This window comes from Lachnospira hominis (ex Liu et al. 2021), assembly GCF_014287955.1.
In the GTDB taxonomy this organism is placed as follows: Bacteria; Bacillota; Clostridia; order Lachnospirales; family Lachnospiraceae; genus Lachnospira; species Lachnospira hominis.
Genome location: NZ_JACOPD010000001.1, coordinates 1 through 57671, shown reverse-complemented (window position 1 = coordinate 57671; position 57671 = coordinate 1). Strand labels below are relative to the sequence as shown.

Below are 57671 nucleotides of genomic sequence, written 5' to 3'. Positions count from 1 at the left end.
AAATTTAAAAAGAATTTGGGATAACAAAAATATTGTTATAGTAGAAGGAAAGAAAACAAAACTGGGCATAGGAAATGATTTGTTTGACAATGCATTGTCAATAAAAAGAATAATATGTCCGGCAGAAAATGCATTTGAAAGTTTGGAAAAGATAGAAGAGTCTATTAAAAAAAATGTATCAAAGGACACTCTTATGCTTGCAGCTTTGGGACCGACCGCTACGATTTTAGCATCAGATATGTGTGATAATGGTTATCAGATGGTTGATATAGGACATATTGATGTTGAATATATGTGGTATTTGCATAGAGCTATATTAAGGGAACCTATAGAGGGAAAATCTGTAAATGAAAGTGGAAACAGAGATTGTTCTAATGTTTACGATAACGATAAAATTTATTTAAATTCTATTATATGTGAAATCAATTAAGTTAAGTAAGTATATTTTAAAGAGGTATTTAATGTGAAAAATAAGTATAGTTATTTGTCAAAAAATATATTGTTATTTTCAATTAGTTCGTTTGGGCAAAAAATACTTGCATTTTTATTGGTTCCGTTATATACATCTGTATTATCAACAGCAGATTATGGTACTGTTGATTTGATTACAACAACTGTAAGCATATTAGTCCCAGTGTTTACAATTAATATATCAGAAGGTGTTTTGAGATTTACATTAAAAGATAAAGATAATAAGGATTATTTTTCATATGGTATTTATATGACAATTAAGGCGGCACTTATATTGTTGGTTTTACTTTTTTTGTTGTCAATAATACCGGTAGAGTATAGTTTTAAGAAATATTATGCATGGATGTATCTGATTTTTATTGCAAATTGTATATATAGCTTGTTTCAAAATTATCTTCGTGCGGTAGATAAAGTGCCGATTATGGTTTTTTCAAGTTTGTTAAATACTGTTGTTATGTTGGTATCGAATATTATATTACTTGTATATATAAAAATTGGTATTACAGGATATTTTGTATCAATGTTTTTGGGAATTATGGCAGCCAATATATATATGTTATTTAAAGGAAAGCTTGTAAGATGTATAACTTTGGATTTTAAAAATAATCCCAAAATGAAAAAAGAATGTATTTCATACTGTTTTCCTACAATATTTACAGCTTTGGCATGGTGGATTAATTCAAGTCTGGATAAATATTTTGTTACAGGTATGCTTGGAGTAAGTGAGAATGGTATATATTCGGTTAGTTATAAAATACCTACAATATTAGGAGTGTTTCAAAATATTTTTTCACAGGCGTGGATGTTATCTGCTATAAATGAATATGATGCTGACGATAGTGATGGCTTTTTTGGAAAAACATATGAAATGTATAATTCGTTAATGATTTTTTGTTGTGAAGGGATAATGATATTTAATATATTATTATCACGGATTTTATATGCAAAAGATTTCTTTGTTGCATGGAAGTATGTTCCACTGTTATTGCTTTCATCTTTGTTCAGTGCATTAAGCGGTTATTTGGGAAGTATTTTTTCGGCGGTAAAGGATACAAAAATTGCGGCAAAAACAACAATGATTAGTGCATTATTAAATGCATTATTAAATGCAGTTTTAATACCTAAATTTCATATATATGGAGCTGCGGTTGCTACGGTTTGTTCATATGTAATAGCTTGGGGAATAAGATATATTGTTTCAAAAAGATATGTTAGAATGAAAATAAATGAAAAGAGAATGCTTTTTGCATATGTATTATTGGTATTACAGACAATATTGGCATCTACAAAAAGTCATTTCTATTTGTTACAAATAATTATTATATTAATTACAATGTTATTGTTTAGAAAATATTATATAAAAATATTCTCAATGGTCATAAAAAAAATTAAAAAGGAGAAATAATTATGAAAAAAGTAACAGCGGTTGTGCCAATGAAGCTTAATAACAGAAGATTGCCACAGAAAAATACGAAATCCTTTACTAATGGTAAGCCATTATGTTATTACATATTGTCTACATTATTAAAAATAGATGGAATAGACGACGTGTATGTATATTGCAGCAATCCTGATATAAGGGAATTCATTCCGGAAGGGGTTAAATATTTAAAAAGGTCAGAGTCACTTGACACTGATTCAACAAAGATGAATGATGTGTTAAAAAGTTTTGCAATGGAAGTTGATTCAGATATATATGTAATGACGCATACAACGGCACCGTTTGTAAAAAAAGAATCAATAATAAAAGGGATACAAGCCGTTTTATCAGGAGAATATGATTCGGCATTTGCTGCAAAAAAATTACAGGATTTTCTTTGGAAAGATAATAAACCATTTAATTATGAACTCGATAATATTCCAAGAACGCAGGATTTGCCGCCTATTTATGAAGAAACTAGTGGGTTTTATATATATGAAAAGGATGTAATCAATAAATATAATCGTAGAATAGGACAACATCCATATATTGTTGAGGTTGGTGAAATAGAGGGGATTGATATTGATGAACTTGAAGATTTTATGATTGCAGATGCAATATTTAATCATATTATATTAAATAATTATGGTGGTGAATAGACATTGTATAATAATATAGTTAAAGAAAACAGAAAAGAAGATTTAGATATATTAAGAGTAATAGCTATTATTTTTGTTCTCAGTGTTCATGGACTTAGTTATATTGGGTTTTATGAGCATCGTTTTAGTGGTGGAGTGATGTTTATATTATCAGTTGTAAGGACATTGTTTATTACTTGTGTTCCTTTGTTTTTGATAATTACGGGAGCTTTACATAATGAGGATAATTACAATAAAAAATTTTTTGTAAGATTAATAAAAATTATTATTATATATACAATTGCAGCAATATTGTGTTCAATATTCAATATTGTAAAAGATAAGATAACCGTAAAAACGATATTAATAAATTATTTTTCTTTTAAAGCTGCACCATATGGTTGGTATGTAGGTATGTACATGGGATTGTATTTAATGATTCCGTTTTTAAATAAAGCATGGAATGGTTTTGAAGAAAAATCAAAAAAAATAATTATTACATGTTTGTTTTTAATAGTGATTATTCCAAGTGTATTTAATACATTTAATTTTGATAATGTAAATTGGTTATATGGTACACAAGAAAGTTATACTAAAGTTGTTGATGAATATTGGACATTTTTATATCCGGTTTTCTATTTTTTTATCGGAAAGTATATATATGAATTTTCAAAAAACAATAATAGATATAATAAGAAAAAAGTCATTTTGTTGTTAATACTTGCATGCACTTTGTTCGGTTTTATAAACTATTTTAAAAATTATGATTATTTTTATCCGTTTACAAAGGAAACATCTTATAGTGGTTATCAAAGTGTTGTTATATCGTGTCTGATAACAATGCTGGTTTTAAATACTAATATAAAAAATACGGTTATTAAAAAAGGTATATACATATTATCAAAACATACGCTCGGAACATATTTGATTTCTTATATTTTTGATGTTGTTTTGTATTATATAGTAAAGCACATATTTAATAATATAGCTGGTTTATCATTAGTGCTTCCGTTTACTATACTTGTAAATTTAATTTTATCTACATTAACATCATTTTTTATAACTGAAATTTCTGAAAAATTATATAAAGTTATATCAAAAAAAATGTTGGATTAGAATCAAAATGAAATGGGGACTTGTTATTTATGGAAAAGCAAAGTGAAGTAAATCGTAATTGTGGAATAGAGATGCTCAAAATAATATCAATTTTTCTGATAATTATAAGTCATGTTGTAATGACAATACGATTAAAAAATCAATTTGTATCATATGATGATTATATTTTTGACTTTTCTTATGTATCAAAGGGAATGAGTGGAATTATATTGGCGATATTTCAGCATTTTGGTTCTTTGGGTAATACAATATTTTTTGTATGTTCGTCATGGTTTTTACTTGAAAAAGATACCGTTTCAAAAAATAAGTGGATAAAAATGTTTTTAGAAATTTGGACTATATCATGTGCTATTCTTTTAATCATGTTAATATACACTGGCGGAAGAATAAATAATAAATTAATTATAAAATCGTTATTACCTAATTTTTTTACCAATAATTGGTATGTTACGGCGTATTTAATATTTTATCCATTACATACGGTTTTGAATAGAATAATAAAAGATTTAAATCAAAAAAATTTATTAAAGATAACGACGGTTTTATTTTTGCTTTATTGTGTATGTAATTCTTTGTACGATTCTTTTTTTTCATCAGTTATTATTATGTGGATTACGTTATATTTTTTTATTGCATATATAAAAATATATATGATTGAGCTATGTAATAATATAAAAGTAAATAGTATTGTATTAATAATCGGAATTTCAATAATATTTTTTTTGATAGTTTTTACATATATAGCGGGGGAGAATAATAAATTTTTTGCAAATAAAATGCTTTTTTGGAATAAAAACTGCAATCCGATTTTTTGGGTAATTGCTGTTACTTCATTTAATATATTTCGTAAAATAAATATAAAAAGTAGTTTTATTAATAATATATCAAAATATTCGTTACTTATATATATTATACATGAAAACATTTTGCTAAGAAATTATATCAGACCATATATTCTTCATTTAATATATAATATTTTAGGTTATAAGTATATTATAGTATGGGTTGTATTATTAAGTATTGTTATATTTGCATTTTCATTACTTATTGGTATTATTTATAGAGTATTATTTGGAAAAATCATTGAAAAGTTAGCTGGTAAAATGATAGTGTTGATTGATGAGATATATAAAAAATATGAAAAAACCATGTATAAAATAAAATAAATGAGCATTTACACTTAATAAATATATGATATAATTTACTAAAAGTCGCTCATAATTAAATGATTAAGAAAGGAGTATGATGTTAAAGACATCATGATGATGCGTATGAAGAAAAGAACATTCATAACAAGAATTACAGCACTTATAATGGCGGTTTTGCTTTCGGTTGGAATGTTTCCAAATACAATGGTTAGAGCTGAACAGCCAGATGTATTTGATTCTTATTCTGATAGTAATGATTTATTAGAATATTATGAAGTAAAGCCATTAACCTTATTGGCAGATAATGAAGAAGAACCTGTGGTTCATTATGATGATATAGCTTTATTGTCAGAACAGGAAGATATAACGGTAAATAGTGAAAGTGAGTTGTATAAGTATCTTTCAAAGAAAATGGCAGAAAGAAGCACACAGATTAATATTATACTTCCAAACGATATTAATAGTTCAATAGGTGGTCCAGTAAATGCATATACAAATGCCATAGCATATAGTGACTCATGTTCAGGCCAGGAGGCAGATGCTATAAGATATGGTGGAACAGGTTTTCGTGTTTCAACAGGATATTATTCATCACAATATACGAAGTATTCTTACACTATGACATATTATACGACAGCTGAACAAGAAGAGAAACTTACAGCTGCAGTAAATAGTGCAATGGATTCAATGAATCTTAATGGTAAAACTGAAGCAGAAAAAGTAAAACTTATACATGATTATATATGTGATAAAGTTGATTATGATTATTCGGGACTTTCGGATTCCTCAAATTTAATAAAATATACTGCTTACGCTGCTTTATGTGAAGGAAAAGCAGTATGTCAGGGATATGCAATATTATTTTATCGTATGTGTAAAGAAGCGGGATTATCAGTAAGAATCATTTCCGGAACTGGAAATGGAGGTCCACACGCATGGAATATAGTTAAAGTTGATAATGCATATTATAATGTGGATTCAACATGGGACGGACAGGACAGTACAACTTTGGATACATATCTGCTTCTTAATGAAAAGGATTTTTCTTCTAATCATACAAGAAATAGTGAATATACAACAGATGAATTTTATGAGACGTACCCAATGGGACTTGTATCATATTATAAGCAAAATCCAACATATGACACACCATTAGAGACTATGAATTGGGAGTTTAATTACTCTGCTATTGATGGGAACACAGTTTCAACAAAAGCAAATGGAAAATCTAAGCTGTTAATTTATTTCAGTACAAATTGTGGAAATTCGCGAGCTGTTATAAAGAGTTTGTCTGATAAAAAGTATACAGATTTAGATATTATAGCAATTAATGCAAATCAGGCTTCGCTTGACGATGTAAAAACATTTAAAAATACATATGGAAGCGATAATGTTATATTTACGTATGGTAATTCGCTGAATGGAACAATGGCAAGCAGTAATATGTGGAATTATGTATATATGAAAGATTCCTCTATGTCATCAATTTATTATCCTGTTATGGTATATATTGATAAGAATGATAATGTTCAGCAGGTTACAATAGGATATCAGGAGTTATCAGTAATACAAAACTATCTTGAGTATTATTGTGGCATACAAAATGAAGATAGTGTATTTACTGTTAAATATCGTCCAAATGGTGGTGATGGCGATGAAATAGTAAAAACATATAATATGAAATCAACTGCTGAGATTTTAAATAATCCCTATAATAATACAGGCTATGTATTTAAAGGATGGAATACTAAATTTGATGGTTCGGGTGATTTTTATACAGTTGGTTCTAAGATATCCAATCCTAAAACAAATATTATACTATATGCACAGTGGGAGAAGTTCAAGCAGCTTGAGAATGTAACACTGGGAGAATTTAAGAACACAAAAGATGGAATAGTAATAAATTGGGAAGAAGTAGAAGGTGCTGATACATACCGAATCTACAGGAGAACAGTAAATGGAAACTGGATGGCACTGACAAGCAGTGCAACAGGAACAAGCTATACCGATAGAACAGCAGCTGAAAATGTTACATATTATTATACGGTAAGAGCTTTAAGCGGAAGTATGATAAGTGCATCATTTGATGAGACAAAGAGCATAAAAAGAATGAGCAGCCTTGCAAATGTAAAACTTGGAGAATTTAAGAATACAAAAGATGGAATAGTAATAAATTGGGAAGAAGTAGAAGGTGCTGATACATACCGAATCTACAGGAGAACAGTAAATGGAAACTGGATGGCACTGACAAGCAGTGCAACAGGAACAAGCTATACCGATAGAACAGCAGCTGAAAATGTTACATATTATTATACGGTAAGAGCTTTAAGCGGAAGTATGATAAGTGCATCATTTGATGAGACAAAGAGCATAAAAAGAATGAGCAGCCTTGCAAATGTAAAACTTGGAGAATTTAAGAATACAAAAGATGGAATAGTGATAAACTGGGAAGAAGTAGAAGGTGCTGATACATACCGAATCTACAGGAGAACAGTAAATGGAAACTGGATGGCACTGACAAGCAGTGCAACAGGAACAAGCTATACCGATAGAACAGCAGTGGAAAATGTTACATATTATTATACAGTAAGAGCTTTAAGCGGAAGTATGATAAGTGCATCATTTGATGAGACAAAGAGCATAAAAAGAATGAGCAGCCTTGCAAATGTAAAACTTGGAGAATTTAAGAATACAAAAGATGGAATAGTGATAAACTGGGAAGAAGTAGAAGGTGCTGATGCATACCGAATCTACAGGAGAACAGTAAATGGAAACTGGATGGCACTGACAAGCAGTGCAACAGGAACAAGCTATACCGATAGAACAGCAGTGGAAAATGTTACATATTATTATACAGTAAGAGCTTTAAGAGCCGATATAATAAGTCCAACATATGATGATACAAAATTTATAAAATGTAGTAGATAAATAATGGAGGGTCTTGCGATGAATGATATAGTATTAAAATTTAGAGAAAAGATTAAAAACAATGAATTTGTATATGGTATATTTACGAAATCGCAGGACCCAATGTTTGTCGAAATTCAGGGAATATCTGAGTATGATTTTGTGATTTTAGATTCTGAACATGGACCTTATTCTGTTTCACAGCAACAAAATAATATAAGAGCGGCGTTATTAAGAGGTTTACTTCCTATTGTACGAGTAAGTGAACTTTCCGAAAACATGATTGGTAAAGCCTTAGATATAGGAGCATTAGGCGTACAGGTACCTCAAATAGAAAATGCAAAACAGGCTAAAAAAGCTGTTAAATATGCAAGGTTTTATCCTTATGGAGAAAGAGGTGTTTGTAGATTTGTGTCTGCAGCTGATTATTCAGCAAAAGATAGAAATGAATATTTTAAAAGTTCAAAAGATTTGCTTGTAATTCTTCAATTAGAAGGAGTGCAGGCAATATCTAATTTAGATGAAATTTTAGAGGTTGAAGGAATAGACATTATTTTTATTGGTCCATATGATTTGTCACAGTCTTTAGGTGTACCAGGAGATATTAAAAATCCTAAAGTTTTAAATGCTATGATTAATATTGTTGAAAAGGCAAAAGAGAAAAATATAGTTGTTGGAACATTTACAGATGATTATGAAATGGTGACAAAATGGAAAAATATGGGAGTTCAGTATATAAGTTATTCTACTGATTCAGGAATGTTTTATGATTATTCTCGCGATGTATATAATGCATTGCGAATGTGTGGAGAAAAAGAAAAAAAGTCTTTAGTTTTAGATAGTACATTAAGTAATGGTGGTCAGGTAATAGATTGGAAATATTCAGATAAAGATATAAAATTTATTTTGGATAAACTTGAGAACTCAAAGATTGAATTTATTGAGATGGGTATATTGAATGATACAATAAACCCGGAAGGAACAAAATTTAATAATATTATAGAAGTTAATAAAATTTTAAATAATAGGAATCCGGAAAAGTATTTTGTTAAGATTGAATATGGAGAATATCAAATAGAAAGCATTAAGCCATATAATGGTTATGGAATAAAAAAAATTAGGATTTGTTTTTACAAAAATGATTTATTGAAATTATTGGGTGATGTAAATATATTGATAGCTAAAGGATATCAGGTTATTTTAGAGGCTAAGTCAATTTTTGATTATTCTGATAATGAATATGAATATTTTATAAAAGTATGTAATGATATTAAGCCATATGCTGTATTCATTTCAGATGATTTTGGAATGATGAGCAGAGAAAAGATATTATATTATTACAAAATGATTGAAAGATTACTCAATAGTAATATCTATATAGGATTTCATTTACATAATAATAAGCAACTTGCGATGGCAAATGCAATTCTATTGTTAGAAAATTCGCAAAGAAATATAATTATTGATTCATCCATATATGGAATGGGTAGCGGGGCAGGTTTGTTAAATACTGAATTATTGATTGAATATTTGAATGATAATTATAATGATGAATATGAAATTATTCCTATATTAGAAATAATGGATTCGGTTGTCAATAATGTATATATTAAAAAAAGTTGGGGATATTCGTTGCCAAATTATTTATCAGCTAATTATAATGCTAATCCTGATTATGCTAAATATCTTGTTGAAAAGAATAATTTAACTCTTAAAGAAATGAATAATATTTTTTCTATGATAGATGAAAATAAAAAAATATATTTTGACAGGAACTATATTGAGGCATTATATGAAGAAACTTTGAATAATCCTGTTGATAATACAGATTTTTATGAAGTAAGAAAACTATTTTACCATAGAAATATTGTTGTAATAGCACCTGGAAAATCATCTGAACGAAATAAAAAAATAGCATTGAAAATAAAACAGGATGGTGGATTAATCATTTCGATTAATTTTATGTATGATGAAGAGCTTGTAGATTATATTTTTGTTGGAAATATAAGAAGAATGTCCGAATTGAATAAAAAATATTATTATAAAGTAATAGCTACATCAAATATTCCAGTATCAAATGTTTATGCAAGAATAAAATATTCATTATTGCTTAATTCTCAAGAATATGTAAAAGATAATTCAGGTTTAATGCTTTTAAAATTATTGTCATTGTGTGAATGTTCTGGAATAAATGTAATAGGAATGGATGGATATTCATATAATTCAGAAGAAAATTATTATTTGAATGAATTGGAATTAGCAAGTAGCATGGAGCAGGTTGATAATATGAATTTGGGAATGCAGATTATGAAGAAAAAATTTAAAGAAATGGGAATTAACTTTATTAAGTGACTTAAGGAGAGAAAATCATGTGTGGAATAGTAGGTTACATAGGAAATGAACAGGCAGCACCGATTTTGCTTGACGGATTATCAAAACTTGAATATAGAGGATATGATTCAGCAGGAATAGCAGTAAGAGACAGTGATGGAAATATTAATATTGTCAAGGCAAAGGGCAGATTAAAGGGATTGATTGAAAAAACTGACAGTGGTAATGCAGTTCCTGGAACATGTGGCATCGGGCATACAAGATGGGCTACACATGGTGAACCATCAGAGACAAATGCACATCCGCATATGAGTGATGATGGAAATGTTGTTGGCGTGCACAATGGAATAATTGAGAATTATCAGGAGTTAAAAGAGAAACTATTAAAGAAAGGTTATTCATTTTATTCATCTACAGATACAGAAGTTGCAATAAAACTGGTGGATTATTATTACAAAAAATATGAGCATACACCTGTAGATGCCATTAATCATGCTATGGTTCGTATTCGAGGTTCATATGCGTTTGCATTTATTTTTAAGGATTATCCGGATGAGATATTTGTTGCTAGAAAAGATAGTCCTATGATTATAGGCGTATCAGATGGCAATTGTTATGTAGCTTCTGATGTGCCTGCAATTTTGAAGTATACAAGAAATGTATATTATATTGGAAATATGGAGATTGCTAAGCTGGGTGATGGTAAAGCAGTATTTTATAATCTTGATGGTGATGAGATTGAGAAAGAACTTGTTGAAATCAAGTGGGATGCACAGGCAGCTGAAAAGGGTGGCTTTGAACATTTTATGATGAAAGAAATTCATGAACAGCCTAGAGCAATCCTTGATACTTTGAATTCAAAGTTAAAAGATGGAAAGATTGATTTGTCGGATGTAGGACTTAGTAATGAAGATATAAAAAGAATTTCTCACATCTATATTGTTGCGTGCGGATCTGCATATCATACAGGGGTCGTTACCCAATATGTAATGGAAGATTTGGCAAGAGTTCCTGTACGTGTGGAACTGGCATCTGAATTCAGATATAGAAGACCTATTCTTGATAAAGATGATTTGGTGATAGTTGTAAGCCAGTCGGGTGAGACTGCTGATACGTTGGCAGGTTTAAGACTTGCAAAAGAACAGGGAGTAAAAACACTTGGAATTGTCAACGTTGTTGGTTCATCAATAGCAAGAGAAGCGGATAATGTATTTTACACATTGGCAGGTCCTGAAATATCGGTTGCTACTACAAAGGCATACAGTGCACAGCTTATAGCGGGATATTTATTGTCAATAGAATTTGCAAAAGTGAGAGAACATATTACAGAAAAACAGTATTTTGAATATATAGAAGAACTTAAATCTATTCCGGAAAAGATTAATAGAATTATTGAAGATAAAGAACGTATACAGTGGTTTGCGGCAAAACAGGCAAATGCAAAGGATATTTTCTTTGTCGGCAGAGGAATTGATTATGCGGTATGCCTTGAAGGAAGTCTCAAATTAAAAGAAATAAGTTATATTCACTCTGAAGCATATGCAGCCGGGGAGTTGAAACACGGAACGATAAGTCTTATTGAGGACAATATACTTGTTATCGGCTCACTTACACAGCCGGATTTATTTGAGAAGACAGTAAGTAATATGGTTGAGTGTAAGAGCCGCGGTGCATCACTTATGGGTCTTACAACATTTGGCAATTATTCAATTGAGGATACAGCGGATTTTGTTGTATACGTTCCTAAGACAGACCCACATTTTGCAGCAAGTCTTGCAGTAGTGCCGCTTCAGCTGCTTGGCTATTATGTATCAGTTGCAAGAGGACTTGACGTAGATAAGCCTAGAAATCTGGCGAAGAGCGTGACGGTGGAGTAAAATATAGCGATTTAATAAAGAAGTACTAAATTCGGGAAAGGAAATTACTAATCTTTTATTACAAAAAATGCTGTGGCTTAACGGTTGTCGTTAAAGCCACAGCTATTTATCTTTTTATTATTTTTTTATAGTCTATAACATAAATAAATACATACATAACAGCCATTAGAGCAAATCCGCCGATAACATCTATGACAGAGTGCTGCTTTAAGAATATAGTTGACATGCAGATTAAAATGCAAAGAACAAGAGATGCATATCTGACTGCCGGTTTATTTTTAAGAGCTTCACATTTTGCAAGTGCAATGTGTACAGCAAGCGAATTGTATACATGAATACTCGGAAATACATTAGTGGATGTATCTGTTTTGTAAAGTCCTTTTACGATTTTACCACATATATTATCAGGAATATATGAAGGACGAAGTGTTAATCCATTTGGATAAATCATGCATATCGTAAGTGCAAGGCTCATTCCTATTATAAGAGAGAGGGCAAATTGTACAAATTCTTTATCGGATGCTTTATAAATCATAAAAATACATGAGCCTACAACATAGAAAAACCATAAAATATATGGAATTATAAAATATTCACAAAATGGGATTTTATCGTCGAGGGGTGTATTTAAAATATGAATTCCGGGCATATCCGGCTGGATAAAATGCTCAAGCGTAAAAAACCATGGCAGATATATGAATACATACAGACCATAAAGGCAACGTTTGAGATGTTTTTTATTTTCTTTATAACCCATAATAAAATAACCTTTCCGAAAACAAAGATATTTCATTATATCATTGATTCTGTTTTTATGCAATCAAAAGCTGAAACTTTACAAATTATATATCAATGTAATATAATAATAGAAACGATAAAAAACAAATGGAGAATGTTATGTTACAGCTTGAGCATGTAAAAAAGTCGTATGACAAAAAAGAAGTCCTTACGGATGTCACATATACATTTGAAGAGGGAAAAGTATATTCTCTTCTTGGTGGTGCAGGTGCAGGAAGAACCACATTGCTTGAGTGTATATGCGGTGATTTGTCTATAGATGACGGAACTATTGTCACAAAAGAAAAAGAGGATATATTTCTTGCTTCAAAACAGAGTATTCTTCCTATGTATATATCAGGTAATGAATTTATACATTATCTTTGTGAACTTCAGAAACAGGCAAGAGAGCCTGAGTATTATCTTGAACGCGTTGGTCTTGATGAAAAAATCCGCAGCAGAATGATATGTGAATATACATTTGAAGAAAAGAAAAGAATCCAGCTTGCGGCATATCTTGTTCAGAAACCATATGTTATTATGTTTGATGAACCTTTTGATTATTGCAGTGATGAATATATAGATATGTTTCTTCGTGTTCTTAATGAGGAAGCGGAAGGTCATATTGTAATTGTTACAACAGGTATATTTGCAATGGCAAAAAGGATTGCTAAAGATGTGCTTGTTTTAAGTAATGGCGAGATAAATGAAGTTACTTATGAGATGATAGATATTCCTGAAATTAAAAAAGCGATATTTGATATATTGGGAGAATTAGAAGAATGATTATTTTCAAGAAAATGTTTGCCGAGAAGATTCTGAGATTCCACGAAGCAATGAACAGATTCTCAGAGTTGCTTATGCGTATGCCGCATCTTGGTGACAAGATAAGAAATCAGATAGAAGAGAATGATAATTACAGATTAAAGATGACATTTGGCGTGATTGCCCAGATTGGCATTGTTTTATTTGAACTTTTACGCAAATTTTTATATGTCGGATTTTTTGTGTATCTGCCATACAGAATTATAGCACATTTTTGTCCGCTCATTGCATCACACAGAGAGCTGACAATGATATTTTTGTTTTTTATGCTTTCAACAATATGTGGAAGTCTGGCAAATACCACGCTTATGTCGATGGGTGACAGGGATTATCTTATGATAAGAATAATGTTAATAAGCCCGTACATGAATTTTCTCGGAAAGATTGTATACAAGATTGCGACAGATCTGGTTTATTTTACAATTATACTTACGATATTCGGTATTCCATTCGGACATAGTCTTGCACTGAGTATAGTTACGGCATCACTTCGTCCGGTTGGTGAGATGATTGCTATTATTATGTTTGATAAAATAAAAGCGATTTATAATAACAGAGGTATTTACAATGGATTAGTAATGGCATTATGCGTTATTATTGCATATGGAGTGCCGGTATTCCAGAGAAAGCTTTCATCAGAGTGGATGTCAGTAGTTCATCCGGGATTTGTAATATTTATGGTACTGATTGGTGCCGGGGCATCATTTTTCCTGTGGTGGTACAAACATTACAGAAAGATAATGAGAGAAGCTATGTATATAAAACGCGAAATGTAAGCGGTTTTTGAATGGAAATAGTTATTTATAAAAATAGAGCAGGGAGAAAGAGGTGGCTGATATGTCAGATAAGAAAAAGATTTATAATATAATCCTTAAAGCAGCGATAGCAGCCGGATTTATCCTTGTTTTCTGGTTTATATGGTATTATCATTACCGTGAAGATAAAGCTGGACAGATAGTTTTGAAGTCACGTTATACGTTCAGCGTCCGCATAGATTCTAACGGAAATGTAGTAAATGGCGAGGAGGACAGTGATTCGGTTGACCATACACTTGCGGATGCATTCGGCAATCTGAAGATTGATGAAATCGGTGATGTATGGATAAGAGAGTTTACTGCACAGTATACACAGAAATATCTTGCATGGTCAAAGCAGCTTAAAAAGATAACACTCAATAAAACCCAGATTTTAAATGAGAGCGAAAATACCGTTTTAATAAGTTTTTCAGCCGGAATGAATGAACATGATTCGGAAAATTTTGCTTCATGGAATGGTGTACTTGATGATGGAAGATTAAGCTGTGAGTGGGTTGTGTCATTTTACATAGATAATCATTACGACGGAACAGCTACTATTTATGTAAAATCAATTGATACACCTGAAGATTATGGAATTGCCCAATATAATCAGAATAAGAAAAATAATGTTGATAAAGTTGACGAGACACAGAAAAAGTCACTTACAAATTATGAGATAAAAAATAATACATTGTCAGTTACATATGATGGCGGTGAAAAGTATATTAATGTTCCGGTTGATACTTCAAATCTGCTTTTCTCAGGCGATTCAACGACTGAACTTAAAAAGGGAAGTTATTATATAAGTACGACAAAGACTGCATTTGTATATGGAGGAAAAGTATCGGGAAATAATAAGGTTCCTGTAACTCTTGTATATACAAATGACATGGGTGCTAACTGGATTACATGTGAAATTGATAAAATATACACATCTACATATTATTATGTGGAATTTTTTGATGAAAATTCAGGTGTCATGGCAGTTGGATATGATAAAAATGAGCAGCAGCAGTCATCGCGGATTTATTCGACAACAGACGGTGGAGAGACATGGAACACGGTCGGTGCCGGACCTGCGACTAATATAATAAAAGGTATTAAGTATATTGACGAAAAGATTGGATTTTTCTGCTATGATTATGTTGACGGAATGGACAGCAATCTATACATGACATCTGATTCAGGAAAGACATTTTCAAAGATAATCCTTGAACCGCAGGAACTTGACAGTACAGCACTTGATGCAGTTTCATCCGGTCAGTCGTCATCTGCTGATAATAAGCTGAAGTGGTCTGATGTATATAAGGAGGCTCTTGTGCCTGTATATGGAAGCGACGGAACAATAACGGTATACCTTACGCAGGGGGCCGGCGGCGTTTATAATAACGGAAAAACGGCAGCCATGTATCAGTCAACAGATAAGGGCACAACATTCAAATATATTGGACAGTATGAAATCAACAAGAATAATTAGCAATAATCATTATAGGAAAAAATTTATAAAAATACCTGAAATTGCATAAAACTTGATTGATTTCATACTTGAAAAAAACACGATAGTGTGGTAAAATTTATAAAATTTGAGAAAAAAGGCAATTTTTTGTCTTTTTTTTTGTCCAAAATACGAAAGGAACAGGTGGCATTCATGAAAGCATTTTTAATACTTGAAGACGGAACAGTGTTTAGCGGAACCAGCATTGGTGCTGAACGTGAAGTTATAAGTGAGATTGTCTTCAATACGTCGATGACAGGATATTTGGAGGTTCTTACTGACCCATCATATGCAGGACAGGCAGTAACAATGACATATCCATTAATTGGTAATTACGGTATCTGCTATAAAGATATGGAGTCTTTAAAGGCATGGCCGGATGGATTTATTGTGAGAGAACTTTCCAGAATGCCAAGTAACTTCAGATGTGAAGATACTATACAGAAATTCCTCGTTGATAATAATATTCCGGGTATAGCAGGAATCGACACAAGAGCACTTGCTAAGATTCTTCGTGAAAAGGGTACGATGAACGGAATGATTACAACAAATGAAAATTATAATCTTGAAGAGGTTCTTCCTAAGATTAAAGAATATACAGTTTCAGGCGTTGTCAAAAAGGTTACATGTAAAGAGAAGAGTGTACTTAATGGTGATGGATTTAAAGTTGCTCTTTTGGATTTTGGTGCAAAGAAAAATATTGCTCGTTCATTAAATAACAGAGGCTGCGAGGTTACTATCTATCCTGCCGAGACTAAGGCAGAAGAGATTCTTGCTTCAAATCCTGACGGAATTATGCTTTCCAACGGTCCTGGAGATCCTAAGGAATGTACGGAAATTATTGAAGAATTAAAGAAGCTTTATGTAAGTGATGTGCCTATGTTTGCAATATGTCTCGGACATCAGCTTATGGCTCTTGCAACAGGTGCAGATACTCACAAGCTTAAATATGGACATCGTGGTGCAAACCATCCTGTAAAAGATCTGAAGACAGGCCGTGTATACATTTCATCACAGAACCATGGATATGTTGTAGACGAGACAACACTTGATCCGAATGTGGCTAAGCCTGCATTTGAAAATGTTAATGATAAGACTAATGAGGGTCTTGAATATGTAGGTAAGAATATATTTACGGTTCAGTTCCATCCGGAAGCATGTGCAGGTCCTCAGGATACAGCATATCTTTTTGACAGATTTATTGACATGATGAAGATGAAGAAGGAGGAACAGTAAGATGCCAAAGAATCCCAATATTAAAAAAGTATTAGTAATCGGTTCAGGTCCTATTGTAATCGGACAGGCAGCAGAGTTCGACTATGCCGGAACACAGGCTTGTCGTTCATTAAAGGAAGAGGGCATAGAGGTTGTCTTAGTCAATTCCAATCCTGCTACAATCATGACAGATAAAGATATTGCTGATGAGGTATATATTGAACCTCTTACAGTAAAAGCATTAGAGCAGATTATTTTAAAGGAAAAGCCTGACAGTATTCTTCCGACACTCGGTGGACAGGCCGGACTTAATCTTGCAATGGAAATTGCAGAGACAGGTTTCCTTGAGGAACATAACGTAAAACTTATCGGTACAACTGCACTTACAATTAAGAAAGCAGAAGACCGTCTTATGTTTAAAGAGACAATGGAAAAAATTGGTGAGCCTTGTGCTGCTTCGCTTGTTGTTAATGATGTTGAATCAGGTGAGGCATTTGCAGCCAAAATCGGTTATCCTGTAGTTTTACGTCCTGCATACACACTCGGCGGAAGCGGCGGTGGTATCGCACATAATGTAACAGAATTAAGAGAAATTCTTGAAAATGGTCTCCGTCTTTCAAGAGTTGGTGAAGTTTTAGTAGAACGCTGTATCGCAGGCTGGAAGGAAATCGAGTACGAAGTTATGCGTGACAGCAACGGTAACTGCATTACAGTCTGCAACATGGAAAATATCGACCCTGTAGGTGTACATACAGGTGACAGTATCGTAGTTGCACCTTCACAGACACTTTCAGACAAGGAATATCAGATGCTTCGTACATCTGCATTAAATATTATTGATGAACTCGGAATAACAGGTGGATGTAATGTGCAGTATGCACTTAATCCTGACAGCTTTGAATACTGTGTAATCGAAGTAAATCCTCGTGTCAGCCGTTCATCAGCACTTGCTTCTAAGGCAACAGGTTATCCGATTGCCAAGGTTGCAGCAAAGATTGCACTCGGTTATACACTTGATGAAATCAAGAATGCAATTACAGGAAAGACATATGCAAGTTTTGAGCCTGCACTTGACTACTGTGTAGTTAAGATTCCAAGACTTCCGTTTGATAAGTTCATCTCTGCAAAGAGAACACTTACAACACAGATGAAAGCAACCGGTGAAGTAATGAGTATCGCCAATAACTTTGAGGGCGGTCTTATGAAGGCTATCCGTTCACTTGAACAGCATGTTGACAGTCTGATGTCATATGATTTTACAAAGCTTACAGATGAAGAACTTCTTGAAGAACTTGCAATTGTAGATGACAGAAGAATCTGGAAGATAGCTGAAGGTTTAAGAAGAAATATTCCTGCTGAAAAGATGCATGATATTACAAAGATAGACCTTTGGTTTATTGATAAACTCAAGATTATTGTAGAGATGGAGAATTCATTAAAGAATGAACCGCTCACAGAAGAACTTTTAAAAGAAGCAAAGAGAATTGAATTTCCTGATAATGTAATAGCACAGCTTACAGGAAAGACAGAAAAAGAAATCAAAGAATTAAGAGATAAGTATGATATTCATGCTGCTTTTAAGATGGTTGATACATGTGCTGCTGAGTTTGAGGCAACAACACCTTATTATTATTCAGTATTCGGCAGTGAAAATGAAGCTGTAAAGACTAATGACAAGAAGAAAGTTCTTGTACTTGGTTCAGGTCCTATAAGAATCGGACAGGGTATCGAATTTGACTTCTGTTCAGTTCATTGTACATGGTCGTTCAAAGAGCAGGGATATGAGACAATTATTATTAATAATAACCCTGAGACAGTATCAACTGACTTTGATATTGCCGACAAGCTTTATTTTGAGCCATTGACACCGGAAGATGTACAGAATGTAGTTGATTTTGAAAAACCTGACGGAGCAGTAGTACAGTTTGGTGGACAGACAGCTATCAAGCTTACGGAAGCACTTATGAAGATGGGTGTACCTATTCTTGGTACAAGTGCGGAAGATGTAGATGCTGCCGAGGATAGAGAGTTATTTGATGAAATTCTTGAAAAATGTGAGATTCCAAGAGCTAAAGGTCAGACAGTATTTACTGTAGAAGAGGCTTTAAAGGCAGCCAACGAACTTGGCTATCCTGTACTCGTAAGACCTTCATACGTACTTGGCGGACAGGGTATGCAGATTGCTGTATCAGATGAAGATGTAGTTGAATTCATGAATATCATCAATAGAATTAAACAGGATCATCCAATTCTTGTAGATAAGTATCTCATGGGTAAGGAAATAGAAGTAGATGCTGTATGTGACGGTGAAAATATTCTCATTCCTGGTATCATGGAGCATATCGAGAGAGCCGGAATTCACTCAGGTGACAGTATTTCAGTATATCCTGCAAAGTCACTTACACCTAGAATTACAGACATGATTGTTGATTACACTGCAAAACTTGCACGTTCACTTCACGTAAAGGGCTTAATCAATATCCAGTTTATTGTATACAACGACCAGGTATATGTAATTGAGGTAAATCCTCGTTCAAGCCGTACAGTACCTTATATCAGCAAGGTTACAGGTATTCCTATTGTAAAACTTGCAACAAAGGTAATCACGGGAAGCAAGATTACAGATATGGGTTACGAACCGGGCTTACAGAAGAAATCAGACTACTATGCAATCAAGATGCCTGTATTCTCATTTGAGAAAATCCGTGGTGCAGATATCAGCTTAGGACCTGAGATGAAGTCTACAGGTGAGTGCCTTGGTATTTCAAAAGATTTCGATGAGGCACTTTACAAAGCATTCCAGGGTGCAGGAATATGTCTTCCAAAGCATAAGCAGATTATTATGACTCTCTGCGATGCAGATAAGGAAGATGGTGTAGATATAGCACAGAGATTTGAGGCACTTGGATATAAAATTTATGCTTCAAGAGGAACAGCTAAAGTATTGAAGGAACATGGTGTTCATGCAATTCAGGTAAATAAGATTGGACAGGAAGCACCAACACTTCTTGATTTAATTCTTGAACATAAGATTGACCTTGTTATTGATACACCTGAAAATGGTATTGAGAGAGCAAGAGACGGTTTCCTTATCAGACGTTATGCTATTGAGACAGGCGTTCACTGCCTTACTAGTCTTGATACAGCTCATGCACTTATTTCAAGTCTTGAGCATGCATTTAACAATAAGGATCTTTCAATTGTTGATATTGCAGAAATATAAAAATTACATTGCAGGCACGTAACAGAGGTGGCGTGTAAAGCTTAAAAGAGGCTGCTTTCATAGGAAGGCAGCCTTTTGAAGTTATAAGATAATCCTGTTAAGACGGGAATAAAGGAGAAAAGATGCTTAATCTGAATATAAATTGCGATATTTTGCAGGAAAAAAATATAGTTAGGTTTAATGGTGCAGCACTTGAACTTATGAGGTATGAGGGGCAGGAAATACAGGTAAATACATATATTTATCTTGAAAAAGACGGTAAAAAATATCAGTTTATAACATATAATCACTGCGATGCACAAAAAAATGTATCGCTTGACAAAAAAATAATATGTGAGGAAATACAAAATTATGAATTTCCGGAAGAAACAAGAAAGAACCAGATAATATATTATCTTCCGCCTGAGGGAAAAGAAGAGACAGCACTTACGAAGCTTACAAGAAGACGTGAGCAGGATGATTATGATGGTGCATTTCCGGGAGATAATGTGTCAGGCTGTGAATATTTTGCATGGCTTAATGGTGAGGGTGATGACAATTATATGGTGCTTTTATCAACTAAAAATCTTACAATGGTTTTCAGGCCGCAGTTTATGGAGAAATTCGGCATAGATATGCTGGCACAAAGAAATCATGAGTTGTTTGAAAATGTATTTACAGAAGGAAATGTTATAAAATTTGATGGTGCTTTGATGGGAATTGTAAAAATTTCTGATATTTATGCAGTAGAAACATGTATTTACATTGAAAAAGACGGTGAAAAATATGTATACAGATGTCTTGAAAAATTCGATGAATGCCGTGAAGAGATAATTAAAAATACAAGATTTTACCGCGAAATAAGTTTTTGTAAAACGGAAGAATTTAATATTCCGGACGAGTCGGAATATGCGATGCTTGACTGTTATATTTCATATGATGATAAACCAGTTATGATAAAGAAAACAGGCAGGGCACAGTACGGAAAATATGTTCCGTTTGAAGATAAAGATGTAGAGGCAAGAGGCTGTGGATATTTTAATGCAGTGCTTGAAAACCAAGTGGATAAAGACAGTGAAAATATAATTTATCTCACGATTGAGGCATGCCGTAAGACAAGGTATAAAAAGTTGAAAAACATGCTTTGATGTGTTAAAATAAATACAATTTAACATGATTGGAGAACAGTATGGACGCTAGAAGAGCACAGGATTTATTAAAACATATTACACAGGATGAAGATTATGGCTTAAAGGCTATGCAGAAGGCATCACTTGCAGATTGTATATCAATGGTTAATAATGTTCTTCCTGAATGCCAGAAAAAGGCATATGAAGACGGCAATGATAATGATGCGGGCTTTTTTTCAAAGATGACAGAAAATTACAGAGCACTTATAATTGACAAGATAAAGGAAGAAAATCTTTTATGGATTGCATATACAGATTTGACAGGATATCCGTATATGATTGATGGTGACATGATTGTTATCTATGATTTTGCGGCAGCAAAGCAGATTGAAGCAGACCTCAATAAAGCAGGATACAGAGTTACATTCGGCAATGTTGACAAGGATGCTTTCAAAACAGAGATTGCACATATGTACAGAAACGGTTATAAGAAAATCCGTTTTATGGATGGAAAGATGGAACCTTTTGTTGTAGAAAGAGAAGAGTTATATCCGTATGAAGAATTTTTCAAAGATGATTATATAACTAATCCGGGACTTCAGGCTGCAATGCTCAATTATTTTCAGGAATTCAGAAAGCAGGCTCCGCTTGAAAACAGAGGTGATATATTAAAACGCCGCGAGCAGATTATGATTGATATGATGCTCAATGCTGAATATATGGTTCCTTGTGTTAAGGAAGAGACTGAAGAAGAGGTTGAGATTTCGCATCATTTTATAGACATAACAGACCGTGTTACGGAAAAAGAAGAGGGTGAGCATGTGATTGCCATCCCTGTATTCACAGATGGTTTTGAGATGGACAAGTGTTATGAAGGACATCATGAGAATATGCTCTATAAGTTTGATGAACTCGTATCGCTTATGGATGAGCTTGGAGCTTCAGGCATAATAATCAACTGTCTCGGTATCAGCTATTTTATGAGAACAGCACTTATGAAAAAGATACTTAAATAAATTTTTGACAATTTATATTAAAAATAAAAATAACCCGGAATTATCACAGACTTTGTAAGGCTGTGGATACATTCCGGGTATATTTATGTCTGTGCCTGATTACTTGAGGAAATCCTGACGCATAGGATTAAATACGTCTACAAGTTTTCCTTCTTCAAGACAGGTAACACCATGTTCTACGTTAGATGGCATGTAAACGCTGTCGCCTTTATTTACAATCTTAGTCTCACCGCCGATTGTGAATTCAAAACTTCCCTCAGCAATGTAAGTAATCTGTAAATGCTCATGTTTGTGAAAATTTCCCTTAGAACCTTTCTTAAAAGAAATCTCGCACATCATAAGGTCGTCTGAATAACATAAAATTTTTCTTGTAACTCCCGGTTCGCAGTCTGTAGGAATTACGTCTTTATTAAATCTGAACATAAAAATTCTCCTTTCTAAGTGTCAGTTCTGCAGTTCTGCATTACAACTGCAAACTGATTATTTATACTGTAACCACTATAAAACAAAAAGGGTGAAATAACAATAAAAATATGGTACGATATATTTAAAAAACAGATTTATTGCTTTTTGGAGGAATTTTATGTATTTTTTGTGGCTGGCAGCAGCATTGATATGTTTTGCATATTATATACTTTGTGCATCATATGCAGGTATAGGCTCGTCGTTTATATTTATATGGCTTATAGGAGGTATATTTTTTTCAGTGGTATTCGGAGTAAGATTCGCACATGTAAGGGGAATTATATCTGTATCACATAAAATTTCAACTGCTTTTGCGGCAGTTATGATAATTGGTGTCATATTATTTGTTATATTGGAGTGCCTCGTTATTTCGGGGATGACGGAAAATACAGATGAGGACTGCCGTTATGTAATAGTTCTCGGATGTCAGATAAGAGGTGACAGAATAACAAGGTCATTAAGGAAAAGGCTTGACAAAGCTTATGATTACGGCAAAAAACATGAAGATGCGGTTATAATTGTATCAGGTGGTAAAGGCAACGGCGAAAATACGACAGAAGCAGAAGCTATGTTTAACTATCTCGTTGAAAAAGGAATCAGCCCTGAAAGAATCATACAGGAAGATAAATCTTACAATACAGACCAGAATATGAGATACAGTGCAAAACTGATGGATGATACAACAGCAAAGACAGCCATTGTCACAAGTAATTTTCATGTATACCGGGCAAAAAAGCTGGCTGCGGCAAAAGGCATAACAAATACTTATGGAATTGCCGCAGGCAGCGATAAAGTTCTTATAACTAATTATATGGTAAGAGAAGCTATAGGAATATTAAAGGATTTTATCTGCCATAATTTTTAGATGGAAAAAGGTGCGTATATGAATATTTGCACCTTATTTTGCAAAAAATTCAGCTACTTTGCCGGATATGTCAATTCCTTTGGCATATCCTTCATCATACATATTAAGAATTTTTTCTTTGTCTCTTTCAAGTCTTGAAAAACCTTCTGTTGAGTCAGGTCGTATGACAATAACTTTGCCCTCTTTTTCAAGACGTCTTAATTTTTTCAGGCTGTGATTGTATCTTCCGGCACGTTTCACAAGGTCTATCGCGATATTAGGATAGCGGTGATAAGCTCTTGCCATAGCTTTTGTAGATGATGTTGTTGATTTTTTATATCCTGATTCTCTTGTCAGGACTACAACAACTCTGTCACAGCCGTCTTCAAATGCTTTTTCATATGGAATTGAGTCACTCAGACCACCATCAAGGTAAGGTGTGTCATTAATATATATATTAGGAAAAAGAATTGGAAGGGCACATGTCGCTTTAAGGATAAGATTGTTGCGGTCGGCTGTTGTGTATTTCATATATTCAGGTTCACCTGTTAAAACATTTGTCACAACAGCATAAAATTCACCATGGTATTTGTCAAATTCGTCATAATCGAATGGAACAAGTTTATTAGGGATTGTGTCATATGCAAAATCGAGTCCGTAATAACATTTATTTTTGGGATTAAGAAGATTATTGATACCCATATAACGCTTATCATCGCAGTAATCAAGGATGATTTTCAAATTCCGGCCAGGCTGTCTTGAGGCGTATGAAACGCCATATGCAGCACCTGCGGAAACACCTATTATGTAGTCAGGCATAATATTTTTTTCAAGAAAAGCATCCATTACGCCGCATGAAAATATAGTCCTGAAAGCACCGCCTTCAAATACGATTCCAGTTTTCATAAATCAAGATTCTCCTTATTTTTGATAAAACTATTTTCGTCTTAAAATGATTTAATGTCAATAGACATTTTGACAATCTTACTTTATAATAAAATTGAAGTTACAATAGTTTTTGGAATAGAGGAATTGGTAAATGACAGATAATAATATTCACAGAGCAAATAAACGCGGAATGGTTCTTGCGATTGACATGGGAAATACTAATATAGTTATCGGTTGTATAGATGATGATAAAGTTTATTTTGAAGAGAGACTGGCAACAGATCTGAAAAAGACAGAACTTGAGTATGTAGTTCTTATAAAGACGGTGCTTGAACTTTATGGAATTGACAGCAGCCAGATAAGCGGTGCCATAATTTCATCGGTTGTGCCACAGCTTGTAAATATAATCCGTGAAGCAGTCGAGAAGCTTATTGATATAACACCGATGGTTGTTGGACCGGGAGTGAAGACAGGACTTAATATACATATGGATGAGCCAAGACGTGTCGGAAGTGACCTGATTGTTGATGCAGTTGCAGCAATAAAAGAATATGGTGCACCGGTAATGATTATTGATATGGGTACAGCGACAACAATTTCTATTGTTGATGATAAAGGCAGCTATGCCGGAGGAGTCATTCTTCCGGGAATACGTGTATCGGTTGATGCACTTGCATCAAGAACAGCACAGCTCCCGCGTATAAGCCTTGAAGCTCCCGGACATGTAATCGGCAAGAATACGCTTGACTGCATGAAGAGCGGTGTGGTTTATGGCAATGCGTCATGTATAGACGGAATGATAGACAGAATGGCAGATGAAATCGGAATTCCGCTTGCATCAAAGGAAAATCCGCATGGAATCAAGGTGGTTGCAACAGGTGGACTGTCGAGGGTGATTGTGCCGGAGTGCAGACATGATATAATAGTTGACCATGCATTGTTATTAAAGGGTCTGAAGATAATATATGATAAAAATGTAGAATGATTTATATTTATGCGGCAGACCAGGTAGATATGTGACGGTATGAATTCCGGTATCAGCCGCATGATAAGGGAGAGAAAAGATATGTTAAAAGGTAAAAATGTGATTCTTGGAGTCACAGGAAGTATTGCAGCATACAAAATAGCAAGTCTTGCAAGTGCATTAAAAAAGCTTTCGTGTAATGTTGATGTAATTATGACAGAAAATGCATGTAATTTTATTAATCCGATTACATTTGAGACACTTACGGGAAATAAATGCCTTGTAGATACATTTGACAGAAATTTTCAGTACAGCGTAGAACATGTTTCACTTGCAAAGAAAGCAGATTTATTTCTTGTCGCTCCTGCATCGGCGAATTTTATCGGCAAAGCAGCAAACGGTATAGCTGATGATATGCTTACGACAACATTTATGGCATGTGAGTGTAAAAAAATAGTTTCACCGGCTATGAATACGAGGATGTTTAACAATCCGGTTGTCAAAGACAATATGAAAAGACTTGAAAGTTATGGTATTGATGTTATAAATCCAGCAAGCGGATATCTTGCATGTGGTGATACGGGAGAGGGCAAGATGCCTGAACCGGAGGTGCTTCTTTCATATATTTTAAGAGAACTTGCACATGAGAAAGATATGAAAGGGCTTAAAGTATGTGTCACAGCAGGACCGACAAGAGAAACGATTGACCCTGTGAGATTTATATCTAACCGTTCAACAGGAAAGATGGGCTTTGCACTTGCTAAAAATGCCATGGAAAGAGGTGCTGATGTAACGCTTGTATCGGGACCTGTGGAATTAAAGGATGTACCATTTGTAAAAATGGTTCACGTTGAATCGGCAAGACAGATGTTTGAGGCGGTTACAAAAGAGGCAGAAACGGCAGATATAATAGTGAAAGCTGCAGCGGTTGCTGATTACAGACCGGCGGTTGTGGCAGATGAAAAAATCAAGAAAAAAGACGGCGATATGTCAATTGCACTTGAAAGAACGGATGACATAATAGGCACACTTGGTAAAACGAAACGTGATAATCTGTTCCTTTGCGGATTTTCAATGGAGACGGAGCATATGCTTGAGAATTCAAAAGCAAAGCTTGAAAAGAAAAATCTTGATATGATAATTGCTAATAATGTGAAAGTCAAAGGTGCAGGCTTCGGGACGGATACGAATGTTGTCACACTGATAACAAAAGATGAGATAAAAGAGCTTCCGATTATGAGTAAGGAAGATGTGGCAGATGAGATTTTTAACAATATTCTTGCAAATAGAAAGGGGATAGTATGAAGAACTGGAAAGCGAAAACAATTATAGCAGGAACAATACTGCTTCTTATTGTAGCATCGGTTTATTATTATATAGCACTTCCGGCAATTAATATTCATTCGCCGGGATTCTGGAAGTTTATAATAGTTGTGCTTGTTGCCGCAATGATTATATATCTGCTGTTTCAGACTCGTTTTACGCAGAGTGCGGGGAGCGGGTATTTTTCGGCAGACAGATTTGGTATAGAATTTAAGACACCGCAGTCTGCAAAGATATTTAAGATAATGGCAGCAGTATGTATTGTGGTCGCTGCTGTTTTTGCCATTGGAAGCCTATTATCTTCAAAGATTATAAATGCTTCAAAATATCAGAAGCTTCTTGATGTTGAGACAAGAAGTTTTAAAGATGATATAAAAGAAGTTTCGTATGATCAGATTCCGATTCTTGACAAGGATTCGGCAGAGACAATTGGTAATCGTGTTATGGGAACAATGGTTGACCTTGTATCGCAGTTTGAAGTAAATGACATGTATACACAGATTAATTATAAGAACAAACCTGTGAGAGTTTCACCTTTACAATATGGAAGCCTGATAAAGTGGCTTACTAACAAATCAGACGGAATACCGGGATATATAAGAATTGACATGACAACACAGCAGGCTGAAGTTGTGCGTCTTGAAAAAGGCATCAGATATTCGACAAGTGACCATTTTGGTAGAAATATATACAGACATTTAAGATTTGCGTATCCGACATATATGTTTGATGATATAAGATTTGAGATTGATGATGACGGAACACCGTACTGGATATGTCCGGCAAAGAAATATAATGTAGGACTTTTCGGTGGTGTTACAGTAGGCCGTGTTGTTTTATGCAATGCTGTTACGGGACAGATGCAGGATTATGACGTAAGTGAAGTTCCACAGTGGGTAGACAAGGTTTATTCGGCTGATATGCTTATAAATCTATATGATTATTATGGAACACTCAAACACGGATTTTTAAACAGTGTACTGCGTCAGAAAGATTGTGTGAAAACTACTGACGGCTATAATTATATAGCTCTTGATGATGATGTATGGGTTTATACCGGTATAACATCAGTAGGACAGGATAAATCCAACGTAGGTTTTGTTCTTATGAACCAGAGAACCATGGAGACACGTTATTATGAGATTTCCGGTGCAGAAGAGAATTCTGCGATGAGTTCGGCTGAGGGAAAAGTGCAGCATCTTAATTATACGGCAACATTTCCGCTGCTTCTTAATGTAGGAGGTGAGCCGACATATTTCATGGCTTTAAAGGACAGTGCCGGACTTGTAAAATCTTATGCTATGCTTAATATTGAAAAATATCAGAATGTTGCAATCGGCGAAACAGTGAGTGAATGTGAAGCTAATTATATTAAAATGATGTCACAGAGTGGTGTCATAACGCAGGAAAAGCAGGAAGAGAAAAACATTTCCGGAACAATAACAAAAATAATACAGACAGTAGTTGATGGCAATTCTCATTTTTATATAACTATTGACTCTTCGGATGCAATATTTGATGTCAATGTGATAGAAAATCCTGAGATAATAAAATATAATGTGGGTGATGTCATAAAACTGTCTTATACGGAAAATGATAAAACTAATGATGCAAAACCTGTAAAATAATCAGATATAATATAAGTGATATAATTGGTTAAATTTATTGTAAAATTTTTGCAAATGTAGTATAATGAACAAAATTAGCAATGTAATTTTTAAGGAGAAGGAAAATGGATATTATTGTTAAGTATATTGACGAGCTTTTAGAGAAAAGCACACCTGAAGCACCAATGTGGAATATTGAAAAGATTAAGCAGGGACTTAAATCTAAATGGAATTATATTGATGGATGTATGATTAAGGCCGTACTTCAGATGTATGCAATTTCAAAAGACGAAAAATATCTTAAATTTGCAGACGATTTTATTGATTATCGTGTATTTGAGGATGGAACAATTGACGGATATAATGTTGGTGAGAAAAATATCGATAATGTTAATGCGGGTAAGACACTTTTTGAACTTTATGACCTCACAGGAAAAGAAAAGTACAGAAAAGCAATTGACCTTGTTTATTCGCAGATAGAGATTATGCCAAGATGTAAATCTGGCAATTTCTGGCATAAAGATATATATCCAAATCAGGTATGGCTTGATGGCATGTATATGGGACAGCCATTTTATCTTGAATATGAGACAAGATTTAATAACAGAAAGAACTATGATGATATTTTCTCACAGTTTAAGTTTGTAATTGAAAATATGAGAAATCCACTTAACGGATTATATTTCCATGCAATGGATACAAGCAGAGAAGCATTCTGGTGTGATAAGGTAACAGGCCTTTCACAGCTCAGCTGGCTTCGTGCAATTGGCTGGTATTCAATGGCACTTCTTGACAGCCTCGAAATTGTAGACAATTCAGACCATAAGTTTGATGCAGAAGTTAAGATGTTACAGGATGCATTTGTTGATTTGATTAATTCAATGATTAAATATCAGGATGAGAGCGGTATGTGGTATCAGATAGTTAATTATGGCGGAATGGACAAGAATTATCTTGAGACAAGCGGAAGCTCAATTATGGCATATGCATTGCTTAAAGGTGTAAGACTTGGCATTCTTCCTGAATCATATGTAGAATATGCTAAGAAAGCTATTGATGGTATCTGTGACAAGTATTTAAAGACAAAAGAAGGCGAGATGTCACTTGGAGGAATTTGTCTTGTTGCCGGACTTGGCGGTAAAGACAGAAGACCGGGTACATATGATTATTACATGTCAGAACCAATCGTTGAAGATGATGCAAAGGGTGTTGGACCATTCCTTCTTGCATATACAGAATTATTAAGATATCAGAATAAGTAAAATGATGGGGACGTGCATAAGAATTATGTACGTCCCATTTTTTAAAAATCTGTGTGGCACATTTGTTATACAGAAGGTTATTTGATTAATAAAATAAAGTCATTTTAAATAAGCAAAAGAAAGGGAAAAATATGAAGCCATATATAACAGCGGAAGAAGTAATAGAAAAGCAGGGAGAGAATCAGAGAACATATCGTTTTCTTACAACAGAAAATGGTTGTGTAAACGGATGTGCTTCAGGAACAACAATTTATGCAAATACAGAATTTTCAGACCATCCGGGTGCACATGATGACCAGGAAGGCTTTTATGTGCTTGAAGGTGAAGGTTTTGCCAAGCTTGATGATTTGGTATTTCCGATAAAGGCGGGAGATTCATTTGTTGCACTTGCGGGAGTAAAACACACATTAAGAACGAAAGAAGGATGTACTCCTGTAAAAGTATTCTGGTTTCACAGTGGCATTTAAGAATGTATTAAGATGAGGAATTTTATCATCTGACGCAAAATAACTAAAATAAAAAAGTTGTGGCATGACTTTTGTTGATGTATAATAAATCACAAATTGAATGATTGAAAAGGAGAAATAAAATGTTTAAGATTAATGACAATTATCTCAAATTGCCGGGAAGTTATCTTTTTTCAACAGTTGCAAAGAAAGCTGCCGCATTTACGGCAGCCAATCCTGACAAGAAAGTTATCAAGTTAAGTATTGGCGATGTAACACAGCCTCTTGCACCTGCAATAATCGATGCATTGCATAAATCAGTTGATGAGATGGCTCACGCAGAGACATTCCGTGGTTATGCACCTGATTTGGGATATGAATTTTTAAGAAGCACAATTGCTGAAAATGATTACAAGAGCCGTGGATGTGATATTTCTGCAGATGAAATTTTTGTAAGTGATGGTGCCAAGTCTGATTCAGGTAACATTGGGGATATTTTCTCCGTAGATAATAAAATTGCAGTTTGTGACCCTGTATATCCGGTATATGTTGATACTAATGCAATGTCAGGAAGAACAGGGGATTATCTTGCTGACCAGCAGAAGTGGAGCAATGTAATCTATATGCCATGTACAGAAGCAACTGACTTTGCACCTGAGCTTCCAAAGGAAACACCTGATATCATTTACCTTTGTTTTCCTAACAATCCTACAGGTTCAACTATCACAAAATCACAGCTTCAGGAATGGGTTGATTATGCTAATAAAGTAGGTGCAGTTATCATATATGATGCGGCTTATGAAGCATATATTTCAGAAGATGATGTTCCACATTCAATCTATGAGTGTGAAGGTGCAAGAACATGTGCCATTGAGCTTAGAAGCTTTTCTAAGAATGCAGGATTTACAGGTTTAAGACTTGGATTTACTGTAATTCCTAGAGATTTAAAGAGTGGTGAGACAACACTTCACAGCCTTTGGGCAAGAAGGCACGGAACTAAGTTTAATGGTGCTCCTTATATCGTTCAGCGTGCAGGTGAGGCTGTATATTCAGAAGCCGGCAAAAATCAGACAAAAGAACAGATTGCTTACTATATGAAGAATGCAAAGGTTATCAAGGAAGGTCTTAAAGAGGCAGGATATTCTGTATCAGGCGGTGTAAACGCACCATATATCTGGTTAAAGACACCTGATAATATGTCATCATGGGATTTCTTTGATTATCTTCTTGAAAAAGCTAATGTACTTGGTACACCTGGTTCAGGTTTCGGTCCAAGCGGTGAAGGATACTTCAGACTGACTGCATTTGGTTCATATGAGAATACAGTCGAGGCTATTGAAAGAATCAAAAGAATGTAATTAATAATATTTTAAATATGTATCCGTAAAATAAAAGCTGTCGTCAAGGGAAATGTCAGATATCCGTTGGCGGCAGCTTTTTATATAGTTCATTATTTTATATCATTAAGACATGGAAGGCCGTGTTTATCCAAATCACAGTTAATATTCATAACAGAAAAATCATCTGTATTTATATGTTTTATAATAATGGCGTCACGTATATTTTTTGGATAAAGAATTCCTGCCTGTGCAATTTCAAGAGCTCTCTTTGTCTCTGTAATATTCATGTGTGCGGCTATGCAGAGACATATGATTTTTTCCCTGCCGGGATTGTTGCGTGTTCCGTTTACTATCTGATAAGCATAATCGGGCAGACCGCTTTCTTTTATAGCATTTTTTAATGGAATACTTTTTTCTGCCAGAATTGAATTGTAATAAGCTGAAAATGTGAGTGCATTATTTTTGTCATCAGAATAGTTGTTAAATGTATTTTCAGAAATATATTTTTCAAATTCTTCATCATTTTTTATATTTCCAAGCTGCCCAAGAAGCCCGGAAGTTCTTTTGTCTGAAATCATAAGTCAAAATTTCCTTTGCGTTTGATTAAATTGTTTATTATAGTATAATTAATAAAAATGAAGTATGCAAGTTGAAGGTGAATTATGAGCAGCGAAATTGAAAATGAGTGCAGATTGTCATATTTTAAAGTTATAGGAACGGTTAATGAAAAACATAACGTATATTATGTCCAGAATGTAGAAGATAAAAAAATATATGTGAAAAAGACACTTTCTGTATATAACAAGGATGTTTATGAATACATAAAAAGCACAGGAAGTGCATTTTACCCGAAAATATATGAATGTGTTGAGAAGGATAATCATCTTATTGTAATTGAAGAGTATATTAACGGTGATACGCTGGAAGAGATTATAAGAAAGCGGGGCATGCTCAGCGAAAAGGAGACAGGAGACATTGCGATAAGACTGTGCAGGGCACTTAGTTTACTGCACAGTCATGTTCCTGCATTTATCCATCGTGATATTAAACCGTCTAATATCATGATTACCAATGACAACATCATGAAAATAATAGACATTAATTCTGCAAAAGAATTTCATGAAAACAGCAGTGAAGATACGATTCTTTTTGGCACAAAAAATTATGCGGCACCGGAACAGTTCGGTTTTGGACAGTCGGATAAAAGAACAGATATATATGCACTGGGTGTGCTTATTAATGTATGCCTTACCGGACAATTTCCAAAAGATAAGTTGTGCACGTCACACGGATTCAGGGAGATTGTGAAGAAATGTACCAATATTGAGCCGCAGAACCGCTATAATGATGTCGGGGAGCTGATGAATGATATAATGGTTGTACTTGGAATGCGTCAGCAGAGTGGAAATCAATATAAAAAATCGTTTCTTGACTCGCAGCTTAATATTGCGGGCATAAAGCCTAATCCCAGATTTTTACCGGGATTCCGTACTCTTATATGGTGGAAAATGATTACAGCTGTACTGGGTTATGGCTTTATGGTATGGCTTACCATGACTATGAATATGACAGAAAAAGATGGTTCACAGTCGCCACCGCTTGAAACTAATTGTGCAAGAATTGCTTTTTTCCTGATTCTGCTTATGACAGTTTTTCTGGTGACAGATTATCTTGGAATGAGGAGCAGGCTTCCGTTTGGAAAATCGAAAAATAATCTGTTAAAATTCATTTCTGCCGCTGTGGTATGGTTTATTGCCGCAATTGCTATTATTGTACTTATGGTTGCCGTAATGTTTGTGCTGGCAGCATAACAAATCCTCCTGATATAATGCTATCCTTAATCAGACTTAGAAGATTTGATTCTAAAACTTTTAAAATATCAGGAGGAAGTATTAAATGAAAAAGAAAAAATGGCCTATAGTTGTAATTGTGATTGCAGTAATTGTTATTATCGGTGCTGCGGCAGGCGGCAGCAGTGCAAAAAAGGTTTCGTCATCAGACGGTGCTTCACAGGGAGTAAGTTCAAATACAACACCTTCAAGCGATAAGACGACATTCGGAATTGGCGATACGGCTGAGTTAAAATCTGTTCAGATGACACTTGTCAATGCAGAAGAATTTGGAGGAGCAGATTTCTTTACACCGCAGGACGGATATGTATTTGTGGGTTGTGAGTTTGAGATTGCCAATAATTCAAAAAATGAGATTAATGTAAGTTCTTATGTAAGTTTCAATGCTTATTGTGACGGATATGCGATAAGCCAGAGCATGACAGGTGCATCGGCATGGGACAAAAATGGTAAAAAGACACTTGACGGCACGGTTGCCCCGGGAAAGAAGTTAAGCGGCGTTATCGTATATGAAGTGCCGTCTGACTGGAAAGAACTTGAAGTGTCATATTCACCGAGCTTCTGGGGTAAGGCTATGACATTCATAGTTCCTAAAAATTAACACAAAACTTTTATAAAAGAATTTGGCAAAACATATGGAAATCTTTACGGAAATGCGGTAATATCTAAGTATAAATTACAGAAAATTATTTTACAGTTATATGGAGGTTTTTTATGTGGCTTGCAGATTTAAAAAATGGTAACTACCGCAATCCGGTTCTTTATGCCGATTATTCAGACCCTGATGCAATAAGAGTCGGAGATGATTATTTTATGATTTCATCATCTTTTTGTAATGCACCGGCACTTCCGGTTCTTCACTCAAAAGATCTGGTAAATTGGAAAGTAGTTAATTATGTTTTGGACAAGATTCCTGAATTCAGATACAGAAATCCTATTCATGGCTGTGGTGTGTGGGCACCTTCAATCCGTTATCATGAGGGTACATATTATGTATGTTTCCCTATGCCTGATGAGGGAATTTATATGACTACGACAAAAGATCCGTTTGGAAAATGGAGCAAACCTGTTAATATAAGACCGGGTGCGGGCTGGATTGATCCATGTCCTTTCTGGGACGATGATGGAAAAGCATATCTTGTAGCAGGTGTGGCAAAGAGCCGTATAGGTTATAAGAGTGTGCTTCATATGGTTGAGATGCAGCCTGACGGCATGGGACTTATCGGCGATGAAGTCAAGATTTTTGACGGTAACGAGAATGACCAGGTTACAATTGAAGGACCTAAGATGTATAAAAGAAATGGCTGGTATTATATATTTGCACCTGCCGGAGGTGTTAAGACTGGATGGCAGACAGTTCTTCGTTCAAAGAATGTATTTGGACCTTATGAGTACAAGGTTGTTATGCGTCAGGGTGACTCACCTGTAAATGGTCCTCATCAGGGTGCCTGGGTAGATACACAGACCGGCGAGGACTGGTTCTTACATTTTCAGGATGTATATGCAGGCGGAAGAATAGTTCATCTCCAGCCTATGCACTGGGAGAATGACTGGCCTGTAATCGGTGTAAACAAGCCGGGTAACGACTATGGCGAACCGGTTATGGAATATAAGAAACCTGATATAGGAAAGAGTGAAGCAGAACTTGCAGATAAGAATCTGTATCCGGTATGCGAGCCTGATGCAAGCGACGATTTCACAGGTGATAAGCTTGGAATGCAGTGGCAGTGGAATGCCAATTTTGAAGATTCGTGGTATTCACTTGAAAATAATCAGTTAAAGTTAAATGCAGTTGCAGCTTCACCTTTAAGACCTCTTGGCGATTTACGTAATCTTTTGTTACAGAAGTGGCCGGCACCGGAATTTTGTGCAGAGACAAAGATGAATCTTGCAGAATTAAAAGACGGCGATACAGCTGGTTATATTTCACTTGGAATGAAATATATTGCAATTTCTGTTACAAATAATAATGGAAATCTTGAAATGAAATTTGTGCGTGGTTTACAGGATTTTGACTGCGATGCGGCATATACAGACGAAAAAGCTGAAAAGACAACAGCTCTTAAAGATTCTGATTTTACAGATGCAAATAAGACAATATGGTTCAGATACAAAGTGAACGTAAAAGAGCACATAACACATTATGAGCTTGGACTTCCTGTAAAAGATGCACCGCTGGAAGAACTTATACTTGAGTACAGTTTTGACGGTGTAAATTATACAAAGGCGATTGAAACAGAGGCAAAAGCAGGACGCTGGGTTGGCGTAAAGAGCGGTATGTTTGCATGCCATGATAGCAGCAAAAAAACAGAAGCAGGATATGTTACTGTTGATTATGTAGAATACAAATAATTTATAGAAGAGAGTTCCAGAACCCTGAAATGATTTTAAAATTGATAGGGTTTTGGAGCTTTTTTTCTGTATTATTTGCATTTTTGATTTTTATTTACAGAGACAAAGATAACTGACTGTGTTAATCTTTAAGTAAAGATTATCTTAATAACGGAGGAAAAAAATGGCTGAAAGTTGTTGTAACAAAGCATGTATTGTTCAGGGGGAAAAATATCGTTTTTCGGTGCTTACACCATTTATGATGAGAATGGAATATTCAGAGACTGGTGTGTTTGAAGATTTACAGACACAGACTGTGCTTAACAGGGAATTTCCGGTACCGGAATATACAGTGACACAAAGTGACGACCGCCTTGAGATAGAGACAGAAGCATTTCATATGATATACGATAAAAAGAAATTTAGTGAAGAAGGACTTTTTATAGATGTAAAATATGATTTTACCAATTACGGTGGAAGGTGGTATTTTGGTGCAAAGACGTATAGTTTTCCGCCTCGTGAGCATAATCTCAAAGGCACAATGAGAACTCTTGACAGGGCTGACGGGGAAGTTGAACTTGAATACGGGCTTATGGATAAGAGTGGAAGGACATTTTTTGATGACAGCAAATCGTTTGTGTTTAATGAAGAAAATATGCCATCAAAAAGGAAACATGAAGAGATTGATGTTTATTATCTTGCATATGGGCGTGATTATTTTGCGTGTCTGCGTGATTTTTATAAATTATCGGGGGCTGTTCCTCTTCTTCCAAGATACGCTCTTGGAAACTGGTGGAGCAGGTATTGGAAATACAGTGAAGAAAGTTACATTGAGCTGCTGACGGAATTTGAAAAAAGAAATATACCATTTTCCGTTGCTGTTATGGATATGGACTGGCATATAGTCGATGTGCCGATGGAATCTGGCGGCGGATGGACAGGATATACATGGAATAATGATTTATTTCCGAATCCGGAAAGATTTTTGTCATGGCTGCATGAACATAATTATCATGTAACACTTAATGTCCATCCGGCATCAGGTATCCGTAATTTTGAAAAAATGTATAAAGATATGGCAGAGTATCTAGGAATTAATCCTGACAGTAAAAAAACTATAGAGTTTGATATGACTAACAAAGAGTTTGTTGAGGCGTATTTTAAGTTTGCACATCATCCACATGAAAATGCTGGAGTTGATTTCTGGTGGATAGACTGGCAACAGGGCAACAACGGAGGAGCAAGCGGAATTGACCCATTATGGATGCTTAATTATTTTCATTTTAAAGATATGGAAAAAAGAGGCAGAAGAGGACTTATTCTTTCGAGGTATGGCGGACTTGGAAGCCATAGGTATCCGATAGGATTTTCTGGAGATACGATAGTTACATGGAAATCGCTTGAATTTCAGCCTTATTTTACAGCAACGGCATCAAATGTGGGATATACGTGGTGGAGTCATGATATAGGCGGTCATATGAACGGATATAAAGACAATGAGCTTGCATTAAGATGGTATCAGTTTGGTGTGTTTTCACCGATAAACAGGCTTCACAGCAGCTCTAATCCGTTCTGTGGAAAAGAACCATGGAATTATCCTGAGCCATACTGCAGTGATATGGAAAAGATTTTAAGATTCAGGCATGCACTTATTCCATATATGTACACACTTAATTACAGGTGTCATTGCGAGCATATTCCTGTAATAATACCAATGTATTATTATTATCCATTTGAGGAGAAAGCATATAGTTATAAAAATCAATATTTTCTTGGTAGTGAAATGCTTGTGTGTCCTGTTACAACAAAGATTGATGAAGATTCACAAAAAAGCGGTGAGGAATGTTTTATACCAGCCGGAATATGGACAGATATATTTACCGGTGATGTATACAATGGCGGTAAAAATGGAAAAAGTCAGATTTTATGTAGAAATCTTCAAAGTATTCCTGTGCTTGGACGTGCAGGTGCAATAATACCGCTTGCTTCGGAATGTGGCAGTAATGATATTATTAATCCGAAAAAAGTTGATGTGGTTATATGTCCGGGTGCATCAAATACATTTGTTATGTACGAAGATTCTGGAGATGGATTTGACTACGAAAAAGGCGAATATGCTTTGACAGAGTTTGTGCTCGACTGGAATGAAGATAAGGCAAAAATAAGCATAGATGTAAGCGGTGACTTATCGGTAATTCCACGAAACAGAAAGTACCGTTTTATATTAAGAGGATTTGCACGTGGTATAAGATTTGAAAATGCAGATAATGCCAAATACGATATAAAAACAAATACATGGACAGTTACATGTAACTGTGATGGTGCGTCAGAGCTTGGAATATTTGCTGATAATGAAGAAAACAATCTTGTATACAACGGTGAAAATGTTAATGATAAAATATATGATTTTCTTCTGCAGGCACAGATGGATAATAATGACAAGAGAAGTATTTACAGATTATTTACATCCGGTGAGGACAAAAATGTTATTATGTCCAATATCATGTCTATGAAACTTAATGATAAAGTTACAGCTGCAATTATGGAATATCTTTTGTGATATTACATAATAATGCAAAAATAAAGTGAAATCTGAGTAAAATTTAATTTTTTTGTTGACATTAAAAAAATGATATATTATAGTTAAAAAAGATTTGGATAAGAGTTATCCAACATGCAGACCACATGGTTATATTACATGTTAAGCCTTGCGGACGGGCGGGTCGGTTGCCGAGTGTGACAAGGGCACACATTATTGATTGGGTTAGAAGCCCAAATTTTATAAGTTGATTTTTAAAATTATCATGCGAAGGTGCATATCATCTTGTGAAACGGTCAATAAGAGCGGTAACAGTGACTTACTTGGATAAACTCTGAAAGGTCAGAATCTCAGTGCTTTGTATACATGAAGTAATATGTATACGTACATGTACAGGGATTAATAAAAGAATGATTGAATATACTACAGGCGTGATTAATTTTAAATTAATCACGCCTTTTTGTGCCTTACGGCACACATTTTACGTTGGCAGCAAGCCAAAGTCCGTATTTTACGAAAATTTAGAATTTGTATTATACGGAAATCTGACGGCCGCTGCGATAATATAATGGCAGGGAGAGAGGAAATGGATTTAAAAAGACAGGCATCAGCTCCATTGTATGAGGCTATCGAAAGATTCAGAAAAAAAAGAATAGTTCCGTTTGATGTTCCGGGACACAAACGTGGCAGAGGTAATCCCGAACTTGTCGATTTACTTGGTGAACGATGTGTGGGAATTGATGTAAATTCAATGAAACCGCTTGATAATCTTTGTCATCCGGTTTCGGTAATAAAAGAGGCAGAAGAGCTGACGGCAGATGCGTTTGGTGCAGAGCATGCTTTTTTTATGGTTGGTGGAACAACGCAGGCAGTACAGAATATGGTACTTTCAGTCTGTAAGGCAGGCGATGAGATTATTGTTCCGAGAAATGTTCATAAAAGTGTTATCAATGCGTTGATTTTGTGCGGTGCAATACCTGTTTATCTTAACACGGAGATTAATGCAAAGTTAGGAATCGTACTCGGAGTAACCGTAGAACAGGTTGAAAAGACGATTCAGGAGCACCCGCGGGCAGTAGCGGTGCTTGTAAATAATCCGACATATTACGGAATATGCTCTGACATAAAGGGAATATGTGACATAGCTCATTCATACGGATTGAAAGTGCTTGCCGATGAAGCACACGGAACACATCTTTATTTCGGGGATAATCTTCCAATGAATTCTATGAAAGCGGGAGCGGACATGGCAGCTATATCAATGCACAAATCCGGTGGTTCGCTTACACAGAGTTCAATTCTTCTGACGAATAACGGAATGAATGCGGATTATGTCCAGACAATTATCAATATCACGCAGACCACAAGTGCATCGTATCTTCTTATGACGAGCCTTGATATATCAAGGCGTAATCTTGCATTAAGGGGAAGGCAGTCATTTGCAAAAGTTAGCGAGTGGTCACAGTATGCAAGGGATGAAATTAATTCAATAGGCGGTTATTATGCTTATGGTAAAGAGCTTGTAAACGGAGGTACGGTATACGATTATGATGTCACAAAGCTGTGCGTGTATACAAGAGATATAGGACTTGACGGAATAGAGGTCTATGACATTTTAAGGGATGAATATGATATCCAGATTGAGTTTGGTGATATAGGAAATATTATGGCATACATTTCAATCGGAGACAGGATTCAGGATATTGAGCGTCTTGTCGGTGCACTTGCCGAAATAAGCCGTATTTACTCAAAAGAAGAGAAAAGATTTGAGGTAGACAGGCAGATGCTTCTTCCGAGGGTTCTTGCATCTCCGCAGGAAGCTTTTTATGCCGAAAAAATAAAAATGCCTATACGCGATACGAAAGGTCATATTTCAGGTGAATTTGTAATGGCATATCCGCCTGGAATACCGATACTGGCACCGGGTGAGGAAATTACGGAAGAAATTATTGATTACATACAATATTCCGTTGAAAAAGGATGTTCAATGCAGGGAATGGAAGATTCGGCTCTTGAATATCTGAATGTATTAAAAATATAAAAAATAAATGAAATATAAAGAATGAACAATGCATAATTTGGAGGGCAATATGGAATTTTGGTTTTCGGAGCTGCACTCGCCGCATGTTAAGTTTGACATACGTGTGGAAAAGCAGTTATTTTCAGGAAAAAGCGATTATCAGAGGATAGATGTGTTTGAATCGCCTGAATTCGGTAAATTCCTGACACTTAACGGAAGCGTTATATTTTCGGAGCAGGATTGCTTTATTTATAATGAAATGGTTGTGCATGTGCCGATGGCGGTGCACCCTGATGTGAAAAATGTTCTTATCATTGGCGGTGGTGATGGCGGCGTATCAAAAGAATTATTGCAATATGACAATATCGAAAATATAGATATTGTCGAGCAGGACAGCATGTTTGTCGATGTGTGCAAGGAGTATTTCCCGGAGACCTCAATAGGTCTTGATGATGAAAGAGTGCATATATACAATTATGATGCGTTGAGATTTCTCCGCTCGAAAATGAATGAGTATGACCTTATCATAAATGATGCAACTGACCCGTTTGGAGCGTCTGAGGGACTGTTTACAAGAGAATTTTACGGAAGCTGTTACAAGGCGTTAAAAGATGACGGAATACTTGTGTATCAGCACGGAAGCCCATTTTATGACGAGGATGAGGATGCATGCAGGAGTATGCATAAAAAAGTATTTCACACATTTCCGATAAGCAGGGTATATCAGGCACACATACCTACAAGCCCGTCAGGTTACTGGCTTTTCGGTTTTGCTTCAAAGAAGTATCATCCGCTTAAAGATTTTAAGGCAGACGAGTGGAAAAAAAGAGACATATATACAGAATATTACACAACTAATCTTCATACAGGAGCATTTATGCTTCCAAAGTATGTTGAAGAATTATTAGAACAGGAGGAAAAATAATGAGCAGAGTATTAGTAATCGGATGTGGAGGCGTTGCCTCAGTTGCAATTCACAAAATATGTCAGGTGAGTGATGTATTTACTGATTTGTGTATTGCGAGCAGGACAGTGAGCAAGTGTGATGTGCTTGCAGAAGAATTAAAGGGAAATACAAAGACAAACATTACAACAGCAAAGGTTGATGCGGATAACACAGATGAGGTTATTGCATTGATAAATAAATTCAAGCCTGATGTTGTTCTTAATGTTGCACTTCCGTATCAGGATTTAACGATTATGGATGCATGTCTTGCATGCAAAGTTCCTTATGTTGACACTGCGAATTATGAGTGTGAGGATACGGATAATCCTGAGTGGAGAAAGGTGTATGAGGAAAGATGCAAACGCCTCGGTTTTACAGCATATTTTGACTATTCATGGCAGTGGGCTTACAGGGAAAAATATAAAGAGGCAGGAATTACGGGACTTTTGGGAACTGGTTTTGACCCGGGTGTTACAAGTGTATTTACAGCATATGCACAGAAACACTATTTCGATGAAATACATACAATAGATATTCTCGACTGCAACGGTGGCGATCACGGTTATCCTTTTGCAACAAACTTTAATCCTGAAATAAATCTGAGGGAAGTTTCTGCACCGGGTTCTTATTGGGAAGACGGACACTGGGTTGAGATTCCGCCTATGTCAATCAAGCGTGAATATGATTTTGAGGGCGTAGGAATGAAGGATATGTATCTTTTGCACCATGAAGAAATAGAAGCACTTGCCGCAAATATTCCTCATGTTAAGAGAATCCGTTTCTTTATGACATTCGGACAGAGTTATCTTACACACATGAAATGCCTCGAAAATGTAGGTATGTTAAGAACAGATCCTGTTGAATTTAACGGTCAGCAGATAGTTCCTATACAGTTTTTAAAAGCACTTCTTCCAGATCCTGCTTCTCTCGGTCCAAGAACAGTCGGAAAGACTAATATTGGCTGTATATTTACGGGAATTAAGGACGGAAAAGAAAGAAAAATATATATTTACAATGTATGCGACCATCAGGAGTGTTACAGAGAAGTCGGTTCACAGGCTATTTCTTATACGACAGGTGTTCCTGCGATGATTGGAACAATGCTTGTTGCAAAAGGAATATGGAATAAGCCGGGTGTATTTACGACAGACGAGTTTGATCCTGACCCATATATGGACGCACTTAACAAATACGGACTTCCGTGGAAAGTTGATGAAAATCCCGTACTGGTTGATTGATATTAAAGTGCCGTAAACGGATAATTTTTGCGGATTACAAGGAGAATTATTATGAAATTTGATGAGTTAAAGACACCCGCTTATGTTATTGATGAAAAAAAACTTATACATAATCTTGAAATATTAAAGAGTGTCGAAGAGCATACGGGGTGTCATATACTTCTTGCACAGAAAGCATTTTCATCATATGCGTTGTATCCGCTTATATCGCAATACATAAGCGGAACAACGGCAAGCGGGATTTTTGAGGCAGAACTCGGGCATGAGTGCATGGGAAAAGAAAATCATGTTTTTGCACCTGCATTTACAGATGAAGATATGGATAAACTTGTAAAAATATGTGACCATGTTGTCTTTAACTCAGTAAATCAGCTTATATGCCATAAAGAGAAGTGTATAAATAACAGAGTGAGCTTCGGACTGCGTGTTAATCCTGAGCATTCAACACAGGGAGATCATGCAATATATGATCCATGTGCCCCGGGCAGCAGACTTGGAGTAACAGAAGAAAATCTGAAAAAAGTACTGCAGAAAAATCCTGATGCACTTGCCGGAATGGAGGGTATTCACTTTCATACACTATGTGAGCAGAATTCCGATGATTTAGAGAAAACTCTAAATGTTGTTGAAGAAAAATTCGGCTTTCTGATGCGGTCCGACAGTATAAAATGGGTCAACTTTGGCGGCGGACATCATATAACAAGGGATGATTATGATATAAAAAGGCTTGAAAATTGCATAAATCATGTAAAAAGAACTTATAATGTGGATGTTTATGTCGAACCCGGAGAGGCTGTTGCATTAAATGCCGGTTATCTTGTAACAACAGTTCTTGATAAGGTGGAAAACGGGATAACGACACTTATACTTGATACATCAGCAGCATGTCATATGCCGGATGTGCTTGAAATGCCATATGTGCCGCCATTAAGAGATGCCGTAAGGCTTGATGATATCAATGCCGATATATGGGAAAAGCCTGCTGATGGAAGATTCAGGTACAGATTATCGTCATATACATGTCTTGCAGGTGACATAACCGGTGATTATGAGTTTGATTCAGAAGTAAATGCAGGAGACAGGCTTGTATTTGAGGATATGGCAATATATTCAATGGTAAAAAACAATACATTTAACGGAATACCATTGCCGGACATTGCAATTATGGATGCAAATGGCGATTGCAGGGTATGGAAACATTTTGATTACGATGAGTTTAAAAGGAGATTGTAAATTGGGTGAATTATTATGTAATCCAGCTTACGACGGATTTCGTATGCCGGCGGAATTTGAGCAGCATCATGGATGTATTATGATTTGGCCTGAAAGACCGGGGTCGTGGGCATATGAAGCAAGAGAGGCGAGAAAGGCATTTTGTTCCATAGCAGAAGCGATAGTAGAAAGCGAACAGGTTTATATGCTGGTTTCAGAAAGACAGTATGAAAATGCACTTCAAATGCTTTCGGACAAAATAAGATTAGTTATTATGGATTCCGATGATGCATGGGCAAGAGATACAGGACCGACATTTGTCGTAAGCGGCGATGCTGATGTTTCGTATAAAGATAGAATTTTAAGAGGAATTAACTGGAAGTTCAATGCATGGGGCGGTGAGTATGATGGATTGTATGCTGACTGGAGCAGGGATGATAAGATTGCGATAGAGTTTATGAAGCATTTCGGATGTGATTATTACAATGCAGCACCATTTGTTCTTGAAGGCGGTTCTATACACACAGATGGAGAAGGAACACTTCTTGTTACAGAAAATTGTCTTTTAAGCAAAGGACGCAATCCGGGACTTTCAAAGCCACAGATTGAAGAAAAACTTAAAATGTATTGCAATGTCCACAAAATAATATGGCTTCCTTGTGGAATATATAATGACGAAACCAACGAGCATGTGGATAACGTGTGTGCATTTACATCGCCGGGTGAGGTTGTTCTTGCATGGACGGATGACAAAAATGATCCACAGTACGAGATGAGCATGTCATGTCTTAAAGTTCTTGAAAATGAAACAGATGCGAAAGGAAGAAAAATAAAGGTTAGGAAACTTCCAATTCCTTCAAATCATATATGCATAACGGAGTATGACCTTAAAGGACTTGAATTTGAGGACGGTGAGGATGAAAGGGAAGCAGGAGAGAGACTTGCTGCATCATATGTCAATTTTTATATATCAAACAAAGCAGTTATAGTTCCCCAGTTTGGTGATAAAAACGATAAAGCAGCATGTGATATTTTATCGGAGGCATTTCCTGAAAGACAGATAATTCCAGTGTATGCAAGGGATATAATTGTCGGAGGCGGCAATATACACTGCATTACACAGCAGATACCGAAAGCGGAAGGTTTTGACTGATATTATATTTTTGAAAATTTGAGGAGAGATAAAATGCGAAAAGTAAAATACGCAGGCATCCAGATGCAATGCACAAAATCTGTAGAAGAAAATATCGCAAAAGCGGATAAAATGGTTCGCAAAGCAGCATCAGAAGGAGCAAAGATTATTCTTCTGCCGGAGCTTTTTGAAAGACAATATTTCTGTCAGGAAAGAAATTATGATTATTATTTATATGCACGCAGTTTAGAAGAAGATGAAGCGGTTAATCATTTTAAAAAAGTTGCGGCTGAACTTGAAGTTGTGCTTCCGATAAGTTTTTATGAAAAAGACGTAAATGTTTTTTATAATACGACTGCAGTTATCGATGCAGACGGGAGTGTTCTTGGAATTTACCGAAAAACACATATTCCGGATGACCATTATTATCAGGAAAAGTTTTATTTTACACCGGGAGATACAGGATTTAAGGTGTGGGATACAAGATATGGTAAAATAGGAATCGGAATATGCTGGGACCAGTGGTTTCCGGAAACTGCGAGAGGAATGGCTGTTCAGGGAGCGGAAATATTATTTTATCCAACAGCAATAGGTTCTGAGCCGATTCTTGAAGTTGACAGTATGCCACATTGGAGAAGATGTATGCAGGGACATGCAGCCTGCAATGTAATTCCGGTTGTCGCTGCTAACAGAATCGGAGAAGAGTATGTAGAGCCATCAGATGAAAATGGCGGACAGAAATCTTCACTTGTATTTTATGGTTCTTCATTTGTCACGGATTCCACAGGAGAAATTGTTATGCAGGCATCGCGTGATAAAGAAGAAATAGTATATGGCGAGTCGGATTTAGATGAAAACCGTGATTTGAGAGTGAGCTGGGGGCTGTTTCGTGACAGACGTCCCCAAATGTATCATTTTTAAATTTTTTTGTCTTGTAAATAATAATAAATGTCTATGATATCATCATGAGCGGACTTGCAAATATAGCTGCAGGGAGCTTATTATAATACAGAAGACAGAAGTTGTGATGACGGTACTTAGTATGCGGCGTCGTATTCTGTCTTCTTTTTTTGCACCATAATTTTGTGTATGCCATAATATAGTTAATAATATTAAGTATATTGTGTTTTTTTAAAAATAAAACATACAGATAAAAATTGTAATTGTAATTTATGATATTTGCTGTATAATAAATATACAGTAAATTAATTGATACGGTTATAAAGAATGGGGAGAGATGTATGCGAGGAGATATTTTTAAGAAGACATGTGAGTATATTTTGGTATTAATGATGGTTTGTATACTGCTTTTAACAGGATGTTCGGAAAGCAATGATACAGATGAAGATGATATGATTAAAGCTGAAGAATCGTCAGGAATAAGTGCTGTCAGTCTTGTAATCGGGAGTGACAATTATGAACCATATAATTACATTGATGAGTCTGGTGAAAATGTTGGTATTGATGTGGATATTGCAAAGGAAGCGTGCCGCAGGCTGGGGATAACACCTGTTTTTAAGCAGATTACATGGGACAGGAAGGATAGCTTTCTTGACAGTAATGAGATTGATTGTCTGTGGGGAAGTTTTACAATGAGCGGAAGAACTGATGATTACAGATGGGCGGGACCATATATGTACAGCCGTCAGGTTATTGTTGTAAGGAAAGACAGAGAAATCAATTCATTTGCTGATTTAAAGGGCAAAAGAATTGCAGTGCAGTCAACATCAAAACCGGAACATATCATATTAAGTGGTGAAGATGATAGAATTCAGGGAGTTTCTGCTGTTTACAGCATGTCTACAATGAGTGAATTATATGCGAGTCTGAGAAAAGGATATATAGATGCTGCGGCAGGACATGAGGTTGCAATTAAAAGATTTGTTGATACTAATCCGCAGCAGTTTATTATTCTTGATGAGATATTATATAAATCTGAACTTGGAGTTGCATTTAAAAAGGGGAGATCTGATGATGTTCCGGATATGCTTAATGATATATTAAAGCAGATGATAGATGATGGAACAATTAAAAAAATTGCTGAATCATATGGAATTAACGCAGATATATTTATGGGGGATGATTAAATGAGAGCTATAAAAAAAGGTGAGATAAGCGTTAAGATGGTATATACTGTGACATTTATAGGATTGTTTCTGATATTTGCGGTATATGGTCTTTTTACAGTGTATGATGTACGCAGGACAGAAAAAGCAGCAGACAAAACGCTTCTTTTTGCAAAGTCAAGAATTTTAAGATATGAAGATTATAAAGAAAATGACAAAGTAAAGAGTTTGTACAGACTGCTTGATAAAACGACAGAAGCAGCCAGAAGCCTTGACAAAGAAGCATATGATGAAAGTTTTTTCGAGGATTATGTTTATGAACAGAGACTCGGAGGAATATGTATATTTGATTCGGATATGAATTGTGAACATTTTACTGAGGATTCGGACATATGGTGGAAAAAGATTTCTGACAGTGCTAATATCGATAATAATGTTATTACACAGATTATAGAATACCCGTTGAAATCATACATGACAAGAATTGAACTTGATGATGGTGAATATGATATGGCAGTCGTTTCGAGAAGAGATAAATGTGGAATTGTTGCTGCATATGAAAAGAAACAGCCGGGATTTGAAAACAATGGTGATATAACAATGGAATCACTTATAACGGATTTTACATTTGAAAATGATGGAATTGTTTTTATATCGTGTGATGATAAAATTGTTAATTGTAATATTGAGGAATATCAGGGGAAGACTTTAAGCGAATATCAAGATGCTTTTTTGGGGGACTGGAATGATGATGGCAACAAAATGGTAAAGTTTGGTTCGTCACAGTCTGAGTGGTATGGCAGCAGGATGATATATGGAAGATATGGAATATATGTATTTTTTCCATCATCATCAATTTACAGTAACCGTACAAAAGCGGTTATATTCTGTACGGGTGCATACATAATGATGCTTGTTCTTGCCATGGCAATAAGGCAGCATATACTTTATATAAACACAAGACAGCTTGACAAGCAGTTTCGTATAATCAGGTCGATAAGCAGCATATATTCTGCACTTATTCTTATTGATATTAAGAATGACCAGTGGGAACTTATAAAGACTCCGGAAAAGCTCGATTATATTTTTGACCAGAAACATAACGTAAAACAGATGCTTGAAGACTATACAAGCAACCGGATTATTCCGTCTCAAAGAGATTCATTCAGGAAGTTTGCAGATATTAATACACTTATGACACGTCTGGAGCAGAGCCGTTATCTTGAATATACTGTTGAAAATATCAACAGCAGATGGTATATGATTGCAATTGTTCCGCAAAGTTATGATAAAAATGGGCATATAGCTGCTATTCTCATGCTTTTTCGTGATATTACAGAAGAAAAGCTTCGTGAGTTAAAATATCAGCATCAGTTAAAGGCAGCTGCACAGCAGGCAGAAAAGGCCAACGTTGCCAAAACTGATTTTCTCAGACGCATGAGTCATGATATAAGAACTCCTATTAATGGTATAAGAGGAATGGTTGAAATATGCCGTTTTTATCTGAATGATAGAAAGAAAGCAGAAGAATGTCTTGATAAGATAATGGCGGCATCAGGATTTTTACTTGAATTGGTTAATGATGTTCTGGATATGAATAAACTTGAATCAGGTGAGATAGTTCTTACAAAAGAGCCATTTTGTCTTTCAAAACTACTGATGGAGGTTGACAGTGTCATAGAAATGCAGGCAAATGAAAGTGGCGTGGATTATATAAAAGCTCCGCTTAATATAGAAAATGACCATCTTATAGGAAGTTCACTTCACATAAAACAGATACTTCAAAATATTGTATCTAATGCTGTAAAGTATAATAAGCGTGGAGGATATGTAAGGGTCAGCTGCACAGAAAACAGGATAGATGAAAAAAATATAATGTTTGAGTTTGTTTGTACTGATAATGGACAGGGAATGAGTGAAGATTTTCAGAAAAAAGCATTTGAACCATTCGCACAGGAAAAAACCAGGGCACGCACAACATATGCAGGAACAGGGCTGGGTCTTGCAATATCAAAAAAGCTCACTGTCCAGATGGGAGGAACTATCGAATTTATCAGCAGACAGGGATATGGAACAACATTTTATGTAAAAATACCTTTTGAGATAGATGATTCATATGAAAGCAGACAACAGGAAATAGCTGCAGATGAAAAAATTAGGCTTGACGGAAATAAAATTATTATTGCTGAAGATAATGAGCTTAATATGGAAATTGCAAGATTTATAATAGAAGGAGCCGGTGCACAGGTTATGCCGGCTGTCAATGGGGAAGAAGCTGTTAAAATATTTGAAACATCGCAATATGGAGAGTACAAGGTTGTTCTCATGGATGTTATGATGCCTGTAATGGGTGGACTTGAAGCAGCAAAAAATATAAGAAAAATGGACAGACCAGATGCAAAAACGGTTGCTATTATAGCAATGAGTGCTAATGCCTTTCATGATGATGTTGAGCAGAGCCTTGCAGCGGGAATGAATGTTCACATGGCAAAACCGCTTGATTTTGATAAACTTCTTGCGACAATAAAAGAATATTGCGATAAAAACTGACATGACTATAGTCATAGAATTAGAAGTATAGGAGAATTAAATATATGAAAGATTTGACAAAAGGCAAACCATCTTCGCTTATTTTATCTTTTGCGTTTCCTATTTTTCTTGCAAATCTGTTACAGCTTACGTACAGTCTTGCAGATACAAGGATTGTAGGTTCTTTTCTTGGTGAAGATGCACTTGCAGCTGTTGGCTCGACAAGTACAGTAAGTAATCTTATTATAGGATTTCTGCTTGGACTTGCCAACGGATTTGCAATTATAACTGCACAAAGATTTGGTGCGAAAGATATAAAGGGAATGAAAAAATCTTTTGCGGCATCGATACTTCTTGGAACAGGAATATCAATAGTGCTTACTGTTCTTGGAATGATATTTAAAAATACACTTTTGGGATTTTTAAATGTACCGCATAATCTGTATGGTGAAGCGGGTGCATACATATTTATTATAATTGCCGGAATGACGGCAACATTTCTTTATGATTCATGTGCAGCTGTTTTAAGGTCACTGGGTGATACAATAACGCCGCTTATAATACTTCTTATATCGGTTGCTCTTAATATTACCGGAGATTTATTTTTTGTTGTAGTATTAAAGTCCGGCGTGCGTGGAGCTGCGATAGCAACGGTGCTTGCACAGATTATTGCATTTGTAATATGTTTTGTTTATATGTTTAAAAAATATGAGATACTGCGTCTTACAAAGAGTGATTTTACAGCTCTTGATGGTAATCTTGTAAGAAATATGCTGGGCTCAGGTCTTTCAATGGGATTTATGAGTTCACTTGTAAATATTGGTTCATTGACACTTCAGACGGCAATTAACAAGCTTGGACAGGATATAATTGTTGCACATACTGCAGCAAGAAAAATATCAGAGATGTTTATGATAATGTTTACTGTATTTGGGCAGACGATGGCTACTTATTGCGGTCAGAATATGGGGGCCGGAAGAATTGACCGCGTTAAAACAGGAATAAAATCCGCACTTATATATACATGTTCATGGTGTGTGCTTACAGTAATAGCAAGTTATACAATCGGAGACTGGCTTATATATCTTGTTACAGGAAGCAATAATGAAAATGTAATAAGAAATGCGGTGAATTATCTTAAATTTGATACGGTATTTTATTTTGTTACAGCATTTATATGCATACTAAGAAATGCGATGCAGGGGCTTGGCGAACATATAATACCGCTTGTATCAAGTTCTCTGGAAATGGTTGGGAAAATTATAATTGCTGCGACGCTTGTTCCGTGGCTTGGATATGCTGGTGTCATTGTTGCAGAGCCGATAGTATGGTTTATTATGGTAATTCCACTCATTATACAGATATTAAAAATGATTCCGGTACTTGAAAAACAGTATGGCAGTCCTGTATAATAGCTGTCAGATTAACAAATGTTGAAAGGAGATTTCATGAACGAAATCGTAGAATATTTACCTAATATGTATGCCACATTCTGGGCTTTGATTCCGCCACTTGTGGCTATTATACTTGCACTTATAACAAAAGAAGTTTACAGTTCTTTATTTATTGGAATTGTTATGGGTGGTTTATTTTATGGGAATCTTTTCCAGACGGGATTCAGCCTGGAAAAATCTGTTCTTCATATATTTGATGACGGAATTCTTGGAGTTCTTACGGATTCGTATAATGTAGGAATTCTTGTATTTCTTGTTGTACTGGGAATTATGGTAAGCATGATGAACAGGGCTGGCGGTTCTGCTGCATTTGGTGAATGGGCAGGAAAACATATTAAAACAAGAATAGGAGCACAGCTTGCATCTATACTTCTTGGTGTGCTGATATTTATAGATGATTATTTTAACTGTCTTACTGTTGGAAGCGTAATGCGACCTATAACAGATAAACATAATGTATCAAGGGCAAAGCTTGCATATCTTATTGACGCAACAGCAGCACCTGTATGTATCATAGCACCTATATCTTCATGGGCAGCAGCGGTTACCGGATTTGTTCCGGGTGAAGACGGATTTTCAATATTTATCAATGCAATTCCGTATAATTATTATGCGTTGCTCACAATAGTTGCGATGCTTACATTTGTAATATTAAAGATTGATTTTGGCCCTATGGCAGAGCATGAGTCTAATGCTGCAAATGGAGACCTTTATACAACGGGTGACAGGCCATATGAGAATGTATCGCAGGATGTGATAAAGGGAAGAGGAAAAGTTATAGATTTAATTTTTCCTATTGTGACATTAATAATATGCTGTGTAATCGGGATGATTTATACAGGAGGATTTTTTAGCGGAACAGGATTTATTGAAGCATTTTCAGGAAGTGATGCTTCAATGGGACTTATGCTTGGCAGCTTTTTTGCACTTATAATAACAATAGCATTTTATTCTGTCAGAAGAGTACTGGGTTTTACAGAGTGCTGTAATTGTATTCCTGAAGGATTTAAAGCGATGGTTCCGGCAATTCTTATTCTTGTATTTGCATGGACATTAAAGTCAATGACAGACAGTCTTGGTGCAAAAGAATATGTTGCATCATTAGTTGAAAATATATCAGGTCCATGGCTTTCGCTGTTCCCGGCAATTATATTTATAATTGGTGCGTTACTCGCATTTGCGACAGGTACGTCATGGGGAACATTTGGTATTCTCATACCTATTGTTGTAGGAACATTTTCAGGAATAAATCATACAATGATGATTATATCAATATCTGCATGTATGGCTGGTGCTGTATGCGGAGATCATTGTTCACCTATTTCTGATACAACCATTATGGCATCGGCTGGAGCACAGTGTAATCACATGAATCATGTATCCACACAGCTTCCGTATGTTATGGTTGTTGCGGTTATATCATGCATGACTTATATACTTGCAGGATTTATACAAAGTCCGGTAATTCCGCTTATAATAGGAATTGTTCTTATGATTGGAACACTTATAGGAATTAAATATATAACCGGTGTTAATTCAAAAAAGAAAGAAATGTAGAAAAGAGGATGCAGTGAAGAATATTAAAGGAAGCTTGATTTTACTGCTGGCAGCTTTTATCTGGGGAACCGCTTTTGTTGCACAGACAAGCGGTTCCCAGAATGTTGGTACATTTACGTTCAATGCAAGCCGTTCCTTTGTAGGAGCGGCATTTCTTGTAATAGTGATAATGGTTGTACGTCTGTCAGCAAATAAGAATGTAAAACAGGAAATAACATCAGATGAGTATCGGCCTAAAACAAAATGGCCGATAAAAGGCGGAATTATATGTGGCTGCGTATTATGTACGGCAATGTCGTTACAGCAATATGGAATAAGCATATATCCTAAGGGAGTGGCAGCATCCGGAAGAGCCGGATTTTTGACAGCAACATATGTTGTTATGGTTGCTGTGTTGACAGCACTTATTGAGAAAAAAATACGTCCGGTAATTGTATTGTCTGTTATTGGATGTATAAGCGGAATGTATCTTTTATGCATGAAAGGTGGGTTTTCAGGTATATATGCGGCGGACATCTGCCTGCTTTTATGTGCGGTGTGTTTTATGTGCCATATATTTTCGGTAGAACATTTTTCGTCTGAAGACGGAATAAAACTGTCATGTATACAATTTGCAACATGTGCCGTAATATCACTTATTCTGGCATTAGTTTTTGAGAAACCCGATATAGGAAATATTGTAAAAGCAGCAGTTCCAATATTATACGCAGGTGTTATGTCCAATGGAATTGCATATACATTGCAGATAATAGGACAGAAATATACAAAACCGGCGGTTGCATCTATAGTTATGAGTCTTGAATCAGTGTTTGCAGTGCTTGCCGGATGGCTGATTCTGCATGAAGTGTTAAGCATAAGAGAGGCTGTTGGATGTGTGCTTGTGTTTGCGGCAGTTATAATTGCACAGATACCTGAAAAAGAAAAATAAAACATGCAATAGTTTTAAGAGGAATGACATAAATATGAAAAATAAAAAAATATATGTAACAGCAATACTCACTTTATTTAATTTTGTATTTTTAGGAACAGAATATTTATTTGATAATATGATGATGAATCTTGTGGATTCAGATGGAGTTGTTCTTGTACAAAATTATATACTTGGTGCCAGTGTTTTGGGTTTTGTATTGTTTCCGTTTATAAATCGTTATCTGAAAGGATACCTGGAATATGTGGCTGGAATTGTGGCTTCAATAATTGCAGCTGTATCGGTTGCTGTTATTTCAGGACATTCGTCATATGAAATAATGATTATTATAGGATGTATATTTTTTGTATTACTTGGAATAACAGGAAGTGCAGCGATTTATTATTCATCTGTTATTTTAAGGGAAAGTTCACAAATATCATCATATGTTGGAATTGCATATGCGGCAGGTGTATTTTTACAATTTATCAACAATAATATTATAAAAAAAGAAATCGCACAAAAAGCGGTTATAATAGTGTTGGCTGTCAGCCTTATATGGCTTATTATATATCGTAAAAAATTTGCAGAAGAGAAAGATAATGTGGATAAATATGACAGTGCGGATGGATATTTGATTAAAAATAAAATGCTTACAGGTATGCTTCTTGTTATTATGGTTGCACTTATGTCATGTATATTTGTATCTCTTGATAATGCGGTAACACTTGTTCATGCACAGGGAAGTGTTGACATAGGGCAGCTTCCGAGAATACTTCTTGCATTGAGTGGTCTTTGTGCAGGATTTTTATTTGATATACATAATGGACGTTATATGAGTATGATTATGTATTGTATAACTCTTATATCAACATTATGCATAGTCATAATTAATTTCGGTGGGATTTTTATTGCAGGGCTTGTTATATTTTATATATCAGCAGGATTTTTTGCTGTATTTTTTACAGCATCATTTATGAGCTTATCATATAAAATGAAAAATCCTGAATTCTGGGCAGGACTTGGGCGTGCAGTAAATAATCTGTGTGCAGTTATTACATCTGCTGTATCAGTAAAACTTCTCACTTCGGGAAGTAATATGGTTATAACTGTTGTTTCTGTTATATTGTTTGTGCTTATAAGTATTGTTATTTTTATATACCTTAATCAGTATTATCCACAAAAACAGGTAGAGAGTGATGAACAGACAGATGAGATTCAAGAAGAAATAATAAGTCCGGAAAAGAAATTTGAACTGTTTTGTGAATGTTATTCGCTTACAGAAAGAGAGAAAGAAGTTTTAAATGCACTTCTTTCTTCAGATAAGGATGTTCAGGATATAGCAGAATCACTTTTTATATCAAGAGCGGCTTTATACAGACATATAAGCAGTATCAATCAGAAAACAAATACAAATAAACGTGTGGGTCTTATTCAGTATTATTATGCCTGGAATCCAGTAGAAAATGGATGATTTGTGTATTTGAGACATATGTCAACTTACAAAAAAATGTCGTATGTGATATTAAATTAGTATCATATACGACATTTTTATGTAGAAAAAAGGAGGATATGCATGAAAAATTCAAAAAAATATATATCATGGTTTACAGTGCTGATACTGGGACTTGTTTTTACAATGCAGTTTATACCAGCAAAAGGAATAGCAGCATCTGAAGAAAATACAGCTATATCGTTCAGATTTGAGGGAGTGGTTTCGTCATATGAGGAAATGAAAGCACAGGATAATTCGTTTGAAGTCTATGTGAAAGCACAAGGTGATACAGAGTATAAAACGCTTGCACAGGCTGCATCAGACAATAATGGTGTATACAGCCTTAATGCAGAGGTTTCGTCTGTAAGTATTTACATAACATTAAATAAAGACAAGTATATGCTTATGACGGATTTTAATATGTTTGATACAGGCATAAGTAATGCACAGACGCTTACACAAAAGAGAACATATAGTATTCAGATTGATAAAAATGTACTTACGGTAAGCTGGGCATATGATGAGAAAACATATGGAGAAGATGCATGGCTTGAACATGGATGTGCCCAAATTACAGCAATAGAGGGCGTAAATGATTTTCATGATATTCCATTTGCCAATAATCCCGGAGATGAAAAAGGCGGGCATATTGCGGTTGAAACAGGTAGAAAGGTAACGATAAAGCTTATACCTGATTATGGCTGGCAGGTAGCGGGACTTACGTTAAATGGGGGCGAAAAATTGACGCCTGATGATGATAATGTGTCAACATTCACATTTGTAATGGGAGATTCAAATATTCATCTTAAAGGATTATTTGAAAAGGCATCGGACGAGATTAAGATCGATAAGGGAAATACAGTCAAATCTGTAAGCATTTCCAATGGTGAAAATGCTGTGGCAAGCGGTAATCTTGCACTTACAGTGTCAGATAATACCTCATATGATTCGCAAAAAGAGCAGGCTGTGGCAGAAGGAGCGGTTTATGTATCAGCTGTTGATTTTACTTTACAGCAGCTTGTGAGTAAAGGAAATGGAAGTGCATGGGTATCTGATGTGACGGAATTTGAAAAGCCTGTTACGCTTAATGTGTCAATAGATGATTATGATGAAAATTATGATTATATTGTTATAAGAAATCATAACGGAGAGATTACAAAGCTTGACACAACTGCAAATGAAGGTACTATATCATTTGAAACGAATAGATTTTCAACATATGTTATTCTTAAAAAAGAAAAAAGTGGTGCAGGTCAGGACAGTAGTGATACAGCAGAAAGCGGTGTTGATGCAGGTATAGGAGAAATAAAAAATAGTATGACAGATTCGCCGGTTACAGGATATGATGATATGGCAGGGTTGTATGTTTGTCTTATGTTTATGTCAGTTCTTGTTTCATCAGCAGTATTAAAGAAGAGTGCAGGGGTATAATGAAGCTGGGTGGATTAAAAAAGGTTTTTAAAATATTTAATAGATTAGTTATAAAATCTAAACTGACATCCGATATAAATAACATAATATTACTATAAAATATTTATTAATGTAACTATGTGTTAATTTATCATTAGAACAAGGATGTGAAAAGATGAAAATTATTGAAGCACAAAAAATCTATCTGGCAAACAGGAGTGCACTGGTAGAACAGAAAAAAACACTAACAAGTCAACGTGATAAGGCAAAAAAAATGGCGGAACTTACAGGCGATTCTGCATATAGTGATGAAGCTGCATCGCTTGAACTTACATTGAAAGAAACAGAGGATAAGTTTCTGAAGAATCAGGATATTCTTGATAATCTTGCCGAACAGCATTGTAATGTAGCAAATGCAGAAGTAAACAGGCAGATATCTGACCCTGAAACAGGTCTGGCGGCCGAATACGGAAAGATTCTTGAAGTTGCAAGGCGTATAGCAACAGGCGGTAAAGTACCATATAAAGATGAAAAAAAGCTTATGGAGTATTCAGATAAGCTGTATCAGGCAGCAAAATCAGCAGCAATGCTTTTGAAATTAAGAGAAAAGGACAGGAAGAAATACGATTCTTTATGGGAAGATGATGATAAGAAAGAAAATCCTGACCCGGATGAGATTGCGGATAATACCGAGGCATCAGGAGATTTTCCTGAGATATCCGTTGATGTTTCAACAAGTGGGGGCTCGGATTCGTCAGTAGGAGGAACATCTGTTGATATGTCTGAATAAAAAATAATAATACAAATATAGCATTTAAGCTTTGTTAAACAGCATAGGCTTCTTATGGTAATTGCATATTGCAATTACATAAGAAGCCTTATTTAAAGTTATGTGCTAATTGTTCTTATTTTTAAGTTCTTCAATTATGGCCTCAAGTTTAGCAATTCTGGCATCTGATTGTGCTTTAGCATTTTCAGCCTTGATTCTGGCCTTAGCTTCGTTTTCAGCTCTTTCATTGGCAGCATTTGCTTCCTGTTTAGCGGCATTAACTTCCTGTTTAGCGGCATCCACTTCCTGCTTGGCGGCATTAACTTCCTGTTTAGCGGCATCCACTTCGTGTTTAGCAGCATCCACTTCCTGCTTGGTGATTTTTAATTCCTGTCTGGCTGCTGTAACTTCCTTCCTGGTAGTTTTTAATTCGTGTTTTACAGCCTTTACTTCAATTTTAGCATTTTCAAGCTGTGCCTTAAACCTGTCAGCCATCAGTTCTGCAGTATTATTATCCAATATCCTTAATGCTTCAGAAAACATGTTAATCACCTCGTATTATATAGTAGTAGTTTTTAGAGACCATCTCCAAGGTCTTAATAACTGTTAAATCATAGTCTCTTCTTTACCTCTTCTGTAGGTTCGACTATGATATATAAGATACTGTGGATTGGTTGTAATCACCTACCACCCGATGGTTTTAAGGAGGCTC

The 57671-nt window shown here is 35.3% G+C and carries 45 protein-coding genes (1 of these 45 running past the window's edge); 40 read left to right on the top strand and 5 right to left on the bottom strand.

Translation table 11 applies throughout. From position 1 onward, the window contains the following. The 8 genes from H8S01_RS00225 to glmS all read left to right on the top strand — a co-directional run. A protein-coding gene (locus H8S01_RS00225) for a GT-D fold domain-containing glycosyltransferase (RefSeq protein WP_186835781.1) crosses the window boundary here: on the top strand, positions 1 to 430 show its end. It extends 509 nt beyond the left edge of the window; only the last 430 of its 939 coding nucleotides appear in the window; the start codon falls outside the window, past its left edge; the stop codon is at positions 428 to 430. 33 nt (positions 431 to 463) lie between these two features. Continuing rightward, entirely contained in the window at positions 464 to 1876 is a 1413-nt protein-coding gene (locus H8S01_RS00220; protein WP_186835780.1) for a lipopolysaccharide biosynthesis protein, read from the top strand. Between the two features lie 2 nt (positions 1877 to 1878). Continuing rightward, positions 1879 to 2550, top strand: coding sequence for a cytidylyltransferase domain-containing protein (locus tag H8S01_RS00215; RefSeq protein ID WP_186835779.1), 672 nt, complete (start codon positions 1879 to 1881; stop codon positions 2548 to 2550). 3 nt (positions 2551 to 2553) lie between these two features. After that, entirely contained in the window at positions 2554 to 3645 is a 1092-nt protein-coding gene (locus tag H8S01_RS00210) for an acyltransferase (RefSeq protein WP_186835778.1), read from the top strand. Between the two features lie 29 nt (positions 3646 to 3674). After that, positions 3675 to 4811, top strand: a complete 1137-nt coding sequence (locus H8S01_RS00205) for an acyltransferase family protein (RefSeq protein WP_186835777.1) — start codon at positions 3675 to 3677, stop codon at positions 4809 to 4811. Positions 4812 to 4916: 105 nt separating this feature from the next. Further along, a complete protein-coding gene (locus tag H8S01_RS00200) occupies positions 4917 to 7721 on the top strand; it encodes a transglutaminase domain-containing protein (RefSeq protein ID WP_186835776.1) in 2805 nt (934 codons plus the stop codon). A gap of 18 nt (positions 7722 to 7739) precedes the next feature. After that, complete coding sequence (locus tag H8S01_RS00195) at positions 7740 to 10052, top strand: aldolase/citrate lyase family protein (protein ID WP_186835775.1); 2313 nt, start codon at positions 7740 to 7742, stop codon at positions 10050 to 10052. Between the two features lie 17 nt (positions 10053 to 10069). Continuing rightward, positions 10070 to 11908, top strand: coding sequence for a glutamine--fructose-6-phosphate transaminase (isomerizing) (glmS, locus tag H8S01_RS00190; protein ID WP_186835774.1), 1839 nt, complete (start codon positions 10070 to 10072; stop codon positions 11906 to 11908). A 106-nt stretch (positions 11909 to 12014) separates the two neighbouring features. On the opposite strand, the gene H8S01_RS00185 is transcribed toward glmS, so the two are convergent. After that, positions 12015 to 12665: a phosphatase PAP2 family protein gene (locus H8S01_RS00185; protein ID WP_186835773.1), complete on the bottom strand. Its 651-nt coding sequence runs from the start codon at positions 12663 to 12665 to the stop codon at positions 12015 to 12017. A 140-nt stretch (positions 12666 to 12805) separates the two neighbouring features. Here H8S01_RS00185 and H8S01_RS00180 point away from each other — a divergent pair, with 140 nt between their 5' ends. The 7 genes from H8S01_RS00180 (at position 12806) to H8S01_RS00150 (ending at position 22365) form a co-directional block, all read left to right on the top strand. Next, positions 12806 to 13471, top strand: coding sequence for an ATP-binding cassette domain-containing protein (locus H8S01_RS00180; protein ID WP_021865858.1), 666 nt, complete (start codon positions 12806 to 12808; stop codon positions 13469 to 13471). After that, positions 13468 to 14286 (top strand): hypothetical protein, encoded by an 819-nt coding sequence (locus H8S01_RS00175; protein WP_021865859.1) that lies wholly within the window; start codon positions 13468 to 13470, stop codon positions 14284 to 14286. The genes H8S01_RS00180 and H8S01_RS00175 overlap by 4 nt, the downstream gene beginning before the upstream one ends. Before the next feature lie 61 nt (positions 14287 to 14347). Continuing rightward, positions 14348 to 15784 (top strand): exo-alpha-sialidase, encoded by a 1437-nt coding sequence (locus H8S01_RS00170; protein WP_186835772.1) that lies wholly within the window; start codon positions 14348 to 14350, stop codon positions 15782 to 15784. Between the two features lie 171 nt (positions 15785 to 15955). Then, a complete protein-coding gene (locus tag H8S01_RS00165) occupies positions 15956 to 17038 on the top strand; it encodes a carbamoyl phosphate synthase small subunit (RefSeq protein WP_186835771.1) in 1083 nt (360 codons plus the stop codon). A gap of 1 nt (position 17039) precedes the next feature. After that, positions 17040 to 20240 carry a carbamoyl-phosphate synthase large subunit gene (carB, locus tag H8S01_RS00160; RefSeq protein ID WP_186835770.1) on the top strand — a complete coding sequence of 1067 codons (3201 nt, stop codon included), beginning with the start codon at positions 17040 to 17042 and terminating at the stop codon, positions 20238 to 20240. A 122-nt stretch (positions 20241 to 20362) separates the two neighbouring features. Further along, a complete protein-coding gene (locus tag H8S01_RS00155; protein WP_186835769.1) occupies positions 20363 to 21367 on the top strand; it encodes a hypothetical protein in 1005 nt (334 codons plus the stop codon). A 41-nt stretch (positions 21368 to 21408) separates the two neighbouring features. After that, positions 21409 to 22365 carry an SseB family protein gene (locus tag H8S01_RS00150; protein ID WP_186835768.1) on the top strand — a complete coding sequence of 319 codons (957 nt, stop codon included), beginning with the start codon at positions 21409 to 21411 and terminating at the stop codon, positions 22363 to 22365. Between the two features lie 99 nt (positions 22366 to 22464). Here H8S01_RS00150 and H8S01_RS00145 read toward each other — a convergent pair whose 3' ends face one another. After that, positions 22465 to 22788, bottom strand: a complete 324-nt coding sequence (locus H8S01_RS00145) for a cupin domain-containing protein (protein WP_021865866.1) — start codon at positions 22786 to 22788, stop codon at positions 22465 to 22467. 160 nt (positions 22789 to 22948) lie between these two features. Between H8S01_RS00145 and H8S01_RS00140 the strand changes: the two genes are divergently transcribed. Further along, a complete protein-coding gene (locus H8S01_RS00140; protein ID WP_186835767.1) occupies positions 22949 to 23695 on the top strand; it encodes a YdcF family protein in 747 nt (248 codons plus the stop codon). A 33-nt stretch (positions 23696 to 23728) separates the two neighbouring features. Here H8S01_RS00140 and H8S01_RS00135 read toward each other — a convergent pair whose 3' ends face one another. Next, positions 23729 to 24580, bottom strand: a complete 852-nt coding sequence (locus H8S01_RS00135) for a patatin-like phospholipase family protein (protein WP_186835766.1) — start codon at positions 24578 to 24580, stop codon at positions 23729 to 23731. Between the two features lie 172 nt (positions 24581 to 24752). On the opposite strand from H8S01_RS00135, the gene H8S01_RS00130 reads away from it, so the two are divergent. From H8S01_RS00130 to H8S01_RS00105, 6 genes are all read left to right on the top strand, one after another. Next, the gene (locus tag H8S01_RS00130) at positions 24753 to 25547 is read left to right on the top strand and encodes a type III pantothenate kinase (protein WP_186836050.1); all 795 of its coding nucleotides are present in this window, start codon (positions 24753 to 24755) and stop codon (positions 25545 to 25547) included. 81 nt (positions 25548 to 25628) lie between these two features. Continuing rightward, positions 25629 to 26831, top strand: coding sequence for a bifunctional phosphopantothenoylcysteine decarboxylase/phosphopantothenate--cysteine ligase CoaBC (gene coaBC / locus H8S01_RS00125; RefSeq protein ID WP_186835765.1), 1203 nt, complete (start codon positions 25629 to 25631; stop codon positions 26829 to 26831). Beyond that, positions 26828 to 28477: a CvpA family protein gene (locus H8S01_RS00120; RefSeq protein WP_186835764.1), complete on the top strand. Its 1650-nt coding sequence runs from the start codon at positions 26828 to 26830 to the stop codon at positions 28475 to 28477. The genes coaBC and H8S01_RS00120 overlap by 4 nt, the downstream gene beginning before the upstream one ends. A gap of 104 nt (positions 28478 to 28581) precedes the next feature. Further along, positions 28582 to 29718, top strand: a complete 1137-nt coding sequence (locus H8S01_RS00115; protein WP_021865872.1) for a glycoside hydrolase family 88/105 protein — start codon at positions 28582 to 28584, stop codon at positions 29716 to 29718. 131 nt (positions 29719 to 29849) lie between these two features. Further along, the gene (locus H8S01_RS00110; protein WP_021865873.1) at positions 29850 to 30185 is read left to right on the top strand and encodes a cupin domain-containing protein; all 336 of its coding nucleotides are present in this window, start codon (positions 29850 to 29852) and stop codon (positions 30183 to 30185) included. Between the two features lie 122 nt (positions 30186 to 30307). Beyond that, positions 30308 to 31522: an LL-diaminopimelate aminotransferase gene (locus H8S01_RS00105; RefSeq protein ID WP_186835763.1), complete on the top strand. Its 1215-nt coding sequence runs from the start codon at positions 30308 to 30310 to the stop codon at positions 31520 to 31522. A gap of 92 nt (positions 31523 to 31614) precedes the next feature. Here H8S01_RS00105 and H8S01_RS00100 read toward each other — a convergent pair whose 3' ends face one another. Next, positions 31615 to 32082, bottom strand: a complete 468-nt coding sequence (locus H8S01_RS00100; RefSeq protein WP_186835762.1) for a hypothetical protein — start codon at positions 32080 to 32082, stop codon at positions 31615 to 31617. Positions 32083 to 32166: 84 nt separating this feature from the next. Between H8S01_RS00100 and H8S01_RS00095 the strand changes: the two genes are divergently transcribed. The 18 genes from H8S01_RS00095 (at position 32167) to H8S01_RS00010 (ending at position 56980) form a co-directional block, all read left to right on the top strand. Continuing rightward, positions 32167 to 33315, top strand: a complete 1149-nt coding sequence (locus tag H8S01_RS00095) for a serine/threonine-protein kinase (protein ID WP_186835761.1) — start codon at positions 32167 to 32169, stop codon at positions 33313 to 33315. 85 nt (positions 33316 to 33400) lie between these two features. After that, positions 33401 to 33955 (top strand): DUF4352 domain-containing protein, encoded by a 555-nt coding sequence (locus H8S01_RS00090; protein WP_021865877.1) that lies wholly within the window; start codon positions 33401 to 33403, stop codon positions 33953 to 33955. A gap of 113 nt (positions 33956 to 34068) precedes the next feature. Further along, entirely contained in the window at positions 34069 to 35706 is a 1638-nt protein-coding gene (locus tag H8S01_RS00085; RefSeq protein ID WP_186835760.1) for a glycoside hydrolase 43 family protein, read from the top strand. Positions 35707 to 35869: 163 nt separating this feature from the next. Then, positions 35870 to 38245 (top strand): glycoside hydrolase family 31 protein, encoded by a 2376-nt coding sequence (locus H8S01_RS00080; RefSeq protein WP_186835759.1) that lies wholly within the window; start codon positions 35870 to 35872, stop codon positions 38243 to 38245. A 565-nt stretch (positions 38246 to 38810) separates the two neighbouring features. Then, on the top strand, positions 38811 to 40265 hold the full coding sequence (locus tag H8S01_RS00075; RefSeq protein WP_021865880.1) for an aminotransferase class I/II-fold pyridoxal phosphate-dependent enzyme: 1455 nt from the start codon (positions 38811 to 38813) through the stop codon (positions 40263 to 40265). Between the two features lie 49 nt (positions 40266 to 40314). Then, positions 40315 to 41169, top strand: coding sequence for a polyamine aminopropyltransferase (speE, locus tag H8S01_RS00070; protein WP_186835758.1), 855 nt, complete (start codon positions 40315 to 40317; stop codon positions 41167 to 41169). Continuing rightward, positions 41169 to 42428: a saccharopine dehydrogenase family protein gene (locus H8S01_RS00065; protein ID WP_021865883.1), complete on the top strand. Its 1260-nt coding sequence runs from the start codon at positions 41169 to 41171 to the stop codon at positions 42426 to 42428. Before speE ends, H8S01_RS00065 begins: the two co-directional genes overlap by 1 nt. Before the next feature lie 51 nt (positions 42429 to 42479). After that, on the top strand, positions 42480 to 43661 hold the full coding sequence (gene nspC / locus H8S01_RS00060) for a carboxynorspermidine decarboxylase (RefSeq protein WP_186835757.1): 1182 nt from the start codon (positions 42480 to 42482) through the stop codon (positions 43659 to 43661). Then, positions 43639 to 44793 carry an agmatine deiminase gene (gene aguA / locus H8S01_RS00055; RefSeq protein WP_186835756.1) on the top strand — a complete coding sequence of 385 codons (1155 nt, stop codon included), beginning with the start codon at positions 43639 to 43641 and terminating at the stop codon, positions 44791 to 44793. Before nspC ends, aguA begins: the two co-directional genes overlap by 23 nt. A gap of 33 nt (positions 44794 to 44826) precedes the next feature. Continuing rightward, positions 44827 to 45693 (top strand): N-carbamoylputrescine amidase, encoded by an 867-nt coding sequence (gene aguB / locus H8S01_RS00050; protein ID WP_186835755.1) that lies wholly within the window; start codon positions 44827 to 44829, stop codon positions 45691 to 45693. A 320-nt stretch (positions 45694 to 46013) separates the two neighbouring features. After that, entirely contained in the window at positions 46014 to 46859 is an 846-nt protein-coding gene (locus tag H8S01_RS00045) for a substrate-binding periplasmic protein (RefSeq protein ID WP_186835754.1), read from the top strand. Next, entirely contained in the window at positions 46860 to 49388 is a 2529-nt protein-coding gene (locus H8S01_RS00040) for an ATP-binding protein (protein WP_186835753.1), read from the top strand. A 44-nt stretch (positions 49389 to 49432) separates the two neighbouring features. Continuing rightward, positions 49433 to 50779 (top strand): MATE family efflux transporter, encoded by a 1347-nt coding sequence (locus H8S01_RS00035; RefSeq protein WP_186835752.1) that lies wholly within the window; start codon positions 49433 to 49435, stop codon positions 50777 to 50779. A gap of 36 nt (positions 50780 to 50815) precedes the next feature. Beyond that, positions 50816 to 52378 carry a Na+/H+ antiporter NhaC family protein gene (locus H8S01_RS00030; protein ID WP_186835751.1) on the top strand — a complete coding sequence of 521 codons (1563 nt, stop codon included), beginning with the start codon at positions 50816 to 50818 and terminating at the stop codon, positions 52376 to 52378. A 13-nt stretch (positions 52379 to 52391) separates the two neighbouring features. Further along, the gene (locus H8S01_RS00025) at positions 52392 to 53306 is read left to right on the top strand and encodes a DMT family transporter (RefSeq protein ID WP_186835750.1); all 915 of its coding nucleotides are present in this window, start codon (positions 52392 to 52394) and stop codon (positions 53304 to 53306) included. A gap of 34 nt (positions 53307 to 53340) precedes the next feature. Further along, on the top strand, positions 53341 to 54759 hold the full coding sequence (locus H8S01_RS00020) for a helix-turn-helix domain-containing protein (RefSeq protein WP_186835749.1): 1419 nt from the start codon (positions 53341 to 53343) through the stop codon (positions 54757 to 54759). 102 nt (positions 54760 to 54861) lie between these two features. Then, positions 54862 to 56211, top strand: a complete 1350-nt coding sequence (locus H8S01_RS00015) for a hypothetical protein (RefSeq protein WP_186835748.1) — start codon at positions 54862 to 54864, stop codon at positions 56209 to 56211. 154 nt (positions 56212 to 56365) lie between these two features. Then, positions 56366 to 56980, top strand: a complete 615-nt coding sequence (locus tag H8S01_RS00010; RefSeq protein WP_021865894.1) for a hypothetical protein — start codon at positions 56366 to 56368, stop codon at positions 56978 to 56980. A 105-nt stretch (positions 56981 to 57085) separates the two neighbouring features. Here the strand turns inward: H8S01_RS00010 and H8S01_RS00005 are convergent, their stop codons facing one another. Continuing rightward, positions 57086 to 57502: a hypothetical protein gene (locus tag H8S01_RS00005; protein ID WP_186835747.1), complete on the bottom strand. Its 417-nt coding sequence runs from the start codon at positions 57500 to 57502 to the stop codon at positions 57086 to 57088. Between the last annotated feature and the right edge of the window lie 169 nt (positions 57503 to 57671).

Excerpts from the sequence above, each read along its gene's own strand:
- H8S01_RS00015 (WP_186835748.1), top strand. The coding sequence starts at position 54,862 with ATGAAAAATTCAAAAAAATATATATCATGGTTTACAGTGCTGATACTG.
- H8S01_RS00130 (WP_186836050.1), top strand. The coding sequence starts at position 24,753 with ATGGTTCTTGCGATTGACATGGGAAATACTAATATAGTTATCGGTTGT.
- coaBC (WP_186835765.1), top strand. The coding sequence starts at position 25,629 with ATGTTAAAAGGTAAAAATGTGATTCTTGGAGTCACAGGAAGTATTGCA.
- H8S01_RS00155 (WP_186835769.1), top strand. The coding sequence starts at position 20,363 with ATGCTTAATCTGAATATAAATTGCGATATTTTGCAGGAAAAAAATATA.
- carB (WP_186835770.1), top strand. The coding sequence starts at position 17,040 with ATGCCAAAGAATCCCAATATTAAAAAAGTATTAGTAATCGGTTCAGGT.
- H8S01_RS00100 (WP_186835762.1), bottom strand. The coding sequence starts at position 32,082 with ATGATTTCAGACAAAAGAACTTCCGGGCTTCTTGGGCAGCTTGGAAAT.
- H8S01_RS00105 (WP_186835763.1), top strand. The coding sequence starts at position 30,308 with ATGTTTAAGATTAATGACAATTATCTCAAATTGCCGGGAAGTTATCTT.
- H8S01_RS00165 (WP_186835771.1), top strand. The coding sequence starts at position 15,956 with ATGAAAGCATTTTTAATACTTGAAGACGGAACAGTGTTTAGCGGAACC.
- H8S01_RS00090 (WP_021865877.1), top strand. The coding sequence starts at position 33,401 with ATGAAAAAGAAAAAATGGCCTATAGTTGTAATTGTGATTGCAGTAATT.
- H8S01_RS00035 (WP_186835752.1), top strand. The coding sequence starts at position 49,433 with ATGAAAGATTTGACAAAAGGCAAACCATCTTCGCTTATTTTATCTTTT.
- H8S01_RS00215 (WP_186835779.1), top strand. The coding sequence starts at position 1,879 with ATGAAAAAAGTAACAGCGGTTGTGCCAATGAAGCTTAATAACAGAAGA.
- H8S01_RS00135 (WP_186835766.1), bottom strand. The coding sequence starts at position 24,580 with ATGAAAACTGGAATCGTATTTGAAGGCGGTGCTTTCAGGACTATATTT.
- H8S01_RS00180 (WP_021865858.1), top strand. The coding sequence starts at position 12,806 with ATGTTACAGCTTGAGCATGTAAAAAAGTCGTATGACAAAAAAGAAGTC.
- aguB (WP_186835755.1), top strand. The coding sequence starts at position 44,827 with ATGCGAAAAGTAAAATACGCAGGCATCCAGATGCAATGCACAAAATCT.
- H8S01_RS00205 (WP_186835777.1), top strand. The coding sequence starts at position 3,675 with ATGGAAAAGCAAAGTGAAGTAAATCGTAATTGTGGAATAGAGATGCTC.
- H8S01_RS00095 (WP_186835761.1), top strand. The coding sequence starts at position 32,167 with ATGAGCAGCGAAATTGAAAATGAGTGCAGATTGTCATATTTTAAAGTT.
- H8S01_RS00110 (WP_021865873.1), top strand. The coding sequence starts at position 29,850 with ATGAAGCCATATATAACAGCGGAAGAAGTAATAGAAAAGCAGGGAGAG.
- H8S01_RS00115 (WP_021865872.1), top strand. The coding sequence starts at position 28,582 with ATGGATATTATTGTTAAGTATATTGACGAGCTTTTAGAGAAAAGCACA.
- H8S01_RS00120 (WP_186835764.1), top strand. The coding sequence starts at position 26,828 with ATGAAGAACTGGAAAGCGAAAACAATTATAGCAGGAACAATACTGCTT.
- H8S01_RS00040 (WP_186835753.1), top strand. The coding sequence starts at position 46,860 with ATGAGAGCTATAAAAAAAGGTGAGATAAGCGTTAAGATGGTATATACT.
- aguA (WP_186835756.1), top strand. The coding sequence starts at position 43,639 with ATGAGTTTAAAAGGAGATTGTAAATTGGGTGAATTATTATGTAATCCA.
- H8S01_RS00175 (WP_021865859.1), top strand. The coding sequence starts at position 13,468 with ATGATTATTTTCAAGAAAATGTTTGCCGAGAAGATTCTGAGATTCCAC.
- H8S01_RS00170 (WP_186835772.1), top strand. The coding sequence starts at position 14,348 with ATGTCAGATAAGAAAAAGATTTATAATATAATCCTTAAAGCAGCGATA.
- H8S01_RS00075 (WP_021865880.1), top strand. The coding sequence starts at position 38,811 with ATGGATTTAAAAAGACAGGCATCAGCTCCATTGTATGAGGCTATCGAA.
- H8S01_RS00005 (WP_186835747.1), bottom strand. The coding sequence starts at position 57,502 with ATGTTTTCTGAAGCATTAAGGATATTGGATAATAATACTGCAGAACTG.
- H8S01_RS00085 (WP_186835760.1), top strand. The coding sequence starts at position 34,069 with ATGTGGCTTGCAGATTTAAAAAATGGTAACTACCGCAATCCGGTTCTT.
- H8S01_RS00145 (WP_021865866.1), bottom strand. The coding sequence starts at position 22,788 with ATGTTCAGATTTAATAAAGACGTAATTCCTACAGACTGCGAACCGGGA.
- H8S01_RS00195 (WP_186835775.1), top strand. The coding sequence starts at position 7,740 with ATGAATGATATAGTATTAAAATTTAGAGAAAAGATTAAAAACAATGAA.
- H8S01_RS00030 (WP_186835751.1), top strand. The coding sequence starts at position 50,816 with ATGAACGAAATCGTAGAATATTTACCTAATATGTATGCCACATTCTGG.
- H8S01_RS00020 (WP_186835749.1), top strand. The coding sequence starts at position 53,341 with ATGAAAAATAAAAAAATATATGTAACAGCAATACTCACTTTATTTAAT.
- H8S01_RS00150 (WP_186835768.1), top strand. The coding sequence starts at position 21,409 with ATGGACGCTAGAAGAGCACAGGATTTATTAAAACATATTACACAGGAT.
- H8S01_RS00080 (WP_186835759.1), top strand. The coding sequence starts at position 35,870 with ATGGCTGAAAGTTGTTGTAACAAAGCATGTATTGTTCAGGGGGAAAAA.
- glmS (WP_186835774.1), top strand. The coding sequence starts at position 10,070 with ATGTGTGGAATAGTAGGTTACATAGGAAATGAACAGGCAGCACCGATT.
- speE (WP_186835758.1), top strand. The coding sequence starts at position 40,315 with ATGGAATTTTGGTTTTCGGAGCTGCACTCGCCGCATGTTAAGTTTGAC.
- H8S01_RS00010 (WP_021865894.1), top strand. The coding sequence starts at position 56,366 with ATGAAAATTATTGAAGCACAAAAAATCTATCTGGCAAACAGGAGTGCA.
- H8S01_RS00185 (WP_186835773.1), bottom strand. The coding sequence starts at position 12,665 with ATGGGTTATAAAGAAAATAAAAAACATCTCAAACGTTGCCTTTATGGT.
- nspC (WP_186835757.1), top strand. The coding sequence starts at position 42,480 with ATGAAATTTGATGAGTTAAAGACACCCGCTTATGTTATTGATGAAAAA.
- H8S01_RS00045 (WP_186835754.1), top strand. The coding sequence starts at position 46,014 with ATGCGAGGAGATATTTTTAAGAAGACATGTGAGTATATTTTGGTATTA.
- H8S01_RS00065 (WP_021865883.1), top strand. The coding sequence starts at position 41,169 with ATGAGCAGAGTATTAGTAATCGGATGTGGAGGCGTTGCCTCAGTTGCA.
- H8S01_RS00200 (WP_186835776.1), top strand. The coding sequence starts at position 4,917 with ATGAAGAAAAGAACATTCATAACAAGAATTACAGCACTTATAATGGCG.
- H8S01_RS00140 (WP_186835767.1), top strand. The coding sequence starts at position 22,949 with ATGTATTTTTTGTGGCTGGCAGCAGCATTGATATGTTTTGCATATTAT.